This window comes from Rhodosalinus sp. K401 (genome assembly GCF_041365735.1).
Classification (GTDB): Bacteria; Pseudomonadota; Alphaproteobacteria; order Rhodobacterales; family Rhodobacteraceae; genus Rhodosalinus.
In genome coordinates this window covers 1-55,560 of sequence record NZ_JBGFSI010000012.1, presented here as the reverse complement: position 1 = coordinate 55,560, position 55,560 = coordinate 1, and the positions used below count along the sequence as shown (strand labels likewise).

The window sequence follows — 55,560 nt, the reverse complement described above, 5'->3', positions numbered from 1 at the left end:
CCTGGTTCTGGGGGCTGGTGCTGGCCTTCGTGGCCGCCGCCGTCTCGGTGGCCGCATGGGACTTCGTCATGCGCCTGATCGACCGCGCGCCGGTTCTCGGCTGGGCGCTGGCCGCGGTGGGCGCCGCGATCCTGCTGCTTCTCGCGGCCATCGTCGTCCGCGAGGCGGCGGCCATCGCGCGCCTCGGGCGGATCGACCGCCTGCACCGCGAGGCGGACGCCGCGCTGTCGGGCCAGGATCTCGAGGCCGCGCGGCGGGTCCTGAAAAGCCTCGAGGAGCTCTACGCCCGACGCCCCGACACCGAGTGGGCGCGGGCGCGGCTGGCCGAGCGCGAAGCCGAGGTGCTCGACGCCGATGCATTGCTCGGGCTGGCCGAGGCGGAGCTGCTCGCCCCGCTCGACGCCGCCGCCCGCCGCGAGATCGAGGCGGCGGCGCGGCAGGTGGCCGCCATCACGGCCATCGTGCCGCTGGCGCTTGCGGACGTGATCGGCGCGCTCACCGCCAACACCCGCATGATCCGGCGCATCGCGGACATCTACGGCGGCCGGTCGGGCACGCTGGGCAGCCTGCGTCTCTTGCGCGCGGTCTTCACGCACCTGGTGGCCACCGGCGCGGTGGCCGTGGGCGACGACATGCTGTCCTCCATCGCGGGCGGCGGGCTGGTGAGCCGGCTGTCGCGGCGCTTCGGCGAGGGCGTGGTGAACGGCGCGCTGACCGCGCGTGTGGGCGTGGCCGCGCTGGAGGTCTGCCGCCCCCTGCCCTTCCGCCGGCTGTCCCGGCCTTCGGTGAGTTCGATCGTGAAGCGCGCGCTGACGGGGCTTTTCGCCTCGCCCCGCTGACCCGACGCGGCACGCCATCCGCGCGTGACGGAAAGGAAAATCGCGCCCGAAGGCGCGATGGAGGCCGGAGTGCATCCGGCGGTGCGGGGACCGGGGCGCGCATTCTGCCCGCCGCCGGCGCCCGTCATGGCGCTTGGGGCCTGGGGCTCAGGCGATCTCGACCAGTTCGATGTCGAAGCTCAGATCCTTGCCCGCCAGCGGGTGGTTGGCGTCGAGCACCACCTCCGCGTCGGTGACTTCTGCCACGGTGACGGGCATCACCTGCCCCTGCGGCGTCTGCACCTGAAGCTGCGTGCCGACGTCGAGCGGGATGTTGTCGGGGATTTCGCCGCGCGGGACGGATTGACGGGCGTTCGGGTCGTGCTGGCCATAGGCATCGTCCGCGACGATATCGACCTTCTTGGTGTCGCCGACGGTCATGCCCGGCAGGGCCGCCTCGAGCCCGGGGATGATCTGGCCCGAGCCCACGGTGAACTCCAGCGGTTCGCGCCCCTCGCTCGAGTCGAAGGTGGAGCCGTCGGCCAGGCGGCCGGTGTAGTGAATGCGGACGGTATCGCCCTGTTTGACCTCGGTCATGGTAATTCCATCAGTTGTTTTGGGGGGAGTCGTGCTTTCGAGGCCGCGTCTCACGCCGCGGGTTCTCGTGTTGATCGCCCAAAGGTGAGGTTTCCTTCCCCGGATGTAAACCCCGCCGCCCCGGCTTTTCGCCTTTCCCGCTGCGGCGCGCCGTGCCAGTCTCCGGGCCCGACCGGGAGGGAAAGCATGGCCATCACCACCTGCGTGTTCGACGCGTACGGCACGCTTTTCGATGTCTCCGCCGCTGCCCGCGAGGCCGCCGGGGAGCCCGGCCGGGCGGCACTGGCCGAACGCTGGGCGGCGCTCGCCGAGGCGTGGCGGCGCAAGCAGCTGGAATATTCGTGGCTCCGGGCGGTGACCGGCGCACATGCCGATTTCTGGACCGTGACCGCCGAGGCGCTCGACTGGACGCTCGAGGCCGAGGGGCTGGACGGAGACGACGAGCTGCGGAGCAGGCTTCTCGCGCTCTACCGCGAACTCGGCGCCTATCCGGAGGTGGCGGGGGTGCTCGGCGCGCTGAAGGCCGGCGGCAGGCGATGCGCGATCCTGTCGAACGGCAGTCCCGACATGCTGGCCGGCGCCGTGGAGAGCGCCGGCATCGGCGATGCGCTCGACGCGGTGCTTTCGGTCGAGGAGGTCGGAATCTTCAAGCCAGCGCGCGCGGTCTACGACCTCGTCGAGGCCCGTCTCGGCGCAGCGCGGGGCGAGGTGCTTTTCGTGTCGTCGAATGGCTGGGACGCCGCGGCCGCCGCGGGATACGGCTTCGTGACGGCCTGGGTGAACCGCGCCGGCGCGCCAATGGACCGCCTGCCGTGGTGGCCCGCCCATGTGCTTCGGGACCTCTCCGACATCCCCGAACTCGCGAGGTCGGCATGACGCGACAGTTCCGCTCCGATGACGGGCTCACGCTCGCCTATGACGACACGGGCACGGGCCACCCGCTGCTGTGCCTCGCCGGGCTCACCCGGAACATGGAGGATTTCGCGCCCGTCGCGGAACGCTTCGCCGGGTGCGCGCGGGTGATCCGGCTGGACAGCCGCGGCCGGGGCCGGTCGGACCACGATCCGGACTGGCAGAACTACAACATCATCCGGGAAGGGCATGACGTGCTCGCCCTGCTCGACCATCTCGGGATCGCCTCGGCGAGCATCCTCGGCACCTCGCGCGGCGGCCTGATCGCGATGTGGCTCGCCGTGGCCCATCCCGAGCGCGTGCGCGGCATCATCCTGAACGACATCGGCCCGGTCATCGAGCCCGACGGCCTGGCCGCGATCATGGACTATCTCGGGCGCCGCCCCGCCTATGCCACGATCGCGGAGGCCGCGCGGGCGCTGCCCGCGGCGATGGCCCCGGGGTTTCGCAACGTGCCGGCAGAGACCTGGCGCGCCCATGCCGAACGGCTCTGGACCGAAACGCCCGAGGGGCTCGAGATCCGCTACGACGCGCATTTGCGCGACGCCGTTCTGGAGCAGTCGGCCACCGGGTCGCTGCCCGATCCCTGGACCCTTTTCGACGGTATGGGCGATATCCCGCTCGGCCTCGTTCGCGGCGCGAACTCGGACCTGCTGAGCGCCGCCACGGCGGCCGAGATGCGCCGCCGCAGGCCCGACATGCTCTTCGCAGAAATCCCGGACCGGGGGCACGTCCCGTTCCTAGACGAGCCCGAGGCGGTGCGGCTGATCGAGACCTACCTGGAGCGCGCGGCATGACGCCCGAACTGGTAACCGCTGCCGAGGCGCGGCTCGATGGGGTCGTGCGGCGCACGCCGCTTCTGTCCTCGCCCTTTCTCGACGAGATCGCGGGCCGGCGCGTGCTGGTGAAGCCCGAATGCCTTCAGCACACCGGCAGCTTCAAGTTCCGCGGCGCATGGTCCGCCCTTTCGGCGCTGGAGCCCGAGACGCGGGGGCGCGGCGTGATCGCCTATTCCAGCGGCAACCACGCGCAGGGCGTGGCGCTGGCGGCGCGGAGGCACGGGGTGCCGGCGGTGATCGTCATGCCCAAGGACGCGCCGCGCCTGAAGATCGAGAACACCCGCGCGCTCGGCGCCGAGGTGGTGCTTTACGACCGCGCGAATTTCGACAGCCGCGAGGAGATCGGCGGCCGCCTGGCCGCCGAACGGGGCCTCACCCTCGTGAAGCCCTACGATGATCCGCAGGTGATCGCGGGACAGGCGAGCGCGGGGCTCGAGATCGCGGCGCAGGCGGCGGAGGAGGGGATCGAGGCGGCCGACGTCCTGGTCTGCTGCGGTGGCGGCGGGTTCTCGGCGGGCATCGCGGTGGCGCTGGAGATGCGCGCGCCGGGGCTGCGCGTGCGCACCGTGGAGCCCGAGGATTACGACGACACGGCGCGCTCGCTCGCCTCGGGGCGGCGGGAGCGCAACGCGGCCGAGGCCGGCGGGCTCTGCGACGCGATCCTGACGCCCTCGCCCGGCGAGCTGACCTTCCCCGTCCTCCGGCGCCTAGCGGGGCCCGGCCTCGTGGTGACCGACGCCGAGGCGATGCGCGCGATGGCGCTGGCCGCCACGCGGCTCAAGCTGGTGGCGGAGCCGGGCGGCGCGGTGGCGCTGGCCGCCGCGCTTTTCCACGCCGACGAGATCGAGGGGGACGCCGTGATCGCGACGATCTCTGGCGGCAACGCGGATCCCGGGATCCTCGCCCGCGTGCTGGAACGCTTCGGCTGAGCCCGGCGCGCATTGACTTGCCTTGGCCGAGCGGATTTCCTCCGCGCAGGAAATCCAGGGAGGGCACATGCGCACGCAGGTCGCGATCATCGGGGGCGGGCCGTCGGGGCTTCTTCTTTCGCAGCTTCTGCACAGCGCGGGGATCGAGAGCGTCGTGCTCGAACGCCGCTCGCGCGACTACGTGCTCTCGCGCATCCGTGCGGGCGTGCTGGAAACCGGTCTCGTGGACCTGATGCACGAGGCGGGCGTGGGAGACCGGATGGAGCGCGAGGGCTTCGTCCATGACGGCACCCTTCTCGCCAACGGGAACGAGCAGTTCCGGATCGACTTCAAGGCGCTCACGGGCAGGCACGTCATGGTCTACGGCCAGACCGAGGTGACGCGCGACCTCTACGAGGCGCGCGATGCCGCGGGCGGCACCGTGATCCATGAATGCCGGGGCGTGAAGCCCCACGACCTCGACACCGCGGCGCCCTTCGTCACCTTCCTCCACGACGGGAAGGTGAACCGGCTCGACTGCGATTTCGTGGCGGGCTGCGACGGCTACCACGGCCCCTCGCGCCAGGAGATCCCGACGGCCGAGCGGACCGAATACGAAAAGACCTACCCGTTCGGCTGGCTCGGCGTCCTGTCCGAAACGCCGCCCGTCGCCGACGAGCTCATCTACGCCAATTCCGAGCGCGGCTTCGCGCTCTGCTCGATGCGCAACGACAGCCTGTCTCGCTACTACATCCAGTGCGACCTCTCCGACAGCCCGGACGACTGGACCGACGAGATGTTCTGGGACGAGCTGAAGCGCCGCATCCCGGAAGAGGCCGCCGACCGGCTGGTGACCGGGCCGTCCATCGAGAAGTCGATCGCGCCGCTGCGCAGCTTCGTCTGCGAGCCGATGCGCTGGGGGCGGCTTTTCCTGTGCGGGGACGCGGCGCATATCGTGCCGCCGACCGGCGCGAAGGGGCTGAATACCGCCGCCTCCGACGTCCACTACCTCTTCAACGCGCTCAGGCACTTCTACCACGACAGGGACGACGAGGGGCTGGAGAAATACTCCGAGACCGCGCTGGCGCGGATCTGGAAGACCGAGCGCTTCAGCTGGTGGTTCAGCTCGCTCATGCACCGCTATCCCGACCAGTCTGGGTTCGACCTGCGCATGCAGCAGGCCGAGCTGGCCTTCCTGCGCGACAACGAGGCCGCGCAGAAGGCCATGGCCGAAAGCTACGTGGGGCTGCCCTACTGATGCGCGCGGCGGACGTGAACGGGGTGCGCCTGCACTGGCGCGAGGACGGCGACCCCGAGGGCGCGCCGGTGGTCTTCGCCAACTCGCTCGGCACCGATCTGCGGCTCTGGGACGCGGTTCTCCCGCACCTGCCCGCGGGGCTCAGGATCATCCGCTACGACAAGCGCGGCCACGGCCTTTCCGAGGCGCCGCCCGCGCCCTATGCGATGGGCCAGCTCGTGAGCGACGCGGAGGCGCTGCTCGACCATCTGGGCGTGCGGAACTGCGTCTTCGTCGGGCTCTCGATCGGCGGAATGATCGCGCAGGGCCTCGCCGTGAAGCGGATGGACCAGATCCGCGCCGTAGTCCTGTCGAACACCGCCGCCAAGATCGGCACCAAGGAGATGTGGGAGGACCGCATCGCCACGGTGCGCGCCCAGGGCATCGAGGGCCTCGCCGACCCGGTGATGGAGCGCTGGTTCTCTGCCGCCTTCCGCGCCACGCCCGAGCTCGCGCTATGGCGCAACATGCTGGTGCGGCAGCCGGCCGACGGTTACGCCGGCTGCTCGGCGGCGATCTCGGGCACCGATCTCTACACGCCGACGAGCGGGCTGCGCCTGCCCACGCTCGGCATCGCGGGGGACGCCGACGGCTCCACCCCGCCCGACCTCGTGCGCGAGACGTTAGAGCTCATCCCCGGGGCGGAGTTCCGGCTCATCCGCGGCGCGGGGCACCTCCCCTGCGTCGAGAAGCCCAGGGAATATGCCGAGATCCTCGCGGAGTTCCTGCGGCGCGTGGGGCATGTCTGAGGTCCTGCTGGTCCACGGCTCCTGCCACGGCGCCTGGTGCTGGCGCGACGTGATCCCGGCCCTCGCCGCGCTGGGCCACGAGGCGCGCGCCATCGACCTTCCGGGCCACGGGGCGGACACCACGCCGCTCGCGGAGGTCACGCTCGACGCCTATGCCGACGCGATCCTCGCCGCGCTCGACCGCCCGGCGATCCTGGTCGGCCATTCCATGGCGGGCTTCGCGATCACCGCGGCGGCCGAGAAGGCCCCCGAGAAGATCGCGCATCTCGTCTATCTCTGCGCCTACGCGCCGCGCAGCGGCGTCTCGCTTGTCGAGATGCGGCGCGAGGCGCCGCGCCAGCCGCTTCTTGATGCGCTCGAGAAATCGGCCGACGGGCAGAGCTTCACGGTGCGCCCCGAGGCGGCGGCGGGCGTCTTCTACCAGGACTGCCCCGAGGAGGCGGTGGCCTTTGCCGTCCCGCGGCTCTGCCCGCAGGCCATCGCGCCGCAGGCCATGCCGATCACGCTGACGGACCGCTCCACCAGCCTGCCCAAGAGTTACATCCGCTGCACCGAGGACGGCACCATCCCCTACGAGTACCAGGTGACGATGACCGAGGGCTGGCCCGAGGGCAGCGTCGAGGACATGCCGACCGGCCACTCGCCCTTCTTCGCCGATCCCGAAGGACTCGCCGCCCGCCTCGCCCGGATCGCGGAGCGTGGGCGATGAGCGGGACGTCCACGCTTTACGGGCGGCTCTTCGCAGCGGGCGAGGGCGCGCGCCTCTTCACCGACGCGGCGGAGCTGCGCGCAATGCTCCTCGTCGAAGGCGCGCTGGCGCAGGTGCAGGGCCGGCTCGGCGTGATTCCCGAGACGGCGGGCGCCGCGATCCACCGTGCATCGCTCGAGGTGACGCTCGATCCGGCGGCGCTGGCCGAGCCGACGCGCCGGAACGGCGTCACCGTGCCGGGGCTCGTGGCCGCCTTCCGGGAGGCGATGGGCGCGCCCGAGCACGCGCAATACGTCCACTGGGGGGCGACCAGCCAGGACATCCAGGACACCGCCCTGATGCTGCGGCTGCGGCAGGCCCTGACGCTCGCCGAAACCGCCCTCGCGGAGACGGCGGGGGCGCTCGGGGCGCTCGCCGAGGCCCATGCCGAAACGCCCATGGCCGCGCGCACCTACGGCCAGGTCGCGACGCCCACAAGCTTCGGCGCGGTGGCCGCCGGTTGGGGCTGGCCCCTTCTCGAGCTCGTCGAGGAGCTGGAGGCGCTGCGGCCGCGATGCCTCTGGGTGTCGCTTTCGGGCGCGGCGGGGACGGGGGCGGCCCTCGGCGCCATGGCCGCGGACACCCGGGCGGGCCTCGCCGCCGCGCTGGGGCTGGAGGATCCGGGACGCAGCTGGCACGCCGACCGGGGCCCGGTGCTGCGCCTCGAGGGCTGGGCGGAACGGCTCGCCGCCGCGCTCGGCAAATTTGCCGAGGATCTCCTGCTCATGACCCAGAGCGGCCTTGCCGAGCTTCGGCTGGGCGAGACGGGCGGCTCCTCCACCATGCCGCAGAAGGCGAACCCCGTCGGCCCCTCGGCGCTTCTCGCGCTGACGCGGAAGGCGCGCGCGGAAGCGGCGCTTCTGGCCCAGGCCGGCAGCCCGCGGCAGAACCGCGACGGCGCGGCCTGGTTCACCGAATGGCTCGCCCTGCCGGAGCTCTGGCGCGCCACGCTGGCGGCCGCCCACGGCGCGCGAGAGATCGCGGGGACGCTCGCCCCCGATCCGGGCGCCATGGCCGCCGGGCTCGCGGCAAGCGGCGGCGCGCCCTATGCCGAGGCGCTGAGCTTCGCGCTCGCCGGGGAGATGCCGCGCCCGGAGGCGCAGGCCGAGGCCAGCCGCCTCGCCGCCGAGGCCGCCGCACGGGGCCGCCCGCTCGCGGAGCTCGCGCGCGCGGCCCATCCCGGGCTCGACCCCGCACTCTTCACGCCCGCGCGGCAATTGGGCCAGGCGCCCGCCGAGGCGCGGGCCTTCGCGGCGGCGGTGGCGCGGCGCGGGGCATGAGCGCCCCGGGCGAGGCCGGGGCGGCGACCTCGCGCCTGCCGATCCTCTTCATCATGATGACGGTGATGATCGACTCCATGGGGATCGGCCTCATCCTGCCGGTGCTGCCCGATCTCATCCTCGAGCTGAACGGCGGCACGCTCGCCGCCGCGGCGATCTGGGGCGGCATCCTCTCGACCTCCTTCGCGGTCATGCAGTTCCTGTGCGGGCCGCTTCTGGGAACGCTGTCGGACCGCTACGGGCGGCGGCCCGTGCTTCTCGTCTCGGTGGGCGTTATGGCGCTCGACTACCTCGTGATGGCGCTGGCGGGCACCATCTGGCTTCTGCTCGGGGCGCGCGTCGTCGCCGGCGTCACCGCCGCCACCCAGTCCACCGCCACAGCCTTCCTGGCCGACATTTCCGCGCCGCACGAAAAGGCCGCGCGCTTCGGCCTTGTCGGCGCGAGCTTCGGCCTCGGCTTCGTGCTGGGCCCGCTCCTCGGCGGTCTGCTCGGCGAGATGGGGACGCGCGCGCCCTTCTACGCCGCCGCTGCGCTCGCGGCGCTCAACCTCGCACTGGGCTGGCTCGTCCTGCCCGAGACGGTGACCGACGCGACCCGCCGCGCCTTCCGCTGGCGCGCGGCCAACCCGCTTGGCGCGGTGCGCCATCTCGGGCGGCTGGACGGCGTGCGCGTCCTGCTTGCCGTCTATTTCCTCTACCAGCTGGCCTTCTACGTCTATCCCGCCACCTGGGCCTATTTCACGCAGGCGCGGTTCGGCTGGGATCCGGGCCTCATCGGCGTGTCGCTGGCCGTCTTCGGCATCTCGATGGCCGGCGTTCAGGGTGTCCTCATCCGGCCCGCCCAGCGCCGCCTCGGCGAGCCGCGCATGGTGCAACTGGGCCTCTCGCTCTGCATCGCCGCCTTCGTCACGCTCGCCGCGCTCACCGACGGGCGGGTCGCGCTCGCGCTGATCCCGGCGGCAGCGCTCGGCGCGGTGGTGGCGCCCTCGCTTCAATCGCTGATGTCGCGTGCCACGCCGGGCGACGAGCAGGGCGCGCTGCAAGGGGTGCTGACCAGCGTGAACGCGGTGGCGGTGATCCTCGCGCCGCTTGTCATGACGGGCACCTTCGCCGCCTTCACCCACCCCGCCGCGCCCGTCTACCTGCCCGGCGCGGCGTTCCTGCTCTCGGCCGCGCTGGTCGCGCTGGCCCTGGGCCTCTTCCTGCGCCGCGGGCCTGCGTCCGGCTAAGCGGCCCGGAACGAAGACCCGGCGCGAAAGCAGGCCGCGGCGCACCCACCGGGCCGGTTCGGGACGCCGGCGATCGGCTTGCAGGGGGCGTCGCGCCGGACATGGGCGCTGGCGGCGCGCGGCGAAACGTGATCGTCTCGGCGCGGTATGCAGCGCGACAGCGAAAGGAGCCCGGATGAGACTGGCCGACCTCGACGTCATCGTGACCGCGCCGCCGGCCCCCGGCTGGGGCGGGCGCTACTGGATCCTCGTGAAGGTGACGACGGACACCGGCATCACCGGCTGGGGCGAATGCTACGCAAGCGCGGTCGGCCCCTCGGCGATGGAGGCGGTGATTCGCGACGTCTTCGCCCGCCACATGGAGGGCGAGCATCCCGAGAACGTCGAGCGCATGTTCCGCCGTGCCTACTCCGCGGGCTTCACCCAGCGCCCGGACCCCACGGTGATGGGCGCCTTCTCGGGGCTCGAGATCGCCTGCTGGGACATTCTCGGCAAGGATCGCGGCCGCCCGGTCTGGGCGCTGATCGGTGGGCGGATGAACGAGCGGGTGCGGGCCTACACCTACCTCTACCCGCGCCCGGACCACGACATGACGGCTTTCTGGACCTCGCCCGAGATGGCCGCCGAGAGCGCCGTGGCCCTCGTCGGGGAGGGGTACACGGCGGTGAAGTTCGACCCGGCGGGCCCCTACACCATGCGCGGCGGGCACCAGCCGGCGATGTCCGACATCTCGCAATCGGTGGCCTTCTGCCGGGCCATCCGCGAGGCGGTGGGCAACCGGGCGGACCTTCTCTTCGGCACCCACGGGCAGTTCACGACCGACGGCGCGATCCGGCTCGGCCAGGCGCTCGAGGCCTACGCGCCGCTCTGGTTCGAGGAGCCGATCCCGCCCGACAACCTTCTGGAATTCCAGGAGGTCGCGCGCGCAGTGCGGATCCCCGTCGCCACCGGGGAGCGGCTGACGACCAAGGCGGAATTCGCCGCACTTCTGCGCACGGGCGGGGCGCGCATCCTGCAACCCGCACTCGGACGCGCGGGTGGCATCTGGGAGGCCAAGAAGATCGCGGCGATCGCCGAGGTCTTCAACGCGCAGATGGCGCCCCACCTCTATGCCGGCCCGGTGGAATGGGCCGCCAACATCCACCTCGCCGTGTCGATCCCGAACCTGCTCGTGGCGGAGACCATCGACACGCCGTTCCATCGCGACCTGATCCGCGGCGCGATCGCCGTGGAAGACGGCTTCGTGCCCGCGCCCGAGGCGCCGGGGCTCGGCATCGAGGTGGACGAGGCGCTGGCGCGCGCGCATCCCTACACCGGCGGGCAGCTGCACCTCGAGATGCAGGAGGCGCCCTGCAATTACCGTGATGGAAATGTCTTCCTCGGAGGCGCGCCACCAGAGCTCCCTTGATTCGCGCCCGCCTCGCGTCATATTCTTTCCATGTGATACGAATGGAGTCGCTTGCCATGGCCGATCCGGCAATGGAAAAGATCGCGGCGATGTCGGCGCCGGCCGCCCCCCCGGACGAGATGGCGCGCAACGCAGCCGACGCCGCGGCCTACCTGAAGACACTGGCCCACGAGGGCCGGCTGATGATCCTGTGCCATCTCGGATCGGGCGAAAAATCCGTGGGCGCGCTGGAGCAGTTGCTGGACATCCGTCAGGCGGCCGTAAGCCAGATGCTGGCCCGGCTTCGCGACGAGGGGCTGGTGCGGACGCGGCGCGAAGGCAAGACCATCTACTATCGCCTCGCCGACAACGGCACGCAGGAGGTCATCGGCCTGCTCTACCGGCTGTTCTGCGAACGGCGGGCGGGCTGACACCACCCCCCGCGCCGAGACATCCTAGGCAGCAGTGCCGGCCTGCGCGGGAACCCGCTGCCAAGGGCGGGTGAAGGCGCCGAGGACATGCCCGACGGCCTCGTCGTCGGCCGTGCCCTCGACCTGCGCCACCAGTCCGCGCTTCTTGTCGTCCACGACGTCCACGATGCGCGCGTCGAGGCCTGCCTTCTCCAGCGCCTCGCCGTAGACGCGCCGGATGGCGCGCTTGCGGAGGTCCGGCTTGAACACCTTGCCGACCGCCGTCTTCGGCAATTCGTCGAGCACCTCGATATGCTTGGGGAAGGCCGCGCGTTCGTGGATGTGCACCTTGCAATGCTCCATCAGCTCCTCGGCGCTCACGCTTCCGCCCTCGACGAGTTCCACGAAGGCGCAGGGCAGCTCCCCGGCATAGGCGTCGGGTTGACCGATCGCGCCGGCGAAGGCCACGTCGTGATGGGCCAGCAGCGCTTCCTCGATCTCGCCCGGATCGATGTTGTGCCCGCTGCGGATGATGAGGTCCTTGGCGCGGCCGGTGATCCAGAGATACCCGTCCCCGTCCACCCGGCCCAAGTCGCCCGTCCGCAGGTAACGCCCCTTGTGGAAGAGATCGCGGTTCTTGTCGTCCTCGGTGTAGGTCTTCCCGGCATAGACGCCCGGATTCGAGACGCAGATCTCGCCGATCTCGTCCACGTCGCATTCGCGCGGCCCGCCGTTCTCCTGCTTGACGATCTTGACGTCGGTGTAGGGGAACGGAATCCCGATGGAGCCCACCTTCTTCGTGCCCTCCGGGGGGTTGCAGGAGACGAGGCAGGTGGCCTCGGTCAGCCCGTACCCCTCGACGATGGTGACGCCGCTGGCCTTCTCGAAGCGGTTGAAGAGCTCAAGCGGCATCGGCGCCGATCCTGAGAAGGACGTCTTCACGCTGGAGATGTCGGCGTCCACCTTGCGCTGCATCAGCGCCGCCACGGCGGTCGGCACGGTGATCACGAAGGTGGTGCGCCACCGCTCCACCAGCTTCCAGAAATTGTCGAACACTCCCTCGCCGCGATAGCCCGCCGGCGTCGGGAAGACGACATGCGCGCCGGAGGCGAGCGCGGCCATCACGATGACGTGGCAGGCGAAGACGTGGAAGAGCGGCAGCGGGCACATGATCGAGTCCTCCTCGGTGAAGAGGAGGCGCTTGCCGACCCAGCCGTTGTAGATCATTCCCGAATACCGGTGCTGCGCCACCTTGGGCATGCCGGTGGTGCCGCCCGTGTGGAAATAGGCGGCAACCCGATCGCCTGACGCGTCCTCGAACCCGAGCGTGTCGGAATGGCGCGCCACCTCCTTCGCGAAATCCTTCACGTCGGCGTGGTGGCCGTGCGGCGGCTTCGGACGGATGAGCGGCACGATCCAGCTCTTGGGCGGGGTCAGGTAGCGATTGAGGTCGACCTCGAGCACGGTGTGCACGCGCGGCGCGTGGCGCACGGCCTCGGCCACCTTTTCCGCGACGTCGGTCTTGGGGAAGGGCTTCAGCGTGACGACGACCTTCGCGTCGGTCTCGCGCAGGATCGCCCCGATCTGCTCGGGCTCGAGCAGCGGGTTGATCGGGTTCACGACGCCCGCGACCATGCCGCCCAGAAGCGTGACGATGGTCTCGTTGCAGTTGGGCATGACGTAAGCGACCGTGTCGGTCTCGCCCACGCCGAGATCCCGGAAAAGGTTGGCGGCGCGGTTCACCCGCGCGCGCAGCTCGCGCCAGCTCAGCGTTTCCGCCTTGTCCTTCGGGCCCGACAGGATCTGGAAACTCGTGGCCGGGCGGTCGGGAAACTTCCCCGCCACGGCGTCGAGAAAGCCATGGATCGTCCGGGGAAGGTCGCGCGCCTCCCAGCTCATCTCGTTCTCTATGGCGTGCTTGTCCTCCAACGACGCGAAAGCCATGCGGTGTCTCCTCCCTCCAGGGCCAGGGGCCCGACACGCGTCCATGCGACACAAAACCCGCCGGCCGCGCAACCGCGCAAATCGCCCTGGCCGCGACGTCACCGCGGGCGCGGGCGTGTCGCGGTGCGGCTCTATTCCGCCGCCATGCCGTCGGTGAACTGAAGCCGCGCGAGACGCGCGTAAAGCCCGTCCTCGGCGACGAGCCGGTCATGCGGCCCCTCCGCGACGACGCGGCCCTGTTCGAGCACGACGATCCGGTCCGCCTTCTTCACGGTCGCGAGGCGGTGCGCCACGATGATCGTCGTGCGATCGCGGCTCAGCCGGTCCACGGCCTGCTGCACCGCGCGCTCGCTTTCCGCGTCGAGCGCCGAGGTCGCCTCGTCCAGAAGCAGGACCGGCGCGTCGCGCAGGATCGCGCGGGCGATGGCGATGCGCTGTTTCTGCCCGCCCGACAGCATCACGCCGCGCTCGCCGAGGTAGCTGTCATAACCCTCCGGCAGACGCTCGACGAAATCATGCGCGGCGGCGGCGCGGGCGGCGGCCTCCACCTCGGCGTCGGTCGCGTCGGGCCGCCCGAAGCGGATGTTCTCGCGCGCCGAGGCGGCGAAGATCACCGGATCCTGGGGCACCAGCGCGATCGCGGCGCGGAAGTCGCGGCGGCGCATCGCCGCGAGATCGGTCCCGTCGAGCAGGATGCGCCCCTTGTCGGGATCGTAGAAGCGCAGCAGAAGCTGGATGATCGTGGTCTTGCCCGCCCCCGACGGTCCGACGAGCGCCACGGTCTCTCCCGGCGCGATGCGGAGGTCGACGCCGTCGAGCGCGGGATCGCCGGGCCGCGCGGGATAGGCGAAATGCACGTCCTCGAAGCGGATCTCGCCCGCCACCGGGGCCGGCACGGGCGCGGGCGTCTCGGGGTCGCGCACCGAATCGGTCGCACGCAGAAGCTCCACCAGCCGCTCGGTCGCGCCCGCGGCGCGCTGCAACTCTCCCCAGATCTCCGACAGCGCGCCGACCGAGCCCGCGACCATCACCGAGTAGATCACGAACTGCACCAGCGTGCCCGGCGTCATGCCGCCGCCGCGCACGTCGCGGGCCCCGATCCAGAGCACGCCGACGATGCCGGTGAAAACCAGGAAGATCACGATCGCCGTCATCAGCGCGCGCGTCTCGATGCGCCGCCGCGCGGCGTCGAAGCTCTTTTCGGTGACATCGGCGAAAAGCCCGCGGGTCTGGCGTTCCTGGGTGAACGCCTGCACCGTCTGCACCGAGGAAAGCGCCTCCGACGCGCTGCCCGAGGAGGCGGCGATCCAGTCCTGGTTCTCGCGCGAGAGCGCGCGCAGCCGCCGGCCAAGCAGGAGAATCGGGAATACCACGGCCGGCACGATCAGCAGCACCATCGCCGTGAGCTTGGGCGAGGTGGCCAGCATGAGCGCGAGCCCGCCCACGAAGATGAGCGTGTTGCGCAACGCGATCGACACCGAGGATCCGATCACCGACAGGATCAGCGTGGTGTCCGTGGTGATGCGCGACAGCACCTCGCCGGTCATCAGCTTCTCGTAGAAGGCCGGGCTCATGCCGATCACCCGGTCGAACACGCTCTTGCGGATGTCGGCCACCACCCGCTCGCCGAGGCGCGTGACCAGCATGTAGCGCACCGCGGAGCCCAGCGCGAAGAGCCCCGCGATGGCCAGCGCCGCGGCGAAATACTGGTCGAGGATGCGGCCGTCCTCCACGCCGAAATTGTCCACCACCCGGCGGACCGCCAGCGGCAGGATCAGCGATACGACCGCCGTCGCCACCAGCATGACGAGCGCGGCGCCCAGCAGCACGCGGTAAGGGGCGATGAAGGGCCAGAGCTCGGACAAGGCGCCGATCCGGCGCGACTTCGCGCGATCGGCATCCTGCTTCGGCGGGGCGTCGGCCATGCAATTCTCCTAAGACACCGCCTGTTAATGCCACGCCGGGCGCGGGGGTCAAGCGGGGTCGGGCGGAGCGGCGGGTTCCAGGGCTGGAGCGGGCAGCGGGAATCGAACCCGCACCAAGAGCTTGGAAGGCTCGTGTGATACCATTTCACCATGCCCGCGCCGATCTCGTGACTAAGACATGGCGCGGGGACGGTCAAGATACCGGCGCCCTCGGCGCGGGCTCACGCCCCGTCGCCAAGCGGCTCGATCAGCCCGGGCCCTTCCGCGCGGTTCGAGTTCACCCGGCGGTCCACGCGCCAGGCGCGCAGCGTGCCTTCGGGCGCCGGCCGCATGAGCCGCGCCGCGCCGTGGCCCGCCTCGCCCAGCCAGAGCGCCCAGTCCTCGGGGGACAGGATGACCGGCATCCGGTCGTGGATGTGGGCGATGTCGGCGCTGGCCGGGCAGGTGACGATGGCACAGCTGCGCACCCTCTGCGTGCCGTCGGTCCAGTCGCGCCAGATCCCGGCGAAGGCCATGCCGCCCCCGGGGCCCGCGAGATACCAGGGCAGCCGCGCGCCGCTTTCGTCCTTCGTCCATTCGTAGAAGCCCGAGGCCGGCACGAGGCAGCGGCGCTCGCGCGCGGCGCGGGCGAAGGCGGGCTTCTCGGCCACCGTCTCGGCGCGGGCGTTGATCAGAAGCGGCCCGTCCGTCGGCGTGTCGTACCAGTGCGGCAGGAACCCCCAGCGCATCGCGCCCAGCCGCCGGCCCGTCTCCTCCCGCCATACCGCGGCCACCCCCGTCGTCGGGCAGATGTTGTAGTCGGGCAGCGCCGGCAGGTCGTTTGCGGGCTGCGCCTCGAAGACGCGCGCCATGGCGTCGGGGGGCAGGGTCAGGGCATAGCGTCCGCACATGGGTCGCGAGCTTAGCGCGCGGCGCCGGCACGCTCCAGCCCCGCGCGGACGCGCCGCACGCCCCGGCCCCGCATGGGGGCCGGGGCGCGGCAGATCACTTGCGGGTGATGCGGCCCTCGGTGAAGGGCGTGTAGGGGCCGTTCCGGGCCAGGTAGTCGGCCACCACCTCCTCCAGCCCTGGCCCGTAATCATAGGCGTTCATGGCCTCGCTGGCGAAGACCGAGTAGCCGTCGCCGCCACCCCGCATGTAATTGTTGGACACGACGCCATAGGTGGCCTCGGGGTCGAGCGGCTGCCACGCGCCGTCCACCATCACCTGCACGTCGCTCACCCGCGCGCCCGGCGCCGCCGCCGGGTCGAACGCATAGCGCAGCCCCGCCACCTGCGGGAACCGGCCCGCGCCCTCCTCGATCTGGCTCACGCCGTTCTCCAGCGCGGTCAGAACGTCGGCGCCCCCGAGCTGGAAGGTGGCGAGCGTGTTCTGGAAGGGCAGCACGGTCAGCACCTCGCCCATGGTCACCGGGCCCGCGTCGATCGAGGCGCGCAAGCCGCCGCCGTTCTGGATCGCGATCTGGATGCCCTGGTCGCGAACCCGCGCCAGCATGGCGTCGGCCACCAGGTTGCCCATCTCGCATTCGCCCGCGCGGCAGCTCGACCGGTCGCCGTCTATCGCTGCCGCCGTCTCGGCCACCAGCCGCGCCTTGATCTCCTCCAGCGGCTGGGCGAGCTCCGCGACCCGCGCCGCGATCGCCGCGTCCTCGGGCACGGAGGCGTCCAGAAGCAGTGTGTCGCCCTCGGCCGAAACGACCTGACCGGCCGCATCGAAGGTGACGACGAGATGCCCGAGATACTTGCCGTAGGCATAGGCCTGCGCGATCGGCACGCCGTTTTCCAGCTGAGGATAGGCAAGCGCGCCCTCGGTGGTGTTGGACATCAGCGTATGGGAGTGCCCGCCAAGGATGACATCGATCCCCGGCACCGCGCCGGCGATCTCGCGGTCCTTCGGCAGCCCCACATGGGTGAGCGCCACGATCCTGTCCACGCCCTCCGCCTCGAGCGCCTCGACCTGCGCGCGCAGGCTCTCGATCTCGTCCTGGAAGATCACGCCGGGGCCCGGGCTCGCGGTCTCGGCGGTGTCGGTGGCCAGCGCGGAGACGATGCCGATCCTCTGCCCGCCCGCCTCGATCACCACCGCCCCGCCGACCCGGCCCTTGAGCAGGTTCGAGCGCGACAGGTCCAGGTTGCCGGACACGACCGGGAAACTCACGTTGTCGAGCAGGACGGAAAGCCCCTCGGGGCCGTCGTCGAATTCGTGGTTGCCGACCGCCATGGCGTCGAAGCCGATCCGCTCCATCATCTCGGCCGCGACCCGGCCCTTGTAGGTCGTGTAGAAGAGTGAGCCCTGATACTGGTCGCCCGCATCCAGCACCAGAAGCGGCGCATCGCCGATCTCGGCGCGTTTCGCCTCGATCGCGGCGGCCAGCCGGGCCGCGCCACCGAAGCACTCTCCGGCGGCGTTGTCCTCGGGCGCGCAGGTGCTGTCGAACCTGTTGATCGGCTCGATCCGGCTATGGAAATCGTTGACGTGCAGGATGTGCAGCATGTCGTCCGCAACCGCCGCCCCCGCGTTAAGGGCCAGGGCCGCGGCGCCGCAGAAGAATCTTGGAAGCATCTTGTGTCCTCACTCGCGGGTTCTTGCCGCGAAACGGTGCCGCGCGCGGGAGCGCGTGGCAACGGTATTCTGGGCCGCCGCCCGTCGCGGAGCGCGCCCGGGCGCCGGAGCGCTTGACCGCCGCCCGCCCGCGCGGCAGGAGTGCCGCCATGTTGATCTACAAGATCCTGAGGCCCGCGGAGTGGGCGGCGCTCGACGCCCGGGGCGAGACACGCGGCGCGCCCGTGGACGTGGACGACGGATTCGTCCATTTCTCCACCGCCGAGCAGCTCCGCGAGACGGCGGCGAGGCATTTCGCCGGCGAGGAGGACCTCGTGCTGGTGGCGATCGAGGCCGACACCCTCGGCGCGGCGCTCCGCTGGGAGCGCTCCCGCGGCGGCGCGCTCTTTCCGCATCTCTATGCCCCGCTGCGCCGGGACGCGGTGCTGTGGCACGCGCCGCTGCCCCTCGGCCCGGACGGGCGCCACCGCTTCGGGCGGGACATCCCGTGAGGGCCGTGGAACGCGCGGGGCTCGCGCTCCTGCGCCGGATCGACGCCGAAACCGCGCACGGTCTCGCGCTTCGCGCGCTTCGGGCCGGCGCGGTGCCCATGCCCGGCCTCGTCACCTCGCCGCGGCTGCGCACGAGCATCGCTGGGCTTGCGCTTGCGAACCCGATCGGCCTTGCCGCCGGTTTCGACAAGAACGCCGTCGCGTTGCACGGGCTCGGGCGCGCCGGCTTCGGTTTTCTGGAGGTGGGCGCGGTGACGCCCCGCCCGCAGCCCGGCAACCCGCGCCCGCGCCTTTTCCGGCTGCCGGAGGCGCAGGCCGTCATCAACCGCTTCGGCTTCAACAACGACGGGATGGAGGCGGTGGCGGCGCGCCTCGCCGAGCGCCCGCGCGACACGGTGATCGGCCTCAACCTCGGCGCGAACAAGGACAGCGCCGACCGCGCCGGCGACTTCGCCCGCGTGCTCTCCCATTGCGGCCGCTGGCTGGATTTCGCGACGATCAACGTCAGCTCGCCCAATACCGAACGGTTGCGCGAGCTTCAGGGCCCCGAGGCGCTTGCCGCGCTCGTCGCGGGCGTGCTCGAGGCCCGTGACGCGCTCGCGCGGCCGGTTCCCGTGTTCCTGAAGATCGCGCCAGACCTGTCGGGCGCCGAGCTTGCCGATATCGCCGCGGTGGCGCGCGCGGCCGGCGTCGACGGGATCGTGGCGACGAACACGACCGTCTCGCGCATCGGCGTCTCGGGCCCCGTCGCGGAGGAGACCGGGGGCCTTTCGGGCCGGCCGCTCTTCGAGCGATCGACCACGGTGCTGGCACAGCTGTCGCGGCTCACGGACGGCGAGATGCCGCTGATCGGGGTCGGCGGCGTCGCGTCGGCGCGCGACGCCTACGACAAGATCCGCGCCGGCGCCTCGGCGGTGCAGCTCTATACCGCGCTCGCCTATCGCGGCCTGTCGCTCGTGGAGGACATCGCCCGCGGCCTCGACGACATTCTGGCCCGGGCGGGGTTCGCGAATGTCGCCGAGGCGGTGGGGACGGGCCGGGACGACTGGCTCTAGCGCGCCGCCGCCCGCTCGAGCGCGGGGTAGCGAAGCCCGAGCGTGACGCCGCGCGCCACGAAGGACACCAGCAGCGCTGCCCAGAGCCCGTGATTGCCGTAGGCAGGCACGAGCGCCAGCGCGGCCGCCAGATAGATCGCGAAGCTCAGCGCCATCATGTTGCGCATGTCGGCGGTGCGGGTGGCGCCGATGAAGATGCCGTCGAGCATCCAGCTTGCCAGCCCGAGAAGCGGGGCCGCGACCATCCAGGGCAGGAAGACGCGCGCCTCGGCCCGCACCTCGGGCGCGGTCGCCATCAGGTCGATGATCGCGGGGCCGCCCAGCGCGAAGGCCACCGCCATGCCCGCCGAAGAGAGCCCGCCCCAGATGCTGGAGACGACCGCGCCGCGCCGCAACGCGGCCACGCTCCGCGCCCCCATCGCCTGGCCCACGATCGCCTCGGCGGCGAAGGCGAAGCCGTCGAGGGCGTAGGCCGTGATCTGCAGGAACTGCATCAGCACCTGGTTCGCGGCCAGCGTGACATCCCCGAAATCCGAGCCCACGAAGACGAAGGACACGAACACCGCCTGCAGGAGCAGCGACCGGATCAGGATGTCGGTGTTCACCACCGCCATGCGGCGCAGGCGCTCGCCGTCCATGACGCGGGCCCAGTCGCGCCACTCGGGCCGGCGGAAGGCGTCGCGGCAGAGCCAGAGGCCCAGCGCCAGCGCGGACCACTCCGCCAGGAAGGTGGCGAAGGCCACCCCCTCCACGCCCCAGCCGAGGCCGAGGACGAACCAGAGATCGAGCAGGATGTTGACTCCGTTCATCCAGACCTGCAGCACCAGCACCGCGCGCGTGCGCTCCAGCGCGATCAGCCAGCCGGTCAGCCCGTAGATCGCGATCGCGGCGGGCGCGCTCCAGATGCGGACGGAGAGGTAGCCCTGCGCGAGCGCCTCCACCTCGGCGCTTGCTGGGGCGAGGCCCAGCGCGGCCGCGAAGAGCGGCAATTGCAACAGGACGAGCGCCGCGCCGGCCGCGAGACCGATCAGGACGACCCGCGTCAGAAGCGCCGCCACCTCCGCGCCGTTCCCCGCCCCCTCGGCCTGCGCGACAAGGCCCGTGGTGCCCATGCGCAGAAAGCCGAAGACCCAGTAGACGGCCGATATGACGATGGCCCCGATGCCCACCGCGCCGATCGGCGCGGCCTCGCCCATCTGGCCCACCACGCCGGTGTCCACCGCGCCCAGAAGCGGGATCGTCGCGTTCGAGATCACGATGGGGATCGCGATCTTCAGCACACGGGCATGGGTGACGGGGCGCGGGCTGCGCGGCGTCGCCTCAGCCGTCATCGTCGCGCGGGGGCATCAGGAAATGGCCGGTGGCCTGCGCGAAGAGGCGTGAGCGGTTGTCCTGCCACGCCTCCACGTGGACGCTGGCATAGCGCCGGCCCGAACGGTTGACGCGCGCCCGGGCATAGGCGTCGCGCGGCAGGCCCGGGCGCAGGTAATCCACGGTGAAGTCGATGGTCTTTGGCAGGCGCGGCAGTTCACCGGCGGCCAGCCTGTCGGGGTCGAGCGCGCCCGCCTCGATGTCGGGCCAGAGCATCTGCCACGACAGTTCGATGACCGCGGCGACCTCGAGGAAGGCCGCCGTCACGCCGCCATGGATGGCCGGCAGCATCGGATTTCCGATCAGCTTCTCGTCGAAGGGCAGAAGCGCGGTCAGCTCGTCGCCCCGGCGGTCGAACCGCACGCCCAGATACTGGATGTAGGGCACACCCTCGACGAGCGCGGTGAGCGCCGCGTCGCGCCGCTGCTTCACCGCCTGCACCGGGTCGGGTCGGGGCGCGCTCATCGCGGGGCTTCCACCGTGAAGGCGCCGGTCGCCGTGGCCACGGGGCGGCTCTCGTCGTCGTCGAAGGCCGTCGCGCGCACGAAGGCGACCGAGCGGGTCACGCGGTAGCAGGTCGCGTGGGTGCGGATGTCCTGCCCGGGCGTCGCGGGCCGCATGTAGTCGATCCTGAGGTCGATGGTGGCGGTCGCCCCGGGCGAGGCGGGATGGCTCATCACCGCCGCGCCTGAGCAGGTGTCCATCAGCGCGGAGACCGCGCCGCCGTGAATCACCCCGGTCTCCGGGTCGCCCACGAAGCGGGCGTCGTAGGGCATCCGCATGGACGCCTCGCCCTCGCCGACATGGGTGAACTCCATGCCGAGCGCCCGGGCGTGCGGGATCGCCTCGGTGAACTGCCGGGCCATCCTGGTCTTGTCCACGGCCATGTGCCGACCTCTCGGGGATGCTGCGCCGGCAGTCTCGCGCCCTGCGGCCGGGGGCGCAAGGGGCAGACAGTTGCTCCGGCACCGCCCCCGGCCTAGGTTGCGTTAGGAGGGAGATCCCGATGACCGACCGGTTGTCCTTCAAGGAGATGTGCGCGGCGTTCGACGTGACCCCGCGCACGCTGCGTTACTACGAGTATATCGAGCTTCTCCAGCCCGAGCGGGAGGGGAGGCAGCGCTTCTACGGCCCGCGCGAGCGCGCCCGCATGACCCTCATCCTGCGCGGTCGCCGCTACGGTTTCCAGCTCGAGGAAATCCGCCAGTGGTTGCAGATCTACGAGAACGAGGGCACCGTGGCGCAGATGCGCGCCTTCGTGGACCTGGCCGATCGCCAGCTCGACGACCTGGAGCGCCAGAAGGCGCAGATCGAGGACGCGATCGAGGAACTTCGGCAGATGCGGGCGCGGTCGGCCCGCGAGGCCGGCCTGCCGCCACGCCGCGCCTGACGGCCCCACGCCCCCGCCCGAGCGCCCGATTGCCGCGACGCAATCTTGCCTTGCAGCCATCGCGCGAATTCGAAAAGTTGCGGCTTCACGGAAGTGACGCGGCGTCCCGCTTACGTCAACCTCGGATCCTGTTGTAACCGGTGTTCACGAGGATCATGTCGGACGGCGTCACCGAGAGCAGGAGTTACAAGGAAAAAAGACGATGTCCGAAGAAACGATGACGATCCGCGAAATGTGCGACGCGTTCGACGTGACGCCGCGCACCCTGCGCTTCTACGAAGCCAAGGAACTGCTTTTCCCGATGCGCGAGGGCCAGAAACGCCTGTTCACGCGGCGCGACCGTGCCCGGCTGAAGCTCATCCTGCGGGGCAAGCGGTTCGGCTTCACCCTGGAGGAGATCCGCCAGTTGCTGGACCTTTATTACCTGGGCGACCAGCAGCACACCCAGCTCGCGCGCAGCTACGAGCTGGCCCGCGACCGCCTCGCGGATCTCGAGCGGCAGCGCGAAGAACTCGACGCCGCGATTTACGATCTCAGAGACCAGCTCAAGTGGGGTGAGAAGATGCTCGCCTCCCTCGATGGAACGAAAAAGGCAGCCGAGTAGAAAGCCGATCCGCTCGCGGCCGCCGCATGGAGGAAAGTGATGCCGATCTACGAAGCCCCCATCAAGGACATGCAATTCGTCCTGCATGACGTGCTCAACGTCGCCGAGGCGGACATTCCCGGCTACGACGAGCTCGACCGGGGGACCACCGCGGCGATCCTCGAGGAGGCCGGCAAGCTTTCCGAGCAGGTCCTGGCGCCCCTGAACCCCGTCGGGGACGCACAGGGCTGCACGCTGGAAAACGGCGTGGTCCGGACGCCCGACGGCTTCAGGGACGCCTACGAGCAATTGCGCGCCGGGGGCTGGCTGGGCCTCGATGCCGATCCCGACTACGGCGGGCAGGGCATGCCGTATCTCATGGGCTCCGCGGTGGGCGAGATGTTCGTCTCCGCCAACATGGCCTTCAACATGTATCAGGGCCTGACCCACGGCGCCTATTCCGCGATCCACGCCCACGGCTCCGAGGCGCAGAAACGCACCTATCTGCCCAAGCTCGTCGACGGCATCTGGTCGGGCACGATGAACCTGACCGAACCGCATTGCGGCACCGATCTCGGCCTCATCCGGACGAAGGCCGAACCGCAGGACGACGGCACCTACCGCGTCACCGGCCAGAAGATCTGGATCTCGGCCGGCGAGCACGACCTGTCGGAAAACATCATCCACCTGGTGCTCGCCAAGGCCCCCGGCGGCGGCGAGGGCACGAAGGGGATCTCTCTCTTCATCGTGCCGAAATACATGGTGAAGGAGGACGGCTCGCTCGGCGAACGCAACGCGGTCTCCTGCGGCGGGCTCGAGAAGAAGATGGGCATCCACGGCAACGCCACCTGCGTGATGAACTACGACGGCGCGACCGGCTACCTCGTGGGCGAACTCCACAAGGGGATGCGCGCGATGTTCACCATGATGAACGAAGCCCGTATCGGCGTGGGACTTCAGGGCTACGCACAGGGCGTAGTCGCCTACCAGAACGCGCTGGCCTTCGCGAAGGATCGCCTGCAGGGCCGCGACGTGACCGGGCCCAAGAACCCCGACGGCCCCGCCGACCCGATCATCGTCCATCCCGACGTGCGGCGGAACCTGATGCACCAGAAGAGCTTCGTCGAGGGCGCACGCGCCTTCACCTTCTGGGGCGCGCAGATGATCGACCGCGCCCACCGCAACGGCGACGACGAGGCCGAGGCGATGATCTCGCTGCTTACCCCGGTCATAAAGGGCTTCCTGACCGACAGGGGCTTCGAGACCACGGTGCTCGCCCAGCAGACGCTGGGCGGCTCGGGCTTCACCCGGGAATGGGGGCTCGAGCAGTTCGTGCGCGACGCGCGGATCACCATGATCTACGAGGGCACGAACGGCATCCAGTCGCTCGACCTCGTGGGCCGCAAGCTGGGCCAGAACGGCGGCAAGACGATCATGGCCTTCTTCGAGATGGTGAAATCCTTCGCGAAGGAGCACGCAGGCCAGGACGACGCGTTCGACCGGGACTATCTCGAACCGCTCAAGGCGGCGTCGAAGGACCTGCAGGCGGCGGGCACGTTCTTCATGCAGAATGGCATGAAGACCCCCAACGCCGCGCTCGCGGGAAGCTACGACTTCATGCACCTCTTCGGTCATGTCTGCCTCGGGCTGATGTGGACGAAGATGGCGCTCGCGGCGCGCAAGGCGATCGAGGCCGGTGCGGACGACACCGCCTTTCACGAGGCCAAGCTCGCCACGGGGCGCTACTACATGGCGCGCCAGCTCCCGGCGACGGGCATGCACCTCGCGCGGATCGAGAGCGGTGCGGAGCCCGTGATGACGCTCGACGCGGCGAATTTCTGACGGGGGCGGTGCGTGCCGAGCACGCACCCTACGCCCGCGCACGCACCGGCAAGGGAGGAGACATGCCGAAACGGTTCCGCCTGACCCGCCGCTTCCAGGTCGCGATGACCGAGGACGGGCACCGCCGCCTGCGCCGCTTCGCGCAGGAGGCCGGGCTCGACGAGGGCGAGGCGCTCTCCTTCATTTTCGAAAACTTCGATAGCGTCACCGACGACGACAACCTCACCCACAGGCTCCGGCTCTTCAATGCCGAGCTCGACGCGCGGAAGCGCTGACGAGGCAAGGCTCGCATGACGATGACCAGCGACGGGACGACCAAGAAGGACCGCGCAAGGGCGACCGGAACGTCGGCGCCCGTCCCGGCCCCGATGGCCGCATCGCATACGACCGCCGAAAGGCGCGGCGTACGCGACCGCGTGGCGCGGCGATCGTTGGAAGACTTCCCCGTCACCGGCCGCGCCGCGTCGCGCCCCACCCGCAACCACCAGGAGACGCGCTCACGGGACGGAGCGGTCCTTCCGGCAGGGCGGGCGCTCCGCAATGAACCGGAATGGGCGCCCTGCGGCCGATCGGGATACGGCGCTCCCCCCCAAGGAACGCTTACTCACGCGGTGCCGACAACGGCCGCGCCCTGCCTTGTTAACCCGGATCGCGGTTTGGGTCATGGAGTCTTGGGATCGACCGGCCTCTGCGGACGCCAATCCGGCGATGTCGCCGATAGCATCGCGACGGTTCCGATCGCGCCTCCACGCAGAGGAAACCAGCCCCGGCGCAGCGCGGCCTGCATCGCCATGGGTGGGGGCTTCGCGCCCCCACACCCCCGCGGAGTATTTCCGGCCAAGAAGAAGAAACAGGACCGCACATCGGACCCTGAGGTCGCCGCGGGCAGCACTCGGTCCACTCCGCCGCGCGACCCGGGCATGCAGCACGAGCGGCACGGCGGAGCTTCTCCTTGGGCGGTCATCGGCGCTCCCGCCTGTACCGCAGAGTCCGGATAGACCGACGGTGGTTAAAAGCAGGTGAACAGGAAACGTCACGTCCTTCTTCTTGGAAAAATACTCCACGGGGGTCCGGGGGTGTGAAACCCCCGGCGCCGCCGAACAAGGGAGCGCAAGCCCATGACCATCCAGCTGCACTGTTTCGGAGAAAGCGGGAACTCCTACAAGGCCGCCCTGCCCCTCGAACTCTCGGGCCTCGACTGGGAGGCAGTGAAGGTGGATTTCTTTGCGGGCGCCACGCGCTCCGAAGACTACCGCGCGCTCAACCCCATGGGCGAGGCGCCGGTCATGGTGGACGGTGACGACGTGCTCACCCAGTCCGGCGCGATCCAGGATTACGTCTCGGAGAAATCGGGCAGGTTCGGCGGGCGTGACGCAAGGGAACGGCGCGAAATCCTGCGCTGGGTGCTCTGGGACAACCACAAGCTCTCGAGCGTCGCGGGCATGACGCGGTTCCTGATGAATTTCCTGCCCGAGGAAAAGCGGCCCGCCGAGGTGATCGGCTTCATGCAGGGCCGGCTGAAGAGCGCCTACCAGGTTCTCGACCGCCATCTCGAGGGCCGGGACTGGATCGCGGGCTGCGGCCCCAGCAACGCCGATTTCTCCTGCTGCGGCTATCTCTACTATCCCGAACCCTTCGGGTTTGACAGGGCCCACTGGCCCGCCATCGACGCCTGGCTCGGGCGCATCGCGGCGCTGCCGGGCTGGAAACATCCCTATGACCTGATGCCCGGCCGCCCCGCGGACCGGGCCTGAACGGAGGCTTCCCATGACCGACGCCTACATTTTCGACGCCGTGCGCACGCCGCGCGGCAAGGGCCGCAAGGACGGCAGCCTGCACGAGGTGACCGCGCTTCGGCTTTCGACCACCGCGCTCGACGCGCTCAAGGCGCGCAACGCGCTCGACGGCCATGCCGTGGAGGACGTGATCTGGGGCAACGTCACCCAGGTGGGCGAGCAGGGCGCGTGCCTCGCGCGCACCGCCGTGCTCACCTCGGAGCTCGACGAGTCGATCCCGGGCGTCTCGATCAACCGCTTCTGCGCCTCCGGGCTCGAGGCGGTGAACATGGCCGCGAACCAGGTGCGCGGCGGCGCGGGCGGGGCCTATATCGCCGGTGGCGTGGAGAGCATGAGCCGCGTGCCCATGGGCTCGGACGGCGGCGCCATCGCGGCGGACCCCTCGGTCGCGATGAAGATGTATTTCGTCCCGCAGGGCATCGGGGCGGACATCATCGCCACCGAATACGGCTTCACCCGCGACCAGGCGGACGAACTCGCCGTCGAGAGTCAGAAGCGCGCGAAGGCGGCCTGGGACGACAGACGGTTCACGAAGTCGGTAGTGCCGGTGCGCGACGTCAACGGGCTCACGATCCTGGACCGCGACGAGCACATGCGCCCGGAGACGGACATGCAGTCGCTGGGCGCGCTCAAGCCCTCCTTCAAGGACCAGGGCGAGGTGATGCCGGGCTTCGACAAGGTGGCCATGCTGAAATACCCGCATCTCGAGCGGATCGAGCACATCCATCACGCCGGCAATTCCTCGGGCATCGTGGACGGCGCCGCGGCGGTGCTCATCGGCTCGAAGGAATGGGGCGAGGCAAACGGGCTAACTCCCCGGGCCCGCATCCGGGCGACGGCCAAGATCGGCACCGATCCGACCATCATGCTCACGGGCCCGGTGCCGGTGACGCAGAAGATCCTTCGGGAAAGCGGGATGGAGATCGGCGACATCGACCTTTTCGAGGTGAACGAGGCCTTCGCCGCCGTGGTCATGCGCTTCATGCAGGCCTTCGAGGTCGACCCCGCGAAAGTCAACGTGAACGGCGGCGCGATCGCCATGGGCCACCCGCTGGGTGCCACGGGCGCGATGATCCTGGGCACGCTGCTCGACGAGATGGAACGCTCGGACCGCGAGACCGGGCTCGCCACGCTCTGCATCGGCTCGGGCATGGGCGCGGCCACCATCATCGAACGCGTGTGAGGGGGAGAGACGAGATGACCGACTTCACCATGGAAACCGGCGCCGACGGCGTCGCCATCATCACCTGGGACGTGCCCGGGAAATCCATGAACGTCCTGAGCCTCGAGGGGCTTTCGGATCTCGACCGGCTGATCGACGCCGCGCTCGCCGACGACGCGGTGAAAGGCGTCGTGATCACCTCGGCGAAGAAGGACTTCGCAGGCGGCATGGACCTCAACATCCTCGCCCGGATGCGGGACGAGGCGGGCGACGACCCGGCCAGGGGCCTCTTCGAGGGCATCATGCGGATGCACGGGCTTCTGCGGAAGATCGAGCGCGCGGGCATGGACCCGAAGACCCTGAAGGGCGGCAAGCCGATCGCGGCGGCGCTGCCGGGCACGGCGCTCGGCATCGGGCTCGAGATCCCGCTTGCCACCCACCGCATCTTCGCCGCCGACAATCCCAAGGCCAAGATCGGCCTGCCGGAGATCATGGTGGGGATCTTCCCCGGCGCAGGCGGCACCACGCGGCTCGTGCGCAAGCTCGGCGCCATGGCCGCCTCTCCCTACCTGCTGGAAGGCAAGCTGGTCGATTCGAAAAAGGCGAAGGGCGCGGGCCTCATCGACGAGGTGGCCGAGGACCCGGTGGCCGCGGCGGCGGCCTGGGTGCTCGAAGCCAAGGACGCCGACATCGTGAAGCCCTGGGACCAGAAAGGCTACAAGATGCCGGGCGGCACGCCCTATCACCCCTCGGGCTTCATGACCTTCGTGGGCGCCTCGGCGATGGTGAACGCGCAGACCTTCGGGGCCTTTCCGGCGGCGAAGGCGCTCCTTTCGGCCGTCTACGAGGGCGCGCTCGTGCCGTTCGACACCGCCCTCAAGGTCGAGGCGCGCTGGTTCACCAACATCCTGATGAACCCGTCCTCGGCCGCGATGATCCGCTCGCTCTTCATCAACAAGGAGGCGCTCGAGAAGGGCGCGAACCGGCCCGAGGCGCCGGACCAGACCGTGAAAAAGCTGGGCGTCCTCGGCGCGGGCATGATGGGCGCGGGCATCGCGCTCGTCGCGGCGCAGGCGGGCATCGAGGTCGTGCTCGTCGACCAGGCCCAGGAGGCCGCGGACAAGGGCAAGGCCTATAGCGAGAGCTATCTCGACAAGGGCATCAAGCGGGGCAAGACGACGCCGGAGAAGAAGGAAGAGGTGCTCGGCCGCATCACCGCGACGACCGACTACGCGGCGCTCGCGGGCGCGGACCTCGTGATCGAGGCGGTGTTCGAGGATCCTGCCGTCAAGGCCGAGGTCACGAAGAAGGCCGAGGCGGTGCTGGGCGAGGACGCGGTCTTCGCCACCAACACCTCGACCCTGCCGATCAGCGATCTGGCCCGGGCCAGCGCGCGGCCCGGACAGTTCATCGGCATCCACTTCTTCTCTCCCGTCGAGAAGATGCTGCTGGTGGAGATCATCAAGGGGCGCGAGACCGGCGACCGCGCGGTGGCCAAGGCGCTCGATTTCGTGCGTCAGATCCGCAAGACGCCCATCGTGGTGAACGACGCGCGCTTCTTCTACGCCAACCGCTGCATCATCCCCTACATCAACGAGGGCATCCGCATGGTGGGCGAGGGGGTCGCGCCGGCGCTGGTTGAGAACGCGGCGCGCCAGCTCGGCTTCCCGGTGGGGCCCTTGCAGCTGGTGGACGAGACCTCGATCGACCTCGGCGTGAAGATCGCCAAGGCGACGCGGGCCGCGATGGGCGACGCCTACCCGGATGGCGCGGTGGACGAGGTGCTCTTCTGGATGGCCGACCAGGGCCGGCTGGGCCGCAAGGCCAATGCGGGCTTCTACGCCTACGACGAGAGCGGCAAGCGGCTCGGTCTCTGGGAGGGGCTCTCCGGGAAATATCCGGAAGCCGAGGCGCAGCCCGACCTGCAAGCGGTGCAGCATCGGCTGATGTTCGCGCAGGTGCTGGAGGCCGTGCGCGCGCTTGAGGAAGGCGTGCTCGAGGACATCCGCGAAGGCGATGTGGGCGCGATCCTCGGCTGGGGCTTCGCGCCATGGTCGGGCGGGCCCTTCGGCTGGCTCGACATGCTGGGCGCGCCCTACGCGGCCGAGCGCTGCGACGCGCTCGAGGCGGCACATGGCGCGCGCTTCGCCTGCCCGGCGCTGCTGCGGGAAATGGCGGAGAAGGGACAAAGCTTCTACGGCCGCTTCGGCCCCGGATCGGCAGAGGCCGCCTGACGCGGCAATCACGGTCGGGCCGCCGCTCCGGTGCGGGGCATCGGGGCGGCCGGATGCGGTCTCTTCGCCACAGGCGCGGGATCAACGACGCCAGGGCGGATATCGGGACGAGGGACCGCGCCGGCCGGGTCCGTCGCGCCCGGACGGCGCCCCGGCCCGGGCGCGACGGACGGCTTTGCCGTCCGCCGGATCGCTGCGCTTCAGCCGTCGAAGGCGTAGCCGAAGCGACGGATATCCCCGGCGCAGAGATCGCCCACGAGCGCGGCCGTTTCGTCGCTGTAGTAGCCGCGCCAATCCCGGTCGCGGTCTGAGGCGTTCACGCGGGGCAGGTCGATGCGGACCCCCAGATGGGCGAAAAGCGGTGCGGCGTCCTCCTCGAACCGTTCGAGCCGGATGTAGAGGTCGGCCCGCTCCCGCCCGCGCGCGTCGGTCATGTAGTGCCCGTAGGGCGCGGCGCGCAGGCTCGCCTGCGTGTGCGGATGGGCGAGAAACGCCGCGAATTCCAGCTTTCGCGCGAGGCGAACCGCCTCGTGATCGAAACGCTGCGCGCGCAGCCAGCAGTAGTAGCTGACCAGCCGGTCCCAGGGATTGCGCACCAGCGTGAAGGCGAAAAGCCTGTCGAGATCTTGGACGCTGACGAGCCCGTCGATGTCGGCGAGCGTCGCGTGCTTCCAGAGCCGGCCGCGGGTCCGCACGCCGTCGAGGCGCCTCTTGCGGCGCCGCGCCTTGGGCGTGTCGCCGATCAGGATGTCGTCCCGCATCGCCCGCGCCTCCAGCGCGAGCGCAAGCGACGTGCCGCCGGTCTTGGGAATGTGGACGAAGACATAGGCCCGCCCGGGCGAGATAATCATCGCTGCCTCGCGCTCTCTTCCGATCCTGTCGCAAGGCCGTCTTGCGGCGCAACAATATTTCCCTATAGGCTCCGCCCGTGCAGGGAAAGGGAGGGTCCGACATGGGTTGGCTGGCCGACGAGACCGGGCTGGAGAAGAACGCGGCGAACTACACGCCGCTCACGCCGCTGTCGTTCCTGAAGCGCGCGGCCGAGGTCTTTCCCGACGAGGATGCCGTGGTCTACGGCCCCGTCCGGCGAAGCTACCGGGATTACGCGGCGCGGATCACGCGCCTGGCCTCCGCGCTTCAGGGCATCGGGGTTCGGCCGGGCGACGTGGTGGCCACGCTCCTGCCCAACGTGCCCGCCCAGGCGGAGGCGCATTTCGGCGTGCCCGCCTGCGGCGCGATCCTGAACACCATCAACGTGCGCCTCGACGCCGACACGGTGGCCTACATCCTCGATCACGGGCAGGCGCGCGTGCTGCTCTGCGATGCGCAGTTCATCCCGCTGGCGGCCGATGCCATCGAGCGGATGGAAGGCCCCGCCCCCGCCGTGATCGAGGTGGCCGACGATGTGGCCGGCGCCCATCACCTGGGCGAGTATCCCGAATACGAGGAGGTTCTGCGCACCGGCGCCGAGGACTTCGAGTGGATCATGCCCGAGGACGAGTGGGAGAGCATCGCGCTCAACTACACCTCCGGCACGACGGGGCGGCCCAAGGGCGTCGTCTATCATCATCGCGGCGCCTACCTGAACGCCATGGGGCAGGTGATCTCCTGGCGGATGACGCTGCGCCCGCGCTACCTGACCATCGTGCCGCTCTTTCACTGCAACGGCTGGTGCCACACCTGGATGATGCCCGTGGTGGGCGGCACCGTGGTCTGCTGCCGCGACATCGCCGCGAAACCCATCTTCGACGCCATCGCCGACGAGAAGGTGACCCATTTCGGCGGCGCGCCCATCGTACTCAACATGCTGATCAACGCCAAGCCCGAGGAGCGTCGCGAGTTCGACCACACGGTCGAGGTCTTCACGGCGGGCGCGCCGCCCGCGCCGGCGACGCTGGCCGCGATCGAGCCCATGGGCTTCAACATCACCCATGTCTACGGGCTGACCGAGACCTACGGCCCAGCCACGGAGTGCACATGGGGCCCGCAATGGGAGGCGCTAGAGGGCGACGACCGCGCGGCGATGAAGGCCCGCCAGGGTGTCGCCATGCCCTTCATGGAGCATGTGGGCGTCGTCGACGAAACCGGCGGCCAGGTCCCGATGGACGGCCAGACCCAGGGCGAGATCGTCTTTCGCGGCAACGGGGTGATGAAGGGATACCTCAAGAACCCCGAGGCCACCCGCGAGGCGTTCCGCCACGGTCTCTATCATTCCGGCGACATCGCGGTGCAGCACCCGGACGGCTATCTGAAGATCCAGGACCGCGCCAAGGACATCATCATCTCGGGGGGCGAGAACATCTCGTCGGTCGAGGTGGAGGGCGTGCTGATGGCGCATCCGGCCGTCCTGCTTTGCGCCGTCGTGGCCAAGCCCGACGATAAATGGGGCGAGGTGCCATGCGCCTTCGTGGAACTGAAGGACGGCGTCGAGATCGGCGAGGAGGAGCTGATCGCCTTCACGCGCGAACGTCTCGCGGGCTTCAAGACGCCGAAGGCCGTCGTGTTCCGGGAGCTTCCCAAGACCTCCACGGGCAAGATCCAGAAATTCGAGCTGCGCAACCTCGCGCGGGGCGGCTAGCCCCCGCGCGGGGCCCCGCGGCCTGCCTTGGGGTGGGCGGCCTCGTAGACCTCCATCAGCCGCGCCGTATCCACGCCGGTGTAGACCTGCGTCGTCGAAAGCGAGGCATGACCCAGAAGATCCTGGATCGCGCGCAGGTCGCCGCCCGCGCTCAGCAGGTGGGTGGCGAAGCTGTGGCGCAGCGCATGCGGCGTGGCGGAGGCCGGCAGGCCAAGCTGCATCCGCGTCGCCGCCATCACCTTCTGCACCGCCCGGGGGCCGAGCGCGCCGCCGCGGGCCCCACGGAAAAGCGGCGCATCGGGCGCGGGCGGCCACGGGCAAAGCTCCGCGTACCGCGTCACCGCGGCGCGCGCGGCGGGGATCACCGGCACGATGCGCTCCTTCCCGCCCTTGCCCCGGATCCGCAACGCCTCGCCCATGGGCAACGCGGCCCCGGTGAGCGAAAGCGCCTCCGAGACGCGGAGACCGCAGCCGTAAAGCAGCGTCACCACGGCGACGTCGCGCGCCGCGATCCAGGTGGTCGGGTGCTGCGCCCCGACGGTGTCCAGAAGATCCCGCGCCGCATCCTCGGCCAGCGGGCGCGGCAGGCGCGGCGGGTGCTTGGGCGCGCGCGCGGACAGCACCGCCGAGGGATCGAACCCTTCCCGGTCGGCGAGCCAGCGCATGAAGCTCTTCACCGCCGAAAGCCGGCGGGCCATCGTGCGCGGCCCGGCGCCCTCGGCCCGGCCCCGAGCGAGCCACGCCCGCATGTCGGAAATATCGATGCGGGCGAGCGGCGCGAGCCCTTCCGCCCCGCCGTGATGCATCGCCATGAAGGCCAGGAACCCCGCGATGTCGCGGCCATAGGCCTCCACCGTGTTCTCGGCGGCGCCGCGCTGCGCGCGTTGCGCGGCAAGAAAGTCCTCGAGCGCGTCGCGCGCGGCCGGAGAGATCAGCCCGTCCGGCCCGGTCACGACAGCCAGCGGCGCAGGCAGCGCTCGAACACCCCGCCGAAGAAGGCCAGAAGGTCGGTGCCCTGCTGCGGCGAGAACTGGTGCGGATCCTCGGCCCCCATGGCCAGAAGCCCGGGCAGCCGGCCTTCGCCCAGATCGAGGCGGATGCAGGCTTCCGAGCGCACCCAGGCCGCCGCCTCGCCGTAGATCGCGGACTGCCCCTGCTGGATCTGGCGCAGAGTGACAGGCCGGGTCGCGCCGCCGCGGCCCCCGGTCAGGTAGCCCTCGATCGCGCCGGGGGGCGCGGTGCGCAGCACGTGGCTGAAGCGGCGCAGCACAGGGTCCTCGCCCGCCTGCGCCGTTTCAAGCACCAGGCGGATGCAGTCCACACGAAGAATGCCGGCCACCTCGCCGCCGAGATCCGACAGGAAGCCCTCGAATTCCATCGGGTCGAGCATGCGCAGGATGGCGCGGTGCACCTGGTTCGTGCCGGCGAGATTCTCGTAGGCGGCGGCGATCACCGCCCGGTGCGTGTCCTCCAGCCGGTCGAGGCGCGCCTCCATGCGCTCCATCGCGATGCCCCGCAGGTCCACGATGTTGCCGCCCATCGACTTCTCGTTGGCCGCGACGAGCGCGCGCATGAGGTCGGTGTCGTCAAGGATGCTTTCGGGCTCCGCGATGATGCGCGCACGAAGACTGTCATCTATCACGGCGGAACTGCTCATGCCGGCCTCTTGAAACGTTGTTTTCTGTCGACCCTAGCAGAGGGCGCGGGGCGGCGCCGCAATTTTCTGCGCCGCGCCGCGCGGTCAGAGGATCTTCTGACCGGTCTTTGCCCAGTCGGCGAGGAAGGCGTCGAGACCCTTGTCGGTCAGGGGATGCTCGGCCATCTTCTTGATGACCGCGGGCGGCGCCGTGGCCACGTCCGCGCCGAGCTTCGCGCATTCGCTCATGTGATTCACCGTGCGGATCGAGGCGGCCAGCACCTCGGTCTCGTAGCCGTAATTGTCGTAGATCTGCCGGATGTCCGCGATCAGCTCGAGGCCGTCGATATTGATGTCGTCGAGCCGGCCGATGAAGGGCGAGATGAAGCTCGCGCCCGCCTTGGCGGCGAGCAGCGCCTGGTTTGCCGAGAAGCAGAGCGTGACGTTGACCATCCGGCCCTCGCCCGAGAGCACCTTGCAGGCCTGAAGCCCCGCCCAGGTCAGCGGCACCTTGATCGCGATGTTGTCGGCGATCTTCGCAAGCTCGCGGCCCTCTGCGATCATGCCCTCGGCGTCGGTCGCCACCGTCTCGGCGCTCACCGGGCCGTCCACCATCGCGCAGATCTCCTCGGTGACCTCGCGGATATCGCGGCCCGACTTCATGATGAGCGAGGGATTGGTGGTGACCCCGTCCACCATCCCGAGCGCGTTCAGCTCGGCGATGGCGTCGATCTCGGCGGTGTCCACGAAGAATTTCATGCGCGCGCTCCCTGGCATGGCGTGAGGCGGCTTGGCCTCGGTCGCCCCCGCGTTTACTCCAGTCGTCACGATGAGCAAACCCCCGACCGGAGACCGGCCCTCCTTCTTCGACGAAGGTGCGCGCGTGGGCGTGCTGACCACCCAGCCGCTCGACCGGGTGCTGGACTATCTCGCGCCCGAGGGCGGCTGCTGGGCGGGCGCCTTCGTGGAAGTGCCGCTTGGCCCGCGGCGGGTGACGGGCGTGGTCTGGGGGCCCGGCGAGGGCGACTTTCCGGCGGCGAAGCTGCGGCAGGTCAACCGCGTGCTCGACGCCGCGCCCATGCGCGAGGAGTTGCGCAGCTTCCTGATCCGGGCGGGCGAATACACGCTGACGCCGCTTTCCGCCATGCTGCGCCTGGCAACGCGGGTGCCGGGGCTCGGCGATCCGCCCTCGATGCGCAAGCTCTACAGGCCCGGCGCCGCGGAGCCCGCCCGGATGACCGACGCGCGCGCCCGCGTGCTGGAGACCCTCGAGGCGCAACCCGGCCTGACGCTCAAGGAGCTGACCGACGCCGCGGGCGTGTCGCCCTCCGTCGTCAAGGGGCTCGTCGCCCGCGGCGCGGTGGAGGAGGTGGACACGCCGCGCGACACGCCGTTTCCGCGCCTCGATCCCGACGCGCCCGGCAAGCCGCTGACCGAGGATCAGGCGCGGGCGGCAGGGGCGCTTTGCGCGGGTCTGCGCGCGGCCGGCTACGGCACGACGCTTCTGAAGGGCGTGACCGGATCGGGCAAGACGGAGGTCTATCTGGAGGCGGTCGCCGAATGCCTCCGGCAGGGCCGGCAGGCGCTTGTGCTTCTGCCCGAGATCGCGCTCACCGCCGAGTTCATCGCGCGGGTCGAGGCGCGATTCGGCGCCCGGCCCGCCGAGTGGCATTCCGGCGTCACCATGGCCGAGCGGCGGCGCGCGTGGCGCATGGCCGGCGAAGGCGGCGCGTCGATGGTCGTGGGCGCGCGATCGGCCCTCTTCCTGCCCTTCCGCGAGCTCGGGCTCATCGTCGTCGACGAGGAACACGACACCTCCTACAAGCAGGAGGAAGGCGCGCTCTACCACGCCCGCGACATGGCGGTGCTGCGCGCCTCGCTCGCGGGCGCGCGGGTGGTGCTGGCCTCCGCCACGCCCTCGCTCGAGACATGGACGAACGCCGAGGCCGGCAAGTATGCGCGGCTCGACCTTACGGCGCGGTTCGGCCCCGCCGCCCTGCCCGAGATGCGCGCGATCGACATGCGCGCCGAGACGCTGCCTGCCAACCGCTGGATCTCGCCCAAGCTGGCGCGGGCGGTCGAGGCGCGGCTTGCGGCGGGCGAGCAGGCGATGCTTTTCCTCAACCGCCGCGGCTACGCGCCGGTGACGCTCTGCCGGGCCTGCGGGCACCAGATCGGCTGCAAGCACTGCGACGCGCGGATGGTCGAGCACCGCTTCCTGAAGCGCCTCGTCTGCCACCAGTGCGGAGAGAGCGAGCCCATTCCCGCCGCCTGCCCCGCCTGCGGCGCGGAGGACCGGTTGGCCCCCGTCGGTCCGGGTGTGGAGCGGCTGGCGGAGGAAACGGCGGAGCGGTTCCCCGACGCGCGCCTCGCCGTGCTGAGTTCGGATCTCTTCGGCTCGGCGCGCGCGCTCAAGGAAGAGATCGCGCGCATCGCCGAGGGCGGCGCCGACATCGTGATCGGCACGCAGCTCGTGGCCAAGGGCCACAACTTCCCGCTGCTGACGCTGGTGGGCGTGATCGACGCCGATCTCGGCCTTCAGGGCTCGGACCTGCGCGCGGCCGAGCGCACCTTCCAGCTGATGCGGCAGGTCGCGGGGCGCGCCGGCCGGGCCGAACGTCCGGGCACGGCGCTGCTGCAGACCTTCCAGCCCGAGCACCCGGTGATCCGCGCGATCCTGGCCGGCGACGAGGAGGGATTCTGGCGCGCCGAGGCGGCCGAACGGCAGGCCGCGGGCATGCCGCCCTATGGGCGCATGGCCGGGATCATCCTGTCGGGTCCGGAGTTGCAGGAGCTCTTCGACCTCGGAAACGCGCTCGCCCGCACCGACGCGCCGCTGCGCCGCGTGGGCGCGCAGGTCTTCGGCCCCGCCCCCGCGCCCATCGCGCGCATCCGCGGCCGCCATCGCGTGCGGCTGCTCGTGAAGGCCCCGAAGAGCGCGGCGCTTCAGCCCGCGCTCGCGGACTGGGTGGGCCAGTTCCCGGTGAAGGGGGAGCTGCGCCTCGCCGTGGACATCGACCCGCAGAGCTTCTTCTGAGCGGTGGCGGTCAGGCCGGCTGCGCCAGCCCCCGCTGGTCCACCAGAAGATCGGTCAGCATCGCGCCGATCCACATGCAGAAGAGCGCGGTCCAGGCCGTGGCCACGAAGATCGAGCCGCCGGTGACGCCCGCGCCGATGGCGCAGCCCCCCGCCAGCATGCCGCCGAAGCCCATCAGCGCCGCACCGATCATCGCCTTGCGCATGTTGATCTCGTTCTCGAAGCCCTGAAACTTCAGCTCGCCGGCCCACCAGGCCGCGGCAAAGGCGCCGAGAAAGACGCCCGGGACAAGCCCCACGTCGAACTCCAGCAATGCGTAACGGTCCAGCGTGAACATGAGCGTGCGCGCCGACGGGCCGGTGAAGGTGACGCTCTCGATCGGCACCGGCTCGAAGGCGATCTGGCTGAGCGCGAAGGTGAAGACCCAGCCCACCGCCACCGCGAAGCCCACGCCGGAGGCGAAGACGAGCCGCGAGACACCGATCCGGTTGCGCCGCGCGATCTCGAGCGCGAGGACGGCGAACCCCGCGCCCAGCGCGAGTCCGCCCCATTGCGGCAGCCCCGCCCAGGTCAGCAGGTTCACGTTCTGCCCACCCTCGGTGATCCAGAGCGCGGCAAGCCGGTCGCGCGCCGGGGCGAGCCAGCCCGAAAGCGTCATCTGCGCCACCACCGCGAAGATCAGGCCGGAGACGACCGAGCGCAGGTTGCCCGTGGCGGCAAGCACCAGAAGCCGCCCGGAGCAGCCCCGCGCGAGCACCATGCCGGCGCCGAACATCAGCCCGCCGATGATCGCGCCCGACCAGCTTCCGGGCACGGCCATCATGCGCGCGTCCTCGGGCCGCATGAACCCCAGGAGCGCGGCGGCCTGCACCCAGACGAGCGCGGTGGAGAAGGTCAGAAGCCAGACCGCCACCCTGTCGCCCATCGCGCCGCGGGCGAATTCCACGGTCGCCGCGCGCAGGCAGAAGCGCGAACGCTGCGCCGCCACACCGAAGATCACACCGGTCGCAAGCCCGAAGAGCGCCGCCGCCGGGCCTTCGCCGATCCATTCCACCAGCGGGATGATGTCCATGTTCTGCGCCTTCATCGACAGTTCGAAATCATCGTGGCACCCTGAACCTTCCGGCGCGGTCCCGCCTTGATGCAGATCAGACGGCGGCGCGGCCTTGGATGAGGGCCCCCGCGCCCGCACGTAACCGCGCTCGTGAACAGGATCACCTCGAGGGGCCGGGTGCGTCGGCGTCCCGCAACGGCGCGCCTCATCCTCGCGGTCTCGCGCTCGGACCCGGCCGCAAGCCTCCCCGCGGCACGCCGGATGCGCAAGCTTCGGGGCGCGCGCGGCCGAGCGCGCTCGAAAACGACGCGGGCCGTGTCGCGCGCGGGCGCGAGCCGCCTTCCGGCACCGCATAAACGCCGTCTCCAGGAGCGGAGAAGGGTCGCGCGATGAGCGAGTTGCAGAACATCGATGAGGTCATCGCCGGCGCGATGAAGGTGCGCCCCCAGGCGCCCGTCGTGGTGGATTGCGCCCAGGCGCCGCTCGAGCACGACCAGGCGGGCGGCTTCGGGACCGTCCGCTGGCGCACGCTCATCTGCGCCGACCGGACACCGAGCGACGAGATGGTTCTCGGCGTGGCGGAGTTCGGCCCGGGCGACCGGCTGGAGCCGCATCGCCACAGCCCGCCCGAGTTCTATTTCGGCCTCTCCGGAGAGGGCACGGTCTGGATCGAGGGCGAAACCCACCGGATCGCGCCGGGCGTGGCGATCTACATCCCGCCCCGCGCCGAGCACGCCGTCGAGGGCGGGCCGGATGGGCTGCGCTTCGCCTACGGCTTCCCGCGCGCGCGCTTCGTCGACGTCGACTACAGCTTCTCGGGCATGGCAGAGGCCGACTGACGCGGCGCCGGCCGCTGACCTCGCAGGCCGCCTCTCGCCAAGCGGCACGAGGCGGCGTATAGCCCAAGGATGCGTCTTTCCCGCCTCTCCCCGGGCTTCGTCCCGCTCGCCGGGTCCGGCGAGCTGCCCGCGTGGCGGCGGCCGGTGGCGCTCTTGTTCCTCATGGCTGCGGCGATGCCCATCGCCTTCGCCACCTGGTCTGCGCTTCTGAACAACTTCGTGGTCGAGATGGCGGGCTTCGACGGCTCGGACATCGGCTGGCTGCATACCGTGCGCGAGATCCCGGGCTTTTTCGCCATCGGAGTCATCGCGCTCATCATGTTCATCCGCGAGCAGGTGCTGGCGCTGGTCTCGCTCATGCTCCTCGGCGCGGCGACGGCGATCACCGCGTGGTTCCCCAGTCTCGGCGGGCTTCTTGTGGTCACGATGCTCTCCTCGATCGGGTTCCACTACTACGAGACGGTGAACCAGTCGCTGCAACTGCAATGGCTGCCCAGAGACCGCGCGCCGCAGATGCTGGGCTGGCTGGTCGCCGCGGGCTCGGGCGCGACGCTCGTCGCCTACGGCGCGCTCGTGCTGACATGGCGCGCCTTCGATCTGAGCTACAACGCGGTCTACCTCGCCGCCGGCGGCACGACGCTGGCGCTCGCCACGCTCGCGCTGTTTCTCTACCCGCAATTCGAGGCGCCCGACCCGCAGGTGAAGCGCATGGTCCTGCGCCGGCGCTACTGGCTCTACTACGCGCTGCAGTTCATGTCCGGGGCCCGGCGGCAGATCTTCGTGGTCTTCGCGGGCTTCATGATGGTGGAGCGTTTCGGATTCGAGGTGCACCACGTGGCCGGCCTTTTCCTCGTGACGCTCGTGGTGAACATCGCCGCCGCGCCGCTCATCGGCCAGGCGGTCGCGCGCTGGGGCGAGCGGCGCGCGCTGATGGTGGAATACGCGGGGCTCGCCTGCGTCTTCCTCGCCTATGGCGGGATCTACTGGTTCGGCTGGGGCGTCGCGCTCGCCGCGGTGCTCTACGTGATCGATCACGTGCTCTTCGCCATGGCGCTGGCGCTCAAGACCTATTTCCAGAAGATCGGCGACCCGGGGGATATCGCGCCCACGGCGGCGGTGGCCTTCACCATCAACCATATCGCGGCGGTCTTCCTGCCCGCGGCGCTCGGCTATCTGTGGCTGATCTCGCCCGGCACGGTCTTCGGCCTGGCCGCGGGCATGGCCGGGATCTCGTTCCTGCTGGCCACGCTCATTCCACGCCATCCCGAGCCGGGGAACGAGACGGTGCTGGCGCGGCCGCTGCCCACCCCGGCGGAGTGACGCCGTGACCGCGGCGCAGGGGCGGTTCCTCGACGGGCCGACAATGGGCCACGTGGTGCGCATGACGCTCACCGGGGCGACCGGCATCACCTTCGTCTTCCTCGTGGACGCGGCCAACCTCTTCTGGATCTCGCGGCTGGGCGAGCCGGTGCTGATGGCGGCCATCGGCTTCGCCTTCGCGATCCAGTTCTTCTCGGTCTCCTCCGGTGTGGGCCTGATGATCGCGGCCACCGCGCTCGTCTCGCGCAGCATCGGCACGGGCGAGCGTGCCGCCGCGCGCGAGCAGGCGAGCGCCGCGGCCATCCTCGCGGTGGCGACGCAGGCAGGGGTGGCCGCCCTGGTGGTGGGGTTCCGCCACGACCTCGTGGCCCTCGCCGGCGCCGAGGGCGAGGCGGCGCGGCTCGCTGCGCGCTACCTCGCCCTCTCGGTGCCGTCGCTGGCCTTCATGGCCGCCGGCATGGTGGCGACCGCCGCGCTGCGCGCGGAGGGCGACGGCGCGCGGGCGATGTATGTCACGCTGATCTCGGGCTCGGTGGCGCTGGTGATCGATCCGGTGCTGATCTACCGGATGGGCCTCGGCCTCGACGGGGCGGCGGCCTCGGTGGTGATCACCCGCGCCGTGCTCTGCGGCATGGGCCTTCTCTTCGCGATCCGCGCCCACGACCTCATGGCGCGCCCGCGCCTCCACGCCCTGCGCGAGACGTGGCGGCCCTATTTCGCCATCGCGCTGCCGGCCATCGCGACGCAGATGTCCACGCCCTTCGGCAACTACGTCATCACCGCGGTCATCGCGGGTTTCGGGGACAGCGCCGTCGCCGCCTGGGCGGTGATCTCGCGGCTCACGGTGGTGGCGTTCGGCGGGCTCTTCTCGCTCGCCGGCGCGATCGGGGGCATCTTCGGACAGAACTACGGGGCGGGGCTCTACCCGCGCCTGCGCAGCGCCTATCGCGACGCGCTGATTTTCGCGGCAGGCTACGCACTCGTCGCCTGGGCCGTGCTCGCCGCGGCGAGCGATCCCGTCGCGCGCGGCTTCGGGCTCGATGCGGAGGGTGCGCGGGTGCTGCGCGCCTTCACCCAACTCGGCGCGGGCGCCTTCGCGGTCTCGGGCGCGCTCTTCGTCGCAAACGCCGCCTTCAACAGCCTCGGGCGCCCCGGCCGGGCCACGCTGGTGAACTGGGTGCGCGACGGGGTGCTCACCTACCCCGCCGCGGCGGGGCTCGGAGCCGTTCTGGGCGCGGCGGGGGTGATCTACGCCCAGGCGCTCGTCGGCGTTCTGGCGGGCGCCGCGGCGGGGTTCTGGGGATGGATGTTCCTGCGCGGCCTCGACGCGGCGCCGCGTCCGGCGCTTGACCCTGCGATCCGGCGGGCCTACCGCGATCCCAACCGCTACAGGAGGCGCTGATGCCCACCTTCACCGCTCTGACGACCCTGCCGGGGCGCGAGGCCGCCGAGGCGCTCGGCGACGCGCTCGAGACGCTGGAGCCCGCCGCCAGCGGCGTCGGCGTCTTCGAGATCGAGGACGGGTCGGGGCTTTGGGAGGTGGGCGGATACTTCGACGCCGCGCCCGACGACGTAGCGCTGGCGCTGCTGGCCGCGGCTCATGGCGCGAGGCCCTTCGCGGTGTCGGAACTTCCCGAGACCGACTGGGTCGCGAAGGTCCGGCGCGAGCTTTCGCCGGTGCGGGCCGGGCGCTTCTTCGTGCACGGCGCGCATGACGCGGACACCGTGCCCGAAGGCGCCGAGGCGCTGCTGATCGAGGCGTCCATGGCGTTCGGGACGGGCCACCACGGCACGACGCAAGGCTGCCTCGCCGCGCTCGACGCGCTGGCGCGGGACGGCGTCGTGCCCTCCGCGGTGGCCGATATCGGCTGCGGAACGGCGGTTCTCGCCATGGCGGCGGCGCGGCTCTGGGGCGGCGCGTCGGTGATCGCCTCCGACATCGACCCGGTCGCGATCGACGTGGCCGCCGCCAATCTCGCCGCGAACGACCTGTCGGACCGGGTGCGGCTGGTGGAGGCCGCAGGGTTCGAGCATCCCGCCCTCGACGCCGCCGCGCCCTTCGACCTCGTTCTCGCCAACATCCTGAAGGGCCCCCTCCTCGCGCTGGCCCCCGACATGGCCGCAAGGACGGTGGTCGGCGGGCACGTGATTCTCTCCGGGCTTCTCAACGAACAGGCCGACGAGATCGTCGCGGTCTACGCGCGTGCGGGCTTCAAAGCCCTGTCCCTGGAAAAGATCGGGGACTGGACGACACTTTGTCTTCGCCGCGCGCCATAATTGGCCCCACGATACAACGCGTTGAATCGATCTTCCTTATTTCCGCCACATTTTTGTCCTAGAAATCTGGCACTCCGGTGGGGGCAAAACCCGGAGGCTGCCATGGCCTTTCTAGAGTTCGACCGCAGGTTGCGTCGAATAGAGCGCAAGCATCGCCGCATGTCCAACGGCCGCGTCGCCGTCGTGGACGACAACGGCCTGATCACCTATCGCGCGCGCCGGCGTGCGCCGCGTCTGCCCTTGCGCGGGCTCTTCCTGCTCGCCATGGGGCTGCTTGCGTTCAAGGGACTCGTACTGACGCATCTGGGGGCGCAGACCTACGACCTCCGCATCGAGGCGCTGAAGTCCGGCACCGTGGTCGAGCAGGCCGGCGCCTGGCTGATGCAAGCCGACCCGGTGACCGTCTGGATTTCCGAGAACGGCTGGTCGCGCATCTTCTGATCGCGCCCGGGCATGAAAAAGCCGCGCCACCCGTAAGGTGACGCGGCTTTATCGTCGTGCCTGCGACGACGGTGCGGCAGGTCGCTCAGTAGCGACGGGCGCTAACCGTGTCGATGTCGGCGCGGCTGAGGCCGATATCGTCCAGTTCGCGATCGCTGAGGCGCGACAGCGCCTTGCGGGTCATGCGCGTGTCGTTCCATGCTGCGAGCGAGCCGAGCAGGGAAGCGAACCCGGGGGCGATACGGCCGGCATTTCCAGCCGTTCCGATGCGCGGGCGGTTGGTGTCGAATGCAGCCATACCTGTGTTTCCTTCTACATGCGTGCGTTCGGAGGCCCTGCCTCCACGACGCGAATTATGCCGCGCGGCAGGGCCCCGCAAGCCATGGTGACGGCATGGGTCCCATGCGATTTCCGCATAGGTCGGGAAGGGCGCAAACCGCTGATAAAACGGCAGGAATTTGCCGGGTCCGGCGTCGCTCCCAAGCCTGCAGATGTCGTGATCGGGCCATTTCCGGCCATTTGCGGCGCACCCCCGGCAAGGGCGCGCGCCACGCCTTTGCGCTTGGCTCGTGTTCGCGTTTCGTGCTAGTGGGACCGGAACGCAACAAGAGCAGGTGAAAATGCGGGTTCTGGGGATCGATCCGGGCTTGCGGAACCTCGGCTGGGGCGTGATCGAGGTCTCGGGCAGCCGACTCTCCCATCTCGGAAACGGCGTCTGCCGCTCGGGCGATGGAACGCTCGCCGCACGTCTGCTCACGCTTCACGACCAGCTCTCCGACGTGATCGCCCGCTTCGTCCCCGAGGAGGCCGCGGTGGAACAGACCTTCGTGAACAAGGATGGCGCCGGCACGCTGAAGCTTGGCCAGGCGCGGGGCGTCGCGCTTCTGGTGGCCGCCCGCGCCGGGCTCGAGATCGGCGAATACGCGCCCAACCAGGTGAAGAAGACCGTCGTGGGGGTGGGCCATGCCCAGAAGGAGCAGATCGCCCACATGGTACGCCTGCAGCTGCCGGGCGTGGATCTCGCCGGGCCGGACGCGGCCGACGCGCTCGCCGTCGCCATCTGCCACGCGCATCACGCGCGCGGGCGCCGCCTGCGCGCCGCGGCGGGGATCGGCGCATGATCGGGCGGCTGGCCGGACGGATCGAGTACCGCGCGGAGGACCACGTGCTGATCGACGTGCGCGGTGTGGGCTATGTCGTCCAGTGCTCGGAACGCACCATGGCCGCCCTGCCCGGCCCGGGCGAGGCGGCGGCGCTCTGGACCGACCTTCTCGTGCGAGAGGACCTGCTGCAGCTCTACGGCTTCCTGACGCTGGCCGAGAAGGAGTGGCACCGCCTGCTGATGAGCGTCCAGGGCGTGGGCGCCAAGGCGTCGCTTGCGATGCTCGGCGCGCTCGGCGCGGACGGGGTCAGCCGCGCCGTGGCGCTCGGCGACTGGACGGCGATCAAGGCGGCCAAGGGCATCGGCCCCAAGACCGCCCAGCGCGTGGTGAACGAGCTCAAGGACAAGGCGCCCGCCGTGATGGCGCTCGGCACGGGCATGGCGGCGCAGGTCACGGAGCCGGAGCCGGCACCGGAGTTCGCCAACGCGCCGCCCGCCCCCACCCGGGCGGCGCCGGCGCCCGGCGCGCAGGCAGAGGCGCTCTCGGCGCTCGGCAATCTGGGCTACACGCCCGGAGAGGCCGCCCAGGCCGTGGCGCAGGCCGCCGGAGAGACGCCGGAGGCCGACACCGCCGCCCTCATCCGCGCCGCGCTTCGGCGCCTCGCGCCGGGAGGCTGAGCGATGCAGGGTGGCCGCCAACCCCTCGCCCCGCCTGACCCTCGCGCCGGTGCGCGCGCATGACGGGCCCCGATCCAACGCTGCGGCCCGACCGGCGTCCCGAGGACGCGGACCGCGCACTGCGGCCGCTCTCGCTCCACGAATTCGTGGGCCAGGCCGAGGCGCGCGCCAACCTGCACGTGTTCCTGCAATCCGCGCGCACGCGCGGCGAGGCGATGGACCACACCCTGTTCCACGGCCCGCCCGGCCTCGGCAAGACGACGCTCGCGCAGATCATGGCGCGCGAGCTTGGCGTGAGCTTCCGCATGACCTCGGGGCCGGTGCTCGCCAAGGCGGGCGACCTCGCCGCGATCCTCACGAACCTCGAGGCGCGCGACGTTCTCTTCATCGACGAGATCCACCGGCTGAACCCCGTGGTCGAGGAAGTCCTCTACCCGGCGATGGAGGATTTCGAGCTCGACCTCGTCATCGGCGAAGGTCCGGCCGCGCGCACCGTGCGGATCGAGCTTCAGCCTTTCACGCTCGTCGGCGCGACCACGCGGCTGGGGCTTCTGACGACGCCGCTGCGCGACCGCTTCGGCATCCCCACCCGGCTTCAGTTCTACGAGGTGGCGGAACTGTGCGAGATCGTGTCGCGCAACGCGGTGAAACTCGGCGTGGCCATCGACCCCGACGGCGCGGAAGAGATCGCGCGCCGCGCCCGCGGCACGCCGCGCATCGCCGGGCGGCTTCTGCGGCGGGTCGTCGATTTCGCGGTGGTGGAGGGCGACGGCCACGTGACGCGCACGCTGGCCGACGGGGCGCTGACCCGGCTCGGGGTGGACGGGCTCGGCCTCGACGGGGCGGACCGACGCTATCTCCGGCTCATCGCCGAGAACTACGCGGGCGGCCCCGTCGGGATCGAGACCATCGCCGCGGCGCTCAGCGAAAGCCGCGACGCCATCGAGGAGGTGATCGAGCCCTACCTGCTGCAGCAGGGCCTGATCCAGCGCACGCCGCGCGGGCGGATGCTGGCCGGCAAGGGCTGGGCGCATCTCGGCCTTCCCGCGCCCCGCGATCCCGGCCAGCCGGGACTCTTCGAGGCGTGAGGGTTTCCGCCGCCGGCCGGAGGGTCTAGGTCACGCGCATGGACGCCAAGGATATCGAAGCCCTCTTCACCCGGTCGGATGGCCAGTATCTCTGCGCGCGCTGGGGCCGCCCCATCGCGCCGGTGGTGTTCGGCGTGGACGCGCCGACGCTCGAAACCGTGAAGGGCGCGGCCGAGGCGATCACCGCGCTCGCGGGCCACCCCATGGCCGAGACGGACCCGGAACTCGGCGTGAACCTGATGGTGTTCTTCTTCCGCGATTGGCAGGAGTTGCCTGAGGTGCCGGGGCTCGACCGGCTGGTGCCGGATCTCGGCCCGCTGGTCGAGCGCCTCGCGCGCACGGGCGCCAATCAGTACCGCCTCTTCCGCTTCGATGCGGAGGGCGGCATCAAGGCGGCCTTCGTCTTTCTGCGCATCGACGCGGAACTCTCGGAGGTGCCCGCGCAGACGCTCGCGCTGGCGCAGATGGCGCAGACCATCCTGCTTTGGTCCGACACGGCCTTCACCGACACCGCCCCGCTTGCCCGCGCCGCCGACGGGACGGTGATCCTGCGCCCCGAGATCGCGGGCGTGATCCGCGCGGCCTATGATCCCGTCATGCCGGTCGCGGCGACGGACCCGTCCCATGCGCTGCGGCTGCACGCACGGCTGTCGCGGCCGGCCTGACCGGCCCGCCGCGGCCGATCGCGGACCGTCACCGCCTCAGCCGTAATGGGCCACCGGCGTGCCCGCGATGGCCGCCATGTTCAGAAGCCCGCGGGCCGTGATCGAGGGGGTGACGATGTGCGCGCGATTGCCCATGCCCATGAGGATCGGCCCCACCTCGAGCCCCTTGGCGCGCATCTTGAGGATGTTGCGCACGCCCGAGGCGGCGTCCGCGTGGGCGAAGACCAGAACGTTGGCCGCGCCCTTCATCCGGTTCCCGGGGAAAACGCGGGCCCGGAGTTCCGGGTCGAGCGCGGCGTCGATGTTCATCTCGCCCTCATAGGAGAAATCCGGATCCTCGGCGTCGAGGAGTGCCATCGCCTCGCGCAGCCGCGCGCCGCTGCCGTCGGTCATCGAGCCGAACTGCGACTGGGCGCAAAGCGCGATGTTGGGCTCTATCCCGAAGCGGCGGACATGCCGCGCGGCGCCGATCGCGGTCTCGGCGATCTGCGCCGGGGTCGGCTCGGCGTGGACATGGGTGTCCGAGATGAAAAGCGGCCCGTCCTCCAGGATCATGAGCGACAGCGCGCCGTGCGGGCGCAGCCCGCCCCGTCCTAGGACCTGCGAGACGTAGTTCAGATGCCACCGGTATTCCCCGAAGGTGCCGCATATCAGGCTGTCGGCCTCCTCCCGGTGGACCATCACGGCGCCGATCGCGGTGGTGTTCGTGCGCATGATGGCCCGGGCGAGATCCGGGGTCACGCCGCTGCGGCACATGATCCCGTGGTAGGTCTCCCAGTAGTCGCGGTAGCGGGGGTCGTTCTCGGGATTGACGATCTCGAAATCGCGGTCGGGCCGGATTTCCAGCCCCATGCGCTCGCAGCGCCTGTCGATCACCTCGGGCCGGCCGATCAGGATCGGCGTCTCCGTCGTTTCCTCCAGGATCGCCTGCGCGGTGCGCAGGACGCGCTCGTCCTCGCCCTCGGCGAAGACGATGCGCCGCCGCGCCGTGGCCGCCGCCTCGAAGACCGGCCGCATGAGGAGCGCGGAGCGATAGACCGACGCGTCGAGCCGCCGGCGGTAGGCATCAAGATCCTCGAGCGGGCGGACCGCCACGCCCGTCTCCATCGCCGCCTTCGCCACGGCGGTCGAGACCACGCCGGACAGCCGCGGATCGAACGGTTTCGGGATGAGGTAGTCGCGCCCGAAGGTCAGCTTCTCGCCCTGGTAGGCCGCCGCCGCCTCCGCCGAGGTCGTCTGGCGGGCGAGTTCCGCGATCCCCTCGATGCAGGCGATCTGCATGGCGTCGTTGATCTCCGTCGCGCCGACGTCGAGCGCGCCGCGGAAGATGAACGGAAAGCAGAGCACGTTGTTGACCTGGTTGGGAAAGTCGCTCCGCCCGGTGGCGATGATGGCGTCCGGCGCGACCTCGCGCACCGCGTCGGGCAGGATCTCGGGCATCGGGTTGGCCAGCGCGAAGACGATCGGCGGGTCGCTCATCCGTGCGACGTGATGCGGCTTCAGCACGTCGGGGCCCGAGAGGCCGAGGAAGATGTCGGCCCCCTCGATCACGTCGTCGAGCGTGGCCGGCCCGCCGGGCTGGGCAAAGGCGGCCTTCTGGGGTGTCATGTCCACCTCGCGCCCCTCGTGGACGAGGCCGTGCAGATCGACAAGCCACACGTTCTCGCGCTTCAACCCGAGCTTCAGCAGCATGTTGAGGCAGGCGATCCCGGCCGCCCCGCCCCCCGTCGAGACAAGCTTGATGTCCTCGAAGGACTTGCCCGCCACGCGCAGCGCGTTGGTCGCCGCCGCGCCCACCACGATCGCGGTGCCGTGCTGGTCGTCGTGGAAGACCGGGATGTTCATCCGCGCGCGGCAGATCTGCTCGACGATGAAGCAGTCGGGCGACTTGATGTCCTCCAGGTTGACGGCGCCGAAGGTCGGCTCGAGCGCACAGATGATCTCGGCCAGCTTCTCGGGGTCGGGCTCGTTCACCTCGATGTCGAAGCAGTCGATCCCGGCGAAGGTCTTGAAGAGAACCGNNTCGCCGAGGCCCAGGACCGCCGTGCCGTTCGAGACGACCGCCACCAGGTTGGCGCGGGCGGTGTAGCGCGATGCCGCCGTTTCGTCCTTCACGATCTCGAGGCAGGCCTCCGCCACGCCGGGGGAGTAGGCGCGGGCGAGATCGCGGCCGTTGGCCAGCGGCTTGGTCGCCCGGATTTCCAGCTTCCCGGGTTTCGGCTCGGCGTGGTAGTGCAGCGCCGCCTCGCGCAGCGCCTCGCGGGTGGTGTCGGTCATCTCGCCTCTCCTCCGGCCTTTGGTTCAGCGTTAAACCACCACCAGCCGCCTGAAAAGTCGCCCGCTGCCACGCCGGCCCGCGCGCGGCGCCCTTGTGCCGCCGCTCCGACGCGATAGGCTGTCCCGGCGCGCCGATGGCCGCCCCTGCCGATGCCGCCCCATGGGGGCGGGTGCGGTCCCATCGGGGCGGAGACACGGCGGAAGGAGGACGACATGTGCGGGTTCGTGGCGCTCTGGAACATCGGCGACGAGGCGCTCGCCCAGAAAATGGTGACGAAGATCGCCCATCGCGGGCCCGACGCGGTCGAGGTCGTGCGGGGCCGCGGCGCGCCAGTGGTGATGGCGCATTGCCGGCTTTCGATCATCGGACCCGAGGACGGCCGCCAGCCGATCTATGACGCGGGCGATCTTCTGGTCGCCAACGGCGAGATCTACAATCACGCCGACCTGCGCGCGATCCTCGGTGAAAGCGCCTTCGAGACCGAAAGCGACAGCGAGTCGATCCTGCACCTCTTCCGCGCGGGCGAGCTGCGCTGGGTCTCGCGCCTCGACGGGATGTTCGCCTTCGTCCTGGCGACGAAAACCCGGATCATCGCGGCGCGGGATCCGCTGGGCATCAAGCCGCTGTACATGGCGCGGATTGGCGAGGGGCTGGCCTTCGCCTCCGAGCTCAAGGCCTTCGACGGCGTGGCGGTGGACGCGGTGGAGTCGATCGGGCCGGGCATGCTCTACGACAGCCGCGACGGGCTCCGGCAGTGGTATCGCACGCCCCACGGCGCGGCGGAGGAGGAGCCCGGCCTCGACATCGAGGCGGTGGCGGGCGAGCTGCGCCTCGTGCTCGAGGAGGCCGTGGCCAAGTGGATGCTCGCCGACGTGGAGGTGGGCAGCTTCCTCTCGGGCGGGCTCGACAGCTCGATCATCGCCGCGCTCGCCGCGCGGCTCTCGCCACGCCCGCTCAAGACCTTCGCCGTGGGCACGGAGGGGAGCGACGATCTGCGCGCCGCGCGCGAGGTGGCGCGGCATATCGGCTCGGACCACTACGAGGATAGCTTCACGCCGGAAGACGTCGCGCGGGTTCTGCCCCATGTCATCTACCACCTGGAATCGGCCGACGTGGATCTGGTGCGCTCCGCGGTGCCTACCCATTTCGCCGCACGCCTCGCCCGGCGGCACGTCAAGGCGGTGCTGACCGGCGAAGGCGCCGACGAGCTTTTCGCGGGCTACACCTACCACCACGCCTATGTCGATCACCCGCGTGAGCTGGCCGACGAGCTCACACGCTCGCTCAACGCGATGCACAACATCAACCTCCAGCGGGTGGACCGCGTGACCATGGCCGAAAGCTTGGAGGCGCGCACGCCCTTCCTCGACCGCGACCTGATCGATTTCGCCCAGTCGATCCCGGCGACGCTCAAGATGCGCCGGACGGATCCGGCGGCGCGCGAGTCCACCGGCGAGACGACGGAGAAGTGGATCCTGCGCAAGGCCGTGGCCGACCTGCTGCCCGAAAGCCTCGTCTGGCGGAAGAAGGCGCAGTTCGACGAGGGATCGGGCCTTGTCGCCGCTCTCGACGAGGCGCTCCGGATCGTCACCGGATCCTCCGCGCCGCTCGACCGGGCGGCCGAGGGGGCACTCTACGAGCGCCTGCTGCGCGAGGCCTACGAGACGCCCGAGCGCATCCTCGCGCAGGCGGGCACATGGGAGAGCGCGGAGCGCGTGACCGCCGGCTGAGCCCCCTTGCATCCCACCCGCGACGCCCGCACAACTTGGGCCCGGCACCCTGACGGAGGCGATGCGATGACCCTGCGCGATGCGGCAATGACGGCGCGCGAGAACGCCTACGCGCCCTATTCCGGCTTCAAGGTGGGCGCCGCCCTGCGCGGCGCGGGGGGCGGCGTCTTCGGCGGCTGCAACGTCGAGAACGTCGCCTACCCAGAGGGCACCTGCGCCGAGGCCGGCGCGATCGCGGCCATGGTGGCGGCGGGAGAGACCGTGATCGCCGAGGCCTATGTCGTGGCCGACAGCCCCGAACCCGTCACGCCCTGCGGCGGCTGCCGGCAGAAGCTCGCCGAATTCGCCGCGCCCGACGTCAGGGTGACACTGGCCACGACCTCGGGCGTCGAGACCACGACCACGGTCGGCGCGCTTCTGCCCGGCGCCTTCGGCGCGGACCACATGGACCGCGGCTGAATGGAGGCGCGCGCGCTTCTCTCCGCGCTCCGCCGCGGCGAGGCGCCCACGGGCGATGCGCTCGCCTGGGCGGCGGAGGCGCTCGCCGACGGGCGGATGAGCGACGCGCAGGCCGGCGCCTTCGCCATGGGCATCTGCCGCGTGGCGCTGCCCGAAAGCGCGCGCACGGCGCTCACGCTCGCCATGCGCGACAGCGGCGAGGTTTTGCGCTGGGATCTCGACGGCCCGGTGCTCGACAAGCACTCCACCGGCGGCGTGGGCGACTGCGTGAGCCTCGTCCTCGCGCCCGCTCTGGCGGCCTGCGGCGCCTACGTGCCGATGATCTCGGGGCGCGGGCTCGGCCACACCGGCGGCACGCTCGACAAGCTGGAGGCGATCCCGGGGCTCCGGGTCGATCTCGACGCCCAGCGCCTGCGGGAGACCGTGGCGCGGGCGGGTGCTGCCATCGTCGCGGCCTCGGCGCGGGTCGCCCCGGCCGATCGCCGGCTCTACGCCGTGCGCGACGTGACCGGCACAGTGGAAAGCCTCGATCTCATCACCGCCTCGATCCTGTCGAAGAAGCTCGCCGAGGGGCTCGATGGCCTCGTGCTGGACGTGAAGCTCGGCTCGGGCGCCTTCATGAAGACCCGCGAGGACGCCCGCGCGCTCGCCCGCGCCCTCGTCACCACGGCGACGGCGGCGGGCTGCCCCGCCACCGCGCTCGTCACCGACATGAGCCAGCCGGTCGCCCCCGCCCTCGGCAACGCGCTCGAGATGGCCGAGGTGATGCGCGCCCTGACCGGGCAGGAGGCGGGCGCGCTCGGCGCCCTGTCCGCCGCGCTCGGCGGCGAGCTTCTGGCCGGCGCAGGGCTCGCCACGGACGCTGCGGAAGGCGCGGCGCGCATCGCGGAGGCCATCTCGTCGGGCGCGGCGGCCGAACGCTTCGGCCGGATGGTGGCCCATCAGGGCGGCCCGGTGGCCTTCGTGGAGGAGTGGCCGCGCTTCCTGCCCGAGGCTCCGGTGATCCGCGAGGTGGCGGCCGGCGAGGCGGGCCATGTCGCCGTGATCGACGGGGAGGCGCTCGGCCTCGCCGTGGTCGATCTGGGCGGCGGCCGGAAGGTGGAAGGCGACCGGGTCGATCCGGCGGTGGGTCTTTCGGATGTGGTCCGCCTCGGCCAGCGCGTGGCGAAGGGCCAGCCCCTCGCCCGCGTCCATGCCGCCCGCGAAAGCCAGGCGGAGGCGGCGGTGCGCGCCGTGCGCGCGGCCGTCACGCTCGCCCCCGAGGCGCCGGAGCCGCCGCCGCTCGTCCACGAGAGGCTCGCGCCGTGACGCGCGCCTTCCTCGTGGTGATGGACAGCGTCGGCATCGGCGGCGCGCCGGACGCGCCGGAGTATTTCAACGGCGACGTGCCCGACACCGGCGCCAACACGGTGGCCCATGTCGCACAGGCCTGCGCCCGCGGCGCGGCCGAGGAGGGGCGCAGCGGGCCGCTCTCGCTGCCGCACCTGGACGCGCTCGGCCTCGGCGCGGCGGTGCGGCTTGCGAGCGGGGCCGAGGCGCCGGGGCTCGGCGCCCGACCGTCCGGGCTCTGGGGCGCGGCGACGGAGACGTCGCGCGGGAAGGACACGCCCTCGGGCCACTGGGAGCTCGCCGGCCTGCCCGTGCCCTGGGACTGGACCTATTTCCCCGATACCGAGCCCGCCTTCCCGGAAGAGCTCGTCGCCGAGGTGTGCCGGCTGGCCGGAACGGAGGGCATCCTCGGCAACCGCCACGCCTCGGGCACCGAGATCGTGGCCGAGCTCGGCGAGGCGCATCTGAAAACCGGCTGGCCGATCTGCTACACCTCGGCCGACAGCGTGTTCCAGATCGCCGCCCACGAGCAGGCGTTCGGCCTCGACCGGCTCTTGGCGCTTTGCGAGGCGCTGGCGCCGAGGCTCCATGCCATGCGCGTGGGCCGCGTCATCGCGCGGCCCTTCCTCGGCGATCCCGAGGGCGGCTTCGCCCGCACCGCCAACCGGCGCGACTATGCCGTCGCGCCGCCCGAGCCTGTGCTCACCAAATGGGTGCAGGAGGCCGGCGGGCGCGTCATCGCCATCGGCAAGATCGGCGACATATTCTCGATGGCGGGCATCGACGAGCTGCGCAAAGGCACCGACGCCGAGCTCATGGATCATCTCGCCGACTGCATCGCCAAGGCGCCCGAAGGCAGCCTGACCTTCGCGAATTTCGTGGAGTTCGACAGCCTCTGGGGCCATCGCCGCGACGTCTCGGGCTACGCCCGAGCGCTCGAGTGGTTCGACGCGCGTCTCGGGCGGCTCCTGCCGCGGCTGGGCCCCGGGGATCTCCTGATCCTGACCGCCGATCACGGCAACGATCCCACCTGGGCCGGCACCGACCACACGCGCGAACGCGTGCCGGTGCTCTGCGCGGGGGCGGGCACGGGCAGCGCTGGGCTCGTGGCCTTCGCGGACGTGGCCGCCAGCGTGGCGGCCCATCTGGGCGTGCCCGCCCGCGGCCCCGGGCGGAGCTTCCTGTGAGCCTCGCGGCTATTCCGAAGGTGGAGCTGCACCTTCACCTCGAGGGCGCGGCGCCGCCGGAGTTCATCCGCCGGGTCGCGGCGGAGAAACGCGCCGACATCTCGCGGGCCTTCGGGCCGGACGGCGGTTATGCCTTCGCGGATTTCGCCCGCTTCCTCGAGGTCTACGAGGCCGCGACGAGCGTGCTGAGGACGCCCGAGGACTATCACCGTCTGACCCTCGCCGTGCTGGAGGCGAGCGCCGCCGAGGGCGTGATCTACACCGAGGCGTTCCTCAGCCCCGATTTCTGCGGCGGCGGCGACGTGGCTGCGTGGCGCGAGTATCTCGCCGCGATCCGCGAGGCGGCCGTGACCGCCCGGGCGCGCCACGGCATCGAGATGCGCGGCGTCGTCACCTGCATCCGCCATTTCGGCCCCGACACGGCGAAGCGCGCCGCGCTCTGCGCCGCCGAGACCACGGGCGATTTCGTCACCGGCTTCGGCATGGGCGGCGACGAACGGCGGGGGCGGCAGGGCGATTTCGCCTACGGCTTCGACATGGCGCGCGAGGCCGGGCTCGGCCTTACAACCCATGCCGGGGAATGGGCGGGCGCCCATTCAGTGCGCCAGGCACTCGACGATTTGCGGGTGGCCCGGATCGGCCACGGCGTCCGCGCCGTCGAAGACCCCGACCTCGTGGCGCGCCTCGCGGAGGGGCAGATCACGCTCGAGGTCTGCCCCGGCTCCAACGTGGCGCTGGGGCTCTACGCATCCGTCGCGGACCATCCCATCGCGGCGCTTCGCGCGGCGGGGGTGCCGGTGACCGTCTCCACCGACGACCCGCCCTTCTTCCGCACCGCGCTGACCGCGGAATACGCCGCGCTGCACGCGGCCTTCGGCTGGGAGGAGGAGGATTTCGCCGAGCTGAACCGCACGGCCCTCCGCGCCGCGTTCTGCGACGCGGAGACCCGCGTGCGGCTTCTGAAGCGGATCGGCGGCGCGGCCTGAACGGCCGTCATGTCCGGCCCCGACGCGGGGCAAGCGGGCGGGACGGCCGTTCGGGCGCCGCGCATCGGCGGTTTCCGCCGCGCGCGGGAGGCTCTAGAAAGGGGCCGACAACAGCGCAGGATCGCCCGATGACCGACACCGCCCGTCACGAAACCCTCACGATCGTCACGCATCCGCTGGTGCAGCACAAGCTCTCCCACATGCGGGACAAGAGCACCTCGACCGCGGGGTTCCGGCGCCTCCTGCGCGAGATCAGCCAGCTTCTGGCCTACGAGGTCACCCGCGACCTGCCGCTCACGACGACCCCGGTCGAAACGCCGATGGAGGAGATGGACGCGCCGGTGCTCGCGGGCAAGAAGCTCGCGCTGATCTCGATCCTGCGGGCGGGCAACGGGCTCCTCGACGGGGTGCTCGAACTCGTGCCCTCCGCGCGGGTGGGATTCGTCGGGCTCTACCGCGACGAGGAGACGCTGCAGCCCGTCCAGTACTACTTCAAGGTGCCCGACGGGCTCGGCGACCGGACGGTGATCGTGGTGGACCCGATGCTGGCCACGGGCAATTCCTCGGCCAAGGCGATCGACCTGCTGAAGGAGGCCGGCGCGCGGGACGTGCGATTCCTCTGCCTGCTCGCCGCCCCCGAAGGCGTGGAGCGGATGCGCGAGGCGCATCCCGACGTGCCGGTGATCACGGCGGCGCTGGACGAGCGGCTCAACGAGAAGGGCTACATCGTGCCGGGGCTTGGGGATGCCGGGGATCGCATGTACGGCACAAAATGATGGAGAGATCCCCGTGATGCTGGGGATGCGCGCTTTACGAAGCGCCGATATTGGGGCATCCTCACGTCAAGCTTGAGGGGGCCGCCATGTCATTCTGCCGATCGCTGCCCGCAGCCGCCGTCGCGTTCTGCGTCCTGTTCACCGCCACGCCGGGCCTGTCCCAGGCGCTGCGCGACGCCGGCCCGCCGGCCGAACTGCCGCCGGCATCCTTTGACGGGCGCGAATATGTCGACAGCCGGGGCTGCGTCTACATCCGCGCGGGACTCGACGGAAACGTCACCTGGGTGCCCCGCGTCACCCCCGACCGCCAGCACATCTGTGGCGCGGAGCCCACCTTCGCCCAGGCCGCCCCGGCGGCACCCCCCCAGACCGAGCCGCAAGTCGCCGAAGCCGCGGAAGAGCCCGTCAGCACAGCGCCCGTAGCCGACGCGCAACAGGCCGCGGAGGACCGGCGCGCGGCCACCGCCCAGCGACAGGCGGAAGCGCGCCGGCAGGCCGAGGCGCGCCGCGCCGCGGCGGCACGGCAGGCCGAGGCCCGGCGCAAGGCGGAGGCGCGGCGGCAGGCCGAACT

52 protein-coding genes, 1 tRNA gene and 1 pseudogene (1 of these 54 only partly in view) are annotated in these 55,560 nt (G+C 70.9%); 38 read left to right on the top strand and 16 right to left on the bottom strand.

Annotation, left to right across the window (positions count from 1 at the left end; translation table 11 throughout):
- Positions 1-839 carry the 3' portion of a YcjF family protein gene (locus tag AB6A66_RS13225; RefSeq protein WP_371056258.1) on the top strand. It extends 169 nt beyond the left edge of the window, so the window shows 839 of its 1,008 coding nt (coding positions 170-1,008); the start codon falls outside the window, past its left edge; its stop codon occupies positions 837-839.
- A gap of 147 nt (positions 840-986) precedes the next feature.
- Here the strand turns inward: AB6A66_RS13225 and AB6A66_RS13220 are convergent, their stop codons facing one another.
- On the bottom strand, positions 987-1,415 hold the full coding sequence (locus AB6A66_RS13220) for a peptidylprolyl isomerase (RefSeq protein ID WP_371037037.1): 429 nt from the start codon (positions 1,413-1,415) through the stop codon (positions 987-989).
- 186 nt (positions 1,416-1,601) lie between these two features.
- On the opposite strand from AB6A66_RS13220, the gene AB6A66_RS13215 reads away from it, so the two are divergent.
- The 10 genes from AB6A66_RS13215 (at position 1,602) to AB6A66_RS13170 (ending at position 11,195) form a co-directional block, all read left to right on the top strand.
- Positions 1,602-2,291, top strand: coding sequence for a haloacid dehalogenase type II (locus tag AB6A66_RS13215; RefSeq protein ID WP_371056257.1), 690 nt, complete (start codon positions 1,602-1,604; stop codon positions 2,289-2,291).
- A complete protein-coding gene (locus tag AB6A66_RS13210; RefSeq protein WP_371056256.1) occupies positions 2,288-3,124 on the top strand; it encodes an alpha/beta fold hydrolase in 837 nt (278 codons plus the stop codon). Before AB6A66_RS13215 ends, AB6A66_RS13210 begins: the two co-directional genes overlap by 4 nt.
- On the top strand, positions 3,121-4,095 hold the full coding sequence (locus AB6A66_RS13205) for a threonine/serine dehydratase (protein ID WP_371037040.1): 975 nt from the start codon (positions 3,121-3,123) through the stop codon (positions 4,093-4,095). The genes AB6A66_RS13210 and AB6A66_RS13205 overlap by 4 nt, the downstream gene beginning before the upstream one ends.
- Positions 4,096-4,162: 67 nt before the next feature.
- On the top strand, positions 4,163-5,332 hold the full coding sequence (gene pobA / locus AB6A66_RS13200) for a 4-hydroxybenzoate 3-monooxygenase (RefSeq protein WP_371056255.1): 1,170 nt from the start codon (positions 4,163-4,165) through the stop codon (positions 5,330-5,332).
- The gene (pcaD, locus tag AB6A66_RS13195) at positions 5,332-6,120 is read left to right on the top strand and encodes a 3-oxoadipate enol-lactonase (RefSeq protein ID WP_371056254.1); all 789 of its coding nucleotides are present in this window, start codon (positions 5,332-5,334) and stop codon (positions 6,118-6,120) included. The genes pobA and pcaD overlap by 1 nt, the downstream gene beginning before the upstream one ends.
- On the top strand, positions 6,113-6,829 hold the full coding sequence (locus tag AB6A66_RS13190; protein ID WP_371056253.1) for an alpha/beta fold hydrolase: 717 nt from the start codon (positions 6,113-6,115) through the stop codon (positions 6,827-6,829). The genes pcaD and AB6A66_RS13190 overlap by 8 nt, the downstream gene beginning before the upstream one ends.
- Entirely contained in the window at positions 6,826-8,148 is a 1,323-nt protein-coding gene (locus AB6A66_RS13185) for a lyase family protein (protein WP_371056252.1), read from the top strand. Before AB6A66_RS13190 ends, AB6A66_RS13185 begins: the two co-directional genes overlap by 4 nt.
- On the top strand, positions 8,145-9,377 hold the full coding sequence (locus tag AB6A66_RS13180) for an MFS transporter (protein ID WP_371056250.1): 1,233 nt from the start codon (positions 8,145-8,147) through the stop codon (positions 9,375-9,377). The genes AB6A66_RS13185 and AB6A66_RS13180 overlap by 4 nt, the downstream gene beginning before the upstream one ends.
- A gap of 175 nt (positions 9,378-9,552) precedes the next feature.
- On the top strand, positions 9,553-10,785 hold the full coding sequence (locus tag AB6A66_RS13175) for a mandelate racemase/muconate lactonizing enzyme family protein (protein WP_371056249.1): 1,233 nt from the start codon (positions 9,553-9,555) through the stop codon (positions 10,783-10,785).
- Positions 10,786-10,841: 56 nt separating this feature from the next.
- A complete protein-coding gene (locus AB6A66_RS13170; protein WP_371056248.1) occupies positions 10,842-11,195 on the top strand; it encodes a metalloregulator ArsR/SmtB family transcription factor in 354 nt (117 codons plus the stop codon).
- Between the two features lie 24 nt (positions 11,196-11,219).
- Here the strand turns inward: AB6A66_RS13170 and AB6A66_RS13165 are convergent, their stop codons facing one another.
- The 5 genes from AB6A66_RS13165 to AB6A66_RS13145 all read right to left on the bottom strand — a co-directional run bounded on the left by AB6A66_RS13165 (position 11,220) and on the right by AB6A66_RS13145 (position 17,605).
- On the bottom strand, positions 11,220-13,118 hold the full coding sequence (locus AB6A66_RS13165) for an acyl-CoA synthetase (RefSeq protein WP_371056247.1): 1,899 nt from the start codon (positions 13,116-13,118) through the stop codon (positions 11,220-11,222).
- 131 nt (positions 13,119-13,249) lie between these two features.
- On the bottom strand, positions 13,250-15,043 hold the full coding sequence (locus AB6A66_RS13160) for an ABC transporter transmembrane domain-containing protein (RefSeq protein ID WP_371056246.1): 1,794 nt from the start codon (positions 15,041-15,043) through the stop codon (positions 13,250-13,252).
- Positions 15,044-15,127: 84 nt separating this feature from the next.
- Positions 15,128-15,201, bottom strand: a tRNA-Gly gene (locus tag AB6A66_RS13155).
- Positions 15,202-15,264: 63 nt separating this feature from the next.
- Positions 15,265-15,933, bottom strand: coding sequence for an SOS response-associated peptidase (locus AB6A66_RS13150; RefSeq protein ID WP_371056245.1), 669 nt, complete (start codon positions 15,931-15,933; stop codon positions 15,265-15,267).
- Positions 15,934-16,027: 94 nt separating this feature from the next.
- Positions 16,028-17,605 carry a bifunctional UDP-sugar hydrolase/5'-nucleotidase gene (locus AB6A66_RS13145; protein ID WP_371056244.1) on the bottom strand — a complete coding sequence of 526 codons (1,578 nt, stop codon included), beginning with the start codon at positions 17,603-17,605 and terminating at the stop codon, positions 16,028-16,030.
- A gap of 149 nt (positions 17,606-17,754) precedes the next feature.
- Here AB6A66_RS13145 and AB6A66_RS13140 point away from each other — a divergent pair, with 149 nt between their 5' ends.
- Positions 17,755-18,096 (top strand): DUF952 domain-containing protein, encoded by a 342-nt coding sequence (locus AB6A66_RS13140; RefSeq protein WP_371056243.1) that lies wholly within the window; start codon positions 17,755-17,757, stop codon positions 18,094-18,096.
- Positions 18,093-19,151 (top strand): quinone-dependent dihydroorotate dehydrogenase, encoded by a 1,059-nt coding sequence (locus AB6A66_RS13135; RefSeq protein ID WP_371056242.1) that lies wholly within the window; start codon positions 18,093-18,095, stop codon positions 19,149-19,151. The genes AB6A66_RS13140 and AB6A66_RS13135 overlap by 4 nt, the downstream gene beginning before the upstream one ends.
- Here AB6A66_RS13135 and AB6A66_RS13130 read toward each other — a convergent pair.
- Genes AB6A66_RS13130 through AB6A66_RS13120 form a run of 3 tightly spaced genes read right to left on the bottom strand, consistent with a single transcriptional unit; the run spans position 19,148 to position 21,409 of the window.
- Positions 19,148-20,482, bottom strand: coding sequence for an MATE family efflux transporter (locus tag AB6A66_RS13130; protein WP_371056241.1), 1,335 nt, complete (start codon positions 20,480-20,482; stop codon positions 19,148-19,150). The two genes, AB6A66_RS13135 and AB6A66_RS13130, sit on opposite strands and share 4 nt — an antisense overlap.
- Complete coding sequence (locus tag AB6A66_RS13125) at positions 20,472-20,987, bottom strand: PaaI family thioesterase (RefSeq protein WP_371037054.1); 516 nt, start codon at positions 20,985-20,987, stop codon at positions 20,472-20,474. Before AB6A66_RS13125 ends, AB6A66_RS13130 begins: the two co-directional genes overlap by 11 nt.
- On the bottom strand, positions 20,984-21,409 hold the full coding sequence (locus AB6A66_RS13120; protein WP_371037055.1) for a PaaI family thioesterase: 426 nt from the start codon (positions 21,407-21,409) through the stop codon (positions 20,984-20,986). The genes AB6A66_RS13125 and AB6A66_RS13120 overlap by 4 nt, the downstream gene beginning before the upstream one ends.
- 119 nt (positions 21,410-21,528) lie before the next feature.
- Here AB6A66_RS13120 and AB6A66_RS13115 point away from each other — a divergent pair, with 119 nt between their 5' ends.
- The 7 genes from AB6A66_RS13115 to AB6A66_RS13085 all read left to right on the top strand — a co-directional run bounded on the left by AB6A66_RS13115 (position 21,529) and on the right by AB6A66_RS13085 (position 29,529).
- Positions 21,529-21,912, top strand: coding sequence for a MerR family DNA-binding transcriptional regulator (locus tag AB6A66_RS13115; protein WP_371037056.1), 384 nt, complete (start codon positions 21,529-21,531; stop codon positions 21,910-21,912).
- Positions 21,913-22,114: 202 nt separating this feature from the next.
- Positions 22,115-22,516, top strand: coding sequence for a MerR family DNA-binding transcriptional regulator (locus AB6A66_RS13110; RefSeq protein ID WP_371037057.1), 402 nt, complete (start codon positions 22,115-22,117; stop codon positions 22,514-22,516).
- Positions 22,517-22,555: 39 nt separating this feature from the next.
- Positions 22,556-24,337 carry an acyl-CoA dehydrogenase C-terminal domain-containing protein gene (locus AB6A66_RS13105; protein WP_371037058.1) on the top strand — a complete coding sequence of 594 codons (1,782 nt, stop codon included), beginning with the start codon at positions 22,556-22,558 and terminating at the stop codon, positions 24,335-24,337.
- Between the two features lie 62 nt (positions 24,338-24,399).
- Complete coding sequence (locus AB6A66_RS13100) at positions 24,400-24,612, top strand: hypothetical protein (RefSeq protein ID WP_371056240.1); 213 nt, start codon at positions 24,400-24,402, stop codon at positions 24,610-24,612.
- An 843-nt stretch (positions 24,613-25,455) separates the two neighbouring features.
- Positions 25,456-26,091 (top strand): glutathione S-transferase family protein, encoded by a 636-nt coding sequence (locus tag AB6A66_RS13095; protein WP_371056239.1) that lies wholly within the window; start codon positions 25,456-25,458, stop codon positions 26,089-26,091.
- Between the two features lie 13 nt (positions 26,092-26,104).
- Positions 26,105-27,316, top strand: a complete 1,212-nt coding sequence (locus AB6A66_RS13090; protein WP_371056238.1) for an acetyl-CoA C-acetyltransferase — start codon at positions 26,105-26,107, stop codon at positions 27,314-27,316.
- 14 nt (positions 27,317-27,330) lie between these two features.
- Positions 27,331-29,529 (top strand): 3-hydroxyacyl-CoA dehydrogenase NAD-binding domain-containing protein, encoded by a 2,199-nt coding sequence (locus AB6A66_RS13085; RefSeq protein ID WP_371056237.1) that lies wholly within the window; start codon positions 27,331-27,333, stop codon positions 29,527-29,529.
- 200 nt (positions 29,530-29,729) lie between these two features.
- Here the strand turns inward: AB6A66_RS13085 and AB6A66_RS13080 are convergent, their stop codons facing one another.
- A complete protein-coding gene (locus AB6A66_RS13080) occupies positions 29,730-30,380 on the bottom strand; it encodes a sulfotransferase family 2 domain-containing protein (protein WP_371056236.1) in 651 nt (216 codons plus the stop codon).
- 101 nt (positions 30,381-30,481) lie between these two features.
- On the opposite strand from AB6A66_RS13080, the gene AB6A66_RS13075 reads away from it, so the two are divergent.
- Positions 30,482-32,107, top strand: a complete 1,626-nt coding sequence (locus tag AB6A66_RS13075; RefSeq protein WP_371056235.1) for an AMP-binding protein — start codon at positions 30,482-30,484, stop codon at positions 32,105-32,107.
- Here AB6A66_RS13075 and AB6A66_RS13070 read toward each other — a convergent pair.
- The 3 genes from AB6A66_RS13070 to fsa form a co-directional block, all read right to left on the bottom strand.
- Entirely contained in the window at positions 32,104-33,042 is a 939-nt protein-coding gene (locus AB6A66_RS13070) for a tyrosine recombinase XerC (RefSeq protein WP_371056290.1), read from the bottom strand. The two genes, AB6A66_RS13075 and AB6A66_RS13070, sit on opposite strands and share 4 nt — an antisense overlap.
- 14 nt (positions 33,043-33,056) lie before the next feature.
- The gene (locus AB6A66_RS13065; protein ID WP_371056234.1) at positions 33,057-33,764 is read right to left on the bottom strand and encodes a DUF484 family protein; all 708 of its coding nucleotides are present in this window, start codon (positions 33,762-33,764) and stop codon (positions 33,057-33,059) included.
- Positions 33,765-33,848: 84 nt separating this feature from the next.
- Positions 33,849-34,502 (bottom strand): fructose-6-phosphate aldolase, encoded by a 654-nt coding sequence (fsa, locus tag AB6A66_RS13060; protein WP_371056233.1) that lies wholly within the window; start codon positions 34,500-34,502, stop codon positions 33,849-33,851.
- Between the two features lie 70 nt (positions 34,503-34,572).
- Between fsa and AB6A66_RS13055 the strand changes: the two genes are divergently transcribed.
- Positions 34,573-36,780: a primosomal protein N' gene (locus AB6A66_RS13055; protein WP_371056232.1), complete on the top strand. Its 2,208-nt coding sequence runs from the start codon at positions 34,573-34,575 to the stop codon at positions 36,778-36,780.
- Positions 36,781-36,790: 10 nt separating this feature from the next.
- On the opposite strand, the gene AB6A66_RS13050 is transcribed toward AB6A66_RS13055, so the two are convergent.
- Positions 36,791-37,852 carry a YeeE/YedE family protein gene (locus AB6A66_RS13050; RefSeq protein ID WP_371056231.1) on the bottom strand — a complete coding sequence of 354 codons (1,062 nt, stop codon included), beginning with the start codon at positions 37,850-37,852 and terminating at the stop codon, positions 36,791-36,793.
- A gap of 371 nt (positions 37,853-38,223) precedes the next feature.
- On the opposite strand from AB6A66_RS13050, the gene AB6A66_RS13045 reads away from it, so the two are divergent.
- From AB6A66_RS13045 to AB6A66_RS13025, 5 genes are all read left to right on the top strand, one after another.
- Entirely contained in the window at positions 38,224-38,673 is a 450-nt protein-coding gene (locus tag AB6A66_RS13045) for a cupin domain-containing protein (protein ID WP_371056230.1), read from the top strand.
- Positions 38,674-38,742: 69 nt separating this feature from the next.
- Positions 38,743-39,993, top strand: a complete 1,251-nt coding sequence (locus AB6A66_RS13040) for an MFS transporter (protein ID WP_371056228.1) — start codon at positions 38,743-38,745, stop codon at positions 39,991-39,993.
- Between the two features lie 4 nt (positions 39,994-39,997).
- Positions 39,998-41,395: an MATE family efflux transporter gene (locus tag AB6A66_RS13035; protein ID WP_371056227.1), complete on the top strand. Its 1,398-nt coding sequence runs from the start codon at positions 39,998-40,000 to the stop codon at positions 41,393-41,395.
- A complete protein-coding gene (locus tag AB6A66_RS13030; RefSeq protein ID WP_371056226.1) occupies positions 41,395-42,270 on the top strand; it encodes a 50S ribosomal protein L11 methyltransferase in 876 nt (291 codons plus the stop codon). Before AB6A66_RS13035 ends, AB6A66_RS13030 begins: the two co-directional genes overlap by 1 nt.
- A gap of 102 nt (positions 42,271-42,372) precedes the next feature.
- A complete protein-coding gene (locus AB6A66_RS13025) occupies positions 42,373-42,711 on the top strand; it encodes a hypothetical protein (protein WP_371037073.1) in 339 nt (112 codons plus the stop codon).
- 85 nt (positions 42,712-42,796) lie between these two features.
- On the opposite strand, the gene AB6A66_RS13020 is transcribed toward AB6A66_RS13025, so the two are convergent.
- Complete coding sequence (locus AB6A66_RS13020; protein ID WP_371037074.1) at positions 42,797-43,009, bottom strand: DUF1127 domain-containing protein; 213 nt, start codon at positions 43,007-43,009, stop codon at positions 42,797-42,799.
- A 322-nt stretch (positions 43,010-43,331) separates the two neighbouring features.
- Between AB6A66_RS13020 and ruvC the strand changes: the two genes are divergently transcribed.
- From ruvC to AB6A66_RS13000, 4 genes are read left to right on the top strand one after another with little or no spacing between them, the layout of a single operon-like run.
- Positions 43,332-43,832: a crossover junction endodeoxyribonuclease RuvC gene (gene ruvC, locus AB6A66_RS13015; RefSeq protein WP_371037075.1), complete on the top strand. Its 501-nt coding sequence runs from the start codon at positions 43,332-43,334 to the stop codon at positions 43,830-43,832.
- Complete coding sequence (gene ruvA / locus AB6A66_RS13010) at positions 43,829-44,491, top strand: Holliday junction branch migration protein RuvA (RefSeq protein ID WP_371056225.1); 663 nt, start codon at positions 43,829-43,831, stop codon at positions 44,489-44,491. The genes ruvC and ruvA overlap by 4 nt, the downstream gene beginning before the upstream one ends.
- Positions 44,492-44,550: 59 nt before the next feature.
- Positions 44,551-45,579 carry a Holliday junction branch migration DNA helicase RuvB gene (gene ruvB, locus AB6A66_RS13005; protein WP_371056224.1) on the top strand — a complete coding sequence of 343 codons (1,029 nt, stop codon included), beginning with the start codon at positions 44,551-44,553 and terminating at the stop codon, positions 45,577-45,579.
- 38 nt (positions 45,580-45,617) lie between these two features.
- On the top strand, positions 45,618-46,244 hold the full coding sequence (locus tag AB6A66_RS13000; RefSeq protein WP_371037078.1) for a hypothetical protein: 627 nt from the start codon (positions 45,618-45,620) through the stop codon (positions 46,242-46,244).
- 36 nt (positions 46,245-46,280) lie between these two features.
- On the opposite strand, the gene AB6A66_RS12995 is transcribed toward AB6A66_RS13000, so the two are convergent.
- Entirely contained in the window at positions 46,281-48,521 is a 2,241-nt protein-coding gene (locus AB6A66_RS12995) for an NADP-dependent malic enzyme (RefSeq protein ID WP_371056223.1), read from the bottom strand.
- Between the two features lie 213 nt (positions 48,522-48,734).
- On the opposite strand from AB6A66_RS12995, the gene asnB reads away from it, so the two are divergent.
- The 7 genes and pseudogenes from asnB to AB6A66_RS12960 form a co-directional block, all read left to right on the top strand.
- Positions 48,735-50,252, top strand: a complete 1,518-nt coding sequence (asnB, locus tag AB6A66_RS12990; protein WP_371056222.1) for an asparagine synthase (glutamine-hydrolyzing) — start codon at positions 48,735-48,737, stop codon at positions 50,250-50,252.
- 66 nt (positions 50,253-50,318) lie between these two features.
- Positions 50,319-50,711: a cytidine deaminase gene (locus tag AB6A66_RS12985; protein WP_371056221.1), complete on the top strand. Its 393-nt coding sequence runs from the start codon at positions 50,319-50,321 to the stop codon at positions 50,709-50,711.
- Positions 50,712-52,019 carry a thymidine phosphorylase gene (locus tag AB6A66_RS12980; protein WP_371056220.1) on the top strand — a complete coding sequence of 436 codons (1,308 nt, stop codon included), beginning with the start codon at positions 50,712-50,714 and terminating at the stop codon, positions 52,017-52,019.
- Entirely contained in the window at positions 52,016-53,227 is a 1,212-nt protein-coding gene (locus tag AB6A66_RS12975; protein WP_371056219.1) for a phosphopentomutase, read from the top strand. Before AB6A66_RS12980 ends, AB6A66_RS12975 begins: the two co-directional genes overlap by 4 nt.
- On the top strand, positions 53,224-54,213 hold the full coding sequence (locus tag AB6A66_RS12970) for an adenosine deaminase (protein ID WP_371056218.1): 990 nt from the start codon (positions 53,224-53,226) through the stop codon (positions 54,211-54,213). The genes AB6A66_RS12975 and AB6A66_RS12970 overlap by 4 nt, the downstream gene beginning before the upstream one ends.
- 128 nt (positions 54,214-54,341) lie before the next feature.
- Positions 54,342-54,989: a uracil phosphoribosyltransferase gene (gene upp, locus AB6A66_RS12965; protein ID WP_371056217.1), complete on the top strand. Its 648-nt coding sequence runs from the start codon at positions 54,342-54,344 to the stop codon at positions 54,987-54,989.
- 86 nt (positions 54,990-55,075) lie between these two features.
- A pseudogene (locus AB6A66_RS12960) lies at positions 55,076-55,560 on the top strand (SPOR domain-containing protein); the annotation flags it as partial.

Excerpts from the sequence above, each read along its gene's own strand:
- AB6A66_RS13210 (WP_371056256.1), top strand. The coding sequence starts at position 2,288 with ATGACGCGACAGTTCCGCTCCGATGACGGGCTCACGCTCGCCTATGAC.
- asnB (WP_371056222.1), top strand. The coding sequence starts at position 48,735 with ATGTGCGGGTTCGTGGCGCTCTGGAACATCGGCGACGAGGCGCTCGCC.
- AB6A66_RS13175 (WP_371056249.1), top strand. The coding sequence starts at position 9,553 with ATGAGACTGGCCGACCTCGACGTCATCGTGACCGCGCCGCCGGCCCCC.
- pobA (WP_371056255.1), top strand. The coding sequence starts at position 4,163 with ATGCGCACGCAGGTCGCGATCATCGGGGGCGGGCCGTCGGGGCTTCTT.
- AB6A66_RS13100 (WP_371056240.1), top strand. The coding sequence starts at position 24,400 with ATGCCGAAACGGTTCCGCCTGACCCGCCGCTTCCAGGTCGCGATGACC.
- AB6A66_RS13025 (WP_371037073.1), top strand. The coding sequence starts at position 42,373 with ATGGCCTTTCTAGAGTTCGACCGCAGGTTGCGTCGAATAGAGCGCAAG.
- ruvA (WP_371056225.1), top strand. The coding sequence starts at position 43,829 with ATGATCGGGCGGCTGGCCGGACGGATCGAGTACCGCGCGGAGGACCAC.
- AB6A66_RS13145 (WP_371056244.1), bottom strand. The coding sequence starts at position 17,605 with ATGCTTCCAAGATTCTTCTGCGGCGCCGCGGCCCTGGCCCTTAACGCG.
- AB6A66_RS13040 (WP_371056228.1), top strand. The coding sequence starts at position 38,743 with ATGCGTCTTTCCCGCCTCTCCCCGGGCTTCGTCCCGCTCGCCGGGTCC.
- fsa (WP_371056233.1), bottom strand. The coding sequence starts at position 34,502 with ATGAAATTCTTCGTGGACACCGCCGAGATCGACGCCATCGCCGAGCTG.
- AB6A66_RS13000 (WP_371037078.1), top strand. The coding sequence starts at position 45,618 with ATGGACGCCAAGGATATCGAAGCCCTCTTCACCCGGTCGGATGGCCAG.
- AB6A66_RS13085 (WP_371056237.1), top strand. The coding sequence starts at position 27,331 with ATGACCGACTTCACCATGGAAACCGGCGCCGACGGCGTCGCCATCATC.
- AB6A66_RS13160 (WP_371056246.1), bottom strand. The coding sequence starts at position 15,043 with ATGGCCGACGCCCCGCCGAAGCAGGATGCCGATCGCGCGAAGTCGCGC.
- AB6A66_RS13045 (WP_371056230.1), top strand. The coding sequence starts at position 38,224 with ATGAGCGAGTTGCAGAACATCGATGAGGTCATCGCCGGCGCGATGAAG.
- AB6A66_RS13095 (WP_371056239.1), top strand. The coding sequence starts at position 25,456 with ATGACCATCCAGCTGCACTGTTTCGGAGAAAGCGGGAACTCCTACAAG.
- AB6A66_RS13120 (WP_371037055.1), bottom strand. The coding sequence starts at position 21,409 with ATGGCCGTGGACAAGACCAGGATGGCCCGGCAGTTCACCGAGGCGATC.
- AB6A66_RS13020 (WP_371037074.1), bottom strand. The coding sequence starts at position 43,009 with ATGGCTGCATTCGACACCAACCGCCCGCGCATCGGAACGGCTGGAAAT.
- AB6A66_RS13050 (WP_371056231.1), bottom strand. The coding sequence starts at position 37,852 with ATGGACATCATCCCGCTGGTGGAATGGATCGGCGAAGGCCCGGCGGCG.
- AB6A66_RS13080 (WP_371056236.1), bottom strand. The coding sequence starts at position 30,380 with ATGATTATCTCGCCCGGGCGGGCCTATGTCTTCGTCCACATTCCCAAG.
- AB6A66_RS13205 (WP_371037040.1), top strand. The coding sequence starts at position 3,121 with ATGACGCCCGAACTGGTAACCGCTGCCGAGGCGCGGCTCGATGGGGTC.
- AB6A66_RS13220 (WP_371037037.1), bottom strand. The coding sequence starts at position 1,415 with ATGACCGAGGTCAAACAGGGCGATACCGTCCGCATTCACTACACCGGC.
- AB6A66_RS13130 (WP_371056241.1), bottom strand. The coding sequence starts at position 20,482 with ATGACGGCTGAGGCGACGCCGCGCAGCCCGCGCCCCGTCACCCATGCC.
- AB6A66_RS13105 (WP_371037058.1), top strand. The coding sequence starts at position 22,556 with ATGCCGATCTACGAAGCCCCCATCAAGGACATGCAATTCGTCCTGCAT.
- AB6A66_RS13215 (WP_371056257.1), top strand. The coding sequence starts at position 1,602 with ATGGCCATCACCACCTGCGTGTTCGACGCGTACGGCACGCTTTTCGAT.
- AB6A66_RS13030 (WP_371056226.1), top strand. The coding sequence starts at position 41,395 with ATGCCCACCTTCACCGCTCTGACGACCCTGCCGGGGCGCGAGGCCGCC.
- pcaD (WP_371056254.1), top strand. The coding sequence starts at position 5,332 with ATGCGCGCGGCGGACGTGAACGGGGTGCGCCTGCACTGGCGCGAGGAC.
- AB6A66_RS13090 (WP_371056238.1), top strand. The coding sequence starts at position 26,105 with ATGACCGACGCCTACATTTTCGACGCCGTGCGCACGCCGCGCGGCAAG.
- AB6A66_RS13150 (WP_371056245.1), bottom strand. The coding sequence starts at position 15,933 with ATGTGCGGACGCTATGCCCTGACCCTGCCCCCCGACGCCATGGCGCGC.
- ruvC (WP_371037075.1), top strand. The coding sequence starts at position 43,332 with ATGCGGGTTCTGGGGATCGATCCGGGCTTGCGGAACCTCGGCTGGGGC.
- AB6A66_RS13055 (WP_371056232.1), top strand. The coding sequence starts at position 34,573 with ATGAGCAAACCCCCGACCGGAGACCGGCCCTCCTTCTTCGACGAAGGT.
- upp (WP_371056217.1), top strand. The coding sequence starts at position 54,342 with ATGACCGACACCGCCCGTCACGAAACCCTCACGATCGTCACGCATCCG.
- ruvB (WP_371056224.1), top strand. The coding sequence starts at position 44,551 with ATGACGGGCCCCGATCCAACGCTGCGGCCCGACCGGCGTCCCGAGGAC.
- AB6A66_RS13110 (WP_371037057.1), top strand. The coding sequence starts at position 22,115 with ATGTCCGAAGAAACGATGACGATCCGCGAAATGTGCGACGCGTTCGAC.
- AB6A66_RS13180 (WP_371056250.1), top strand. The coding sequence starts at position 8,145 with ATGAGCGCCCCGGGCGAGGCCGGGGCGGCGACCTCGCGCCTGCCGATC.
- AB6A66_RS13075 (WP_371056235.1), top strand. The coding sequence starts at position 30,482 with ATGGGTTGGCTGGCCGACGAGACCGGGCTGGAGAAGAACGCGGCGAAC.
- AB6A66_RS13125 (WP_371037054.1), bottom strand. The coding sequence starts at position 20,987 with ATGAGCGCGCCCCGACCCGACCCGGTGCAGGCGGTGAAGCAGCGGCGC.
- AB6A66_RS12980 (WP_371056220.1), top strand. The coding sequence starts at position 50,712 with ATGGAGGCGCGCGCGCTTCTCTCCGCGCTCCGCCGCGGCGAGGCGCCC.
- AB6A66_RS13185 (WP_371056252.1), top strand. The coding sequence starts at position 6,826 with ATGAGCGGGACGTCCACGCTTTACGGGCGGCTCTTCGCAGCGGGCGAG.
- AB6A66_RS12985 (WP_371056221.1), top strand. The coding sequence starts at position 50,319 with ATGACCCTGCGCGATGCGGCAATGACGGCGCGCGAGAACGCCTACGCG.
- AB6A66_RS13190 (WP_371056253.1), top strand. The coding sequence starts at position 6,113 with ATGTCTGAGGTCCTGCTGGTCCACGGCTCCTGCCACGGCGCCTGGTGC.
- AB6A66_RS13165 (WP_371056247.1), bottom strand. The coding sequence starts at position 13,118 with ATGGCTTTCGCGTCGTTGGAGGACAAGCACGCCATAGAGAACGAGATG.
- AB6A66_RS13065 (WP_371056234.1), bottom strand. The coding sequence starts at position 33,764 with ATGAGCAGTTCCGCCGTGATAGATGACAGTCTTCGTGCGCGCATCATC.
- AB6A66_RS13170 (WP_371056248.1), top strand. The coding sequence starts at position 10,842 with ATGGCCGATCCGGCAATGGAAAAGATCGCGGCGATGTCGGCGCCGGCC.
- AB6A66_RS13140 (WP_371056243.1), top strand. The coding sequence starts at position 17,755 with ATGTTGATCTACAAGATCCTGAGGCCCGCGGAGTGGGCGGCGCTCGAC.
- AB6A66_RS13115 (WP_371037056.1), top strand. The coding sequence starts at position 21,529 with ATGACCGACCGGTTGTCCTTCAAGGAGATGTGCGCGGCGTTCGACGTG.